Annotated in this window: 41 protein-coding genes and 1 pseudogene (1 of these 42 only partly in view); 30 read left to right on the forward strand and 12 right to left on the reverse strand. The window is 65.8% G+C overall.

The window, feature by feature from the left end:
- Together AC0CH8_RS13225 and AC0CH8_RS13230 are read left to right on the forward strand one after the other, a co-directional pair.
- Positions 1 to 785: the 3' portion of a Gfo/Idh/MocA family protein gene (locus tag AC0CH8_RS13225; RefSeq protein WP_465240298.1), read on the forward strand. The gene continues 121 nt to the left of window position 1, outside the view; only the last 785 of its 906 coding nucleotides appear in the window; its start codon lies beyond the left edge, outside the window; the stop codon is at positions 783 to 785.
- Between the two features lie 56 nt (positions 786 to 841).
- A complete protein-coding gene (locus AC0CH8_RS13230; protein WP_465240299.1) occupies positions 842 to 1,681 on the forward strand; it encodes an SAM-dependent methyltransferase in 840 nt (279 codons plus the stop codon).
- A gap of 55 nt (positions 1,682 to 1,736) precedes the next feature.
- On the opposite strand, the gene AC0CH8_RS13235 is transcribed toward AC0CH8_RS13230, so the two are convergent.
- Positions 1,737 to 4,829, reverse strand: coding sequence for a TonB-dependent receptor domain-containing protein (locus AC0CH8_RS13235; protein ID WP_465240300.1), 3,093 nt, complete (start codon positions 4,827 to 4,829; stop codon positions 1,737 to 1,739).
- A gap of 39 nt (positions 4,830 to 4,868) precedes the next feature.
- On the opposite strand from AC0CH8_RS13235, the gene AC0CH8_RS13240 reads away from it, so the two are divergent.
- Positions 4,869 to 5,096 (forward strand): hypothetical protein, encoded by a 228-nt coding sequence (locus tag AC0CH8_RS13240; RefSeq protein WP_465240301.1) that lies wholly within the window; start codon positions 4,869 to 4,871, stop codon positions 5,094 to 5,096.
- A gap of 220 nt (positions 5,097 to 5,316) precedes the next feature.
- Here AC0CH8_RS13240 and AC0CH8_RS13245 read toward each other — a convergent pair whose 3' ends face one another.
- The 3 genes from AC0CH8_RS13245 to AC0CH8_RS13255 form a co-directional block, all read right to left on the reverse strand.
- Positions 5,317 to 8,445: a TonB-dependent receptor plug domain-containing protein gene (locus tag AC0CH8_RS13245; protein WP_465240302.1), complete on the reverse strand. Its 3,129-nt coding sequence runs from the start codon at positions 8,443 to 8,445 to the stop codon at positions 5,317 to 5,319.
- A 223-nt stretch (positions 8,446 to 8,668) separates the two neighbouring features.
- Complete coding sequence (locus tag AC0CH8_RS13250) at positions 8,669 to 10,942, reverse strand: outer membrane protein assembly factor BamB family protein (RefSeq protein WP_465240303.1); 2,274 nt, start codon at positions 10,940 to 10,942, stop codon at positions 8,669 to 8,671.
- A 17-nt stretch (positions 10,943 to 10,959) separates the two neighbouring features.
- Positions 10,960 to 11,499 carry a CHRD domain-containing protein gene (locus AC0CH8_RS13255; protein ID WP_204196524.1) on the reverse strand — a complete coding sequence of 180 codons (540 nt, stop codon included), beginning with the start codon at positions 11,497 to 11,499 and terminating at the stop codon, positions 10,960 to 10,962.
- A gap of 165 nt (positions 11,500 to 11,664) precedes the next feature.
- On the opposite strand from AC0CH8_RS13255, the gene AC0CH8_RS13260 reads away from it, so the two are divergent.
- From AC0CH8_RS13260 to AC0CH8_RS13285, 6 genes are all read left to right on the forward strand, one after another.
- A complete protein-coding gene (locus AC0CH8_RS13260) occupies positions 11,665 to 12,621 on the forward strand; it encodes a cupin domain-containing protein (RefSeq protein WP_465240304.1) in 957 nt (318 codons plus the stop codon).
- 22 nt (positions 12,622 to 12,643) lie between these two features.
- Positions 12,644 to 14,644 carry an outer membrane protein assembly factor BamB family protein gene (locus AC0CH8_RS13265; protein ID WP_465240305.1) on the forward strand — a complete coding sequence of 667 codons (2,001 nt, stop codon included), beginning with the start codon at positions 12,644 to 12,646 and terminating at the stop codon, positions 14,642 to 14,644.
- A 58-nt stretch (positions 14,645 to 14,702) separates the two neighbouring features.
- Positions 14,703 to 15,143, forward strand: coding sequence for a c-type cytochrome (locus tag AC0CH8_RS13270; RefSeq protein ID WP_465240306.1), 441 nt, complete (start codon positions 14,703 to 14,705; stop codon positions 15,141 to 15,143).
- Positions 15,144 to 15,240: 97 nt separating this feature from the next.
- Positions 15,241 to 16,425: a CaiB/BaiF CoA transferase family protein gene (locus tag AC0CH8_RS13275; RefSeq protein ID WP_465240307.1), complete on the forward strand. Its 1,185-nt coding sequence runs from the start codon at positions 15,241 to 15,243 to the stop codon at positions 16,423 to 16,425.
- Positions 16,422 to 17,198 carry an enoyl-CoA hydratase gene (locus AC0CH8_RS13280; protein WP_465240308.1) on the forward strand — a complete coding sequence of 259 codons (777 nt, stop codon included), beginning with the start codon at positions 16,422 to 16,424 and terminating at the stop codon, positions 17,196 to 17,198. Before AC0CH8_RS13275 ends, AC0CH8_RS13280 begins: the two co-directional genes overlap by 4 nt.
- A 10-nt stretch (positions 17,199 to 17,208) precedes the next feature.
- Positions 17,209 to 18,378: an L-lactate dehydrogenase gene (locus AC0CH8_RS13285; RefSeq protein WP_465240309.1), complete on the forward strand. Its 1,170-nt coding sequence runs from the start codon at positions 17,209 to 17,211 to the stop codon at positions 18,376 to 18,378.
- Here the strand turns inward: AC0CH8_RS13285 and AC0CH8_RS13290 are convergent.
- Complete coding sequence (locus tag AC0CH8_RS13290; RefSeq protein WP_465240310.1) at positions 18,360 to 20,549, reverse strand: outer membrane protein assembly factor BamB family protein; 2,190 nt, start codon at positions 20,547 to 20,549, stop codon at positions 18,360 to 18,362. The two genes, AC0CH8_RS13285 and AC0CH8_RS13290, sit on opposite strands and share 19 nt — an antisense overlap.
- A 168-nt stretch (positions 20,550 to 20,717) precedes the next feature.
- Here AC0CH8_RS13290 and AC0CH8_RS13295 point away from each other — a divergent pair, with 168 nt between their 5' ends.
- Positions 20,718 to 22,055, forward strand: a complete 1,338-nt coding sequence (locus AC0CH8_RS13295) for an amidohydrolase family protein (protein ID WP_465240311.1) — start codon at positions 20,718 to 20,720, stop codon at positions 22,053 to 22,055.
- Positions 22,052 to 23,380, forward strand: a complete 1,329-nt coding sequence (locus tag AC0CH8_RS13300; RefSeq protein WP_465240312.1) for an MFS transporter — start codon at positions 22,052 to 22,054, stop codon at positions 23,378 to 23,380. Before AC0CH8_RS13295 ends, AC0CH8_RS13300 begins: the two co-directional genes overlap by 4 nt.
- 3 nt (positions 23,381 to 23,383) lie before the next feature.
- On the opposite strand, the gene AC0CH8_RS13305 is transcribed toward AC0CH8_RS13300, so the two are convergent.
- Entirely contained in the window at positions 23,384 to 24,136 is a 753-nt protein-coding gene (locus AC0CH8_RS13305) for a GntR family transcriptional regulator (RefSeq protein WP_204196514.1), read from the reverse strand.
- Between the two features lie 245 nt (positions 24,137 to 24,381).
- Between AC0CH8_RS13305 and AC0CH8_RS13310 the strand changes: the two genes are divergently transcribed.
- From AC0CH8_RS13310 to AC0CH8_RS13320, 3 genes are all read left to right on the forward strand, one after another.
- Positions 24,382 to 25,695 (forward strand): GntT/GntP/DsdX family permease, encoded by a 1,314-nt coding sequence (locus AC0CH8_RS13310; protein WP_465240313.1) that lies wholly within the window; start codon positions 24,382 to 24,384, stop codon positions 25,693 to 25,695.
- Between the two features lie 105 nt (positions 25,696 to 25,800).
- On the forward strand, positions 25,801 to 26,880 hold the full coding sequence (locus AC0CH8_RS13315) for a LacI family DNA-binding transcriptional regulator (protein ID WP_465240314.1): 1,080 nt from the start codon (positions 25,801 to 25,803) through the stop codon (positions 26,878 to 26,880).
- Positions 26,877 to 27,584 (forward strand): DUF6445 family protein, encoded by a 708-nt coding sequence (locus AC0CH8_RS13320; protein WP_465240315.1) that lies wholly within the window; start codon positions 26,877 to 26,879, stop codon positions 27,582 to 27,584. Before AC0CH8_RS13315 ends, AC0CH8_RS13320 begins: the two co-directional genes overlap by 4 nt.
- A gap of 223 nt (positions 27,585 to 27,807) precedes the next feature.
- Here the strand turns inward: AC0CH8_RS13320 and AC0CH8_RS13325 are convergent, their stop codons facing one another.
- On the reverse strand, positions 27,808 to 28,626 hold the full coding sequence (locus tag AC0CH8_RS13325; RefSeq protein ID WP_204196510.1) for a hypothetical protein: 819 nt from the start codon (positions 28,624 to 28,626) through the stop codon (positions 27,808 to 27,810).
- Between the two features lie 91 nt (positions 28,627 to 28,717).
- Positions 28,718 to 29,053 carry a hypothetical protein gene (locus AC0CH8_RS13330; protein ID WP_465240316.1) on the reverse strand — a complete coding sequence of 112 codons (336 nt, stop codon included), beginning with the start codon at positions 29,051 to 29,053 and terminating at the stop codon, positions 28,718 to 28,720.
- Between the two features lie 364 nt (positions 29,054 to 29,417).
- Between AC0CH8_RS13330 and AC0CH8_RS13335 the strand changes: the two genes are divergently transcribed.
- From AC0CH8_RS13335 to AC0CH8_RS13375, 9 genes and pseudogenes are all read left to right on the forward strand, one after another.
- Positions 29,418 to 32,633, forward strand: a complete 3,216-nt coding sequence (locus tag AC0CH8_RS13335; protein ID WP_465240317.1) for a TonB-dependent receptor — start codon at positions 29,418 to 29,420, stop codon at positions 32,631 to 32,633.
- Between the two features lie 116 nt (positions 32,634 to 32,749).
- The gene (locus tag AC0CH8_RS13340; protein WP_465240318.1) at positions 32,750 to 33,505 is read left to right on the forward strand and encodes a SapC family protein; all 756 of its coding nucleotides are present in this window, start codon (positions 32,750 to 32,752) and stop codon (positions 33,503 to 33,505) included.
- Positions 33,502 to 34,566, forward strand: a complete 1,065-nt coding sequence (locus AC0CH8_RS13345) for a cupin-like domain-containing protein (protein WP_465240319.1) — start codon at positions 33,502 to 33,504, stop codon at positions 34,564 to 34,566. The genes AC0CH8_RS13340 and AC0CH8_RS13345 overlap by 4 nt, the downstream gene beginning before the upstream one ends.
- Positions 34,563 to 36,053 carry a tryptophan halogenase family protein gene (locus tag AC0CH8_RS13350; protein WP_465240320.1) on the forward strand — a complete coding sequence of 497 codons (1,491 nt, stop codon included), beginning with the start codon at positions 34,563 to 34,565 and terminating at the stop codon, positions 36,051 to 36,053. Before AC0CH8_RS13345 ends, AC0CH8_RS13350 begins: the two co-directional genes overlap by 4 nt.
- A 127-nt stretch (positions 36,054 to 36,180) precedes the next feature.
- The gene (locus tag AC0CH8_RS13355) at positions 36,181 to 36,537 is read left to right on the forward strand and encodes an ArsR/SmtB family transcription factor (RefSeq protein WP_204200372.1); all 357 of its coding nucleotides are present in this window, start codon (positions 36,181 to 36,183) and stop codon (positions 36,535 to 36,537) included.
- Positions 36,521 to 37,024 carry an SRPBCC domain-containing protein gene (locus AC0CH8_RS13360; RefSeq protein WP_204200371.1) on the forward strand — a complete coding sequence of 168 codons (504 nt, stop codon included), beginning with the start codon at positions 36,521 to 36,523 and terminating at the stop codon, positions 37,022 to 37,024. The genes AC0CH8_RS13355 and AC0CH8_RS13360 overlap by 17 nt, the downstream gene beginning before the upstream one ends.
- A gap of 270 nt (positions 37,025 to 37,294) precedes the next feature.
- Positions 37,295 to 39,559, forward strand: coding sequence for a UDP-galactopyranose mutase (gene glf, locus AC0CH8_RS13365; RefSeq protein ID WP_465240321.1), 2,265 nt, complete (start codon positions 37,295 to 37,297; stop codon positions 39,557 to 39,559).
- Between the two features lie 115 nt (positions 39,560 to 39,674).
- Positions 39,675 to 40,382: a hypothetical protein gene (locus tag AC0CH8_RS13370; RefSeq protein ID WP_465240322.1), complete on the forward strand. Its 708-nt coding sequence runs from the start codon at positions 39,675 to 39,677 to the stop codon at positions 40,380 to 40,382.
- Positions 40,346 to 40,456 (forward strand): annotated as a pseudogene (locus AC0CH8_RS13375) (PEPxxWA-CTERM sorting domain-containing protein); the annotation flags it as partial. The gene AC0CH8_RS13370 and the pseudogene AC0CH8_RS13375, both read left to right, overlap by 37 nt.
- Positions 40,457 to 40,800: 344 nt before the next feature.
- On the opposite strand, the gene AC0CH8_RS13380 reads toward AC0CH8_RS13375, so the two are convergent.
- Together AC0CH8_RS13380 and AC0CH8_RS13385 are read right to left on the reverse strand one after the other, a co-directional pair.
- Positions 40,801 to 40,941 (reverse strand): hypothetical protein, encoded by a 141-nt coding sequence (locus AC0CH8_RS13380; RefSeq protein WP_204200367.1) that lies wholly within the window; start codon positions 40,939 to 40,941, stop codon positions 40,801 to 40,803.
- Positions 40,942 to 41,591: 650 nt separating this feature from the next.
- The gene (locus AC0CH8_RS13385) at positions 41,592 to 41,837 is read right to left on the reverse strand and encodes a hypothetical protein (RefSeq protein WP_465240323.1); all 246 of its coding nucleotides are present in this window, start codon (positions 41,835 to 41,837) and stop codon (positions 41,592 to 41,594) included.
- Positions 41,838 to 42,329: 492 nt separating this feature from the next.
- On the opposite strand from AC0CH8_RS13385, the gene AC0CH8_RS13390 reads away from it, so the two are divergent.
- The 3 genes from AC0CH8_RS13390 (at position 42,330) to AC0CH8_RS13400 (ending at position 45,533) form a co-directional block, all read left to right on the forward strand.
- Positions 42,330 to 42,563 (forward strand): hypothetical protein, encoded by a 234-nt coding sequence (locus AC0CH8_RS13390; RefSeq protein WP_204200365.1) that lies wholly within the window; start codon positions 42,330 to 42,332, stop codon positions 42,561 to 42,563.
- Between the two features lie 516 nt (positions 42,564 to 43,079).
- Positions 43,080 to 44,207 (forward strand): alpha-hydroxy acid oxidase, encoded by a 1,128-nt coding sequence (locus AC0CH8_RS13395; RefSeq protein WP_465240324.1) that lies wholly within the window; start codon positions 43,080 to 43,082, stop codon positions 44,205 to 44,207.
- Between the two features lie 222 nt (positions 44,208 to 44,429).
- The gene (locus tag AC0CH8_RS13400) at positions 44,430 to 45,533 is read left to right on the forward strand and encodes a rod shape-determining protein (protein ID WP_465240325.1); all 1,104 of its coding nucleotides are present in this window, start codon (positions 44,430 to 44,432) and stop codon (positions 45,531 to 45,533) included.
- 34 nt (positions 45,534 to 45,567) lie between these two features.
- Here the strand turns inward: AC0CH8_RS13400 and rsgA are convergent, their stop codons facing one another.
- Together rsgA and AC0CH8_RS13410 are read right to left on the reverse strand one after the other, a co-directional pair.
- Positions 45,568 to 46,605: a ribosome small subunit-dependent GTPase A gene (gene rsgA, locus AC0CH8_RS13405; protein ID WP_465240326.1), complete on the reverse strand. Its 1,038-nt coding sequence runs from the start codon at positions 46,603 to 46,605 to the stop codon at positions 45,568 to 45,570.
- 7 nt (positions 46,606 to 46,612) lie between these two features.
- Positions 46,613 to 46,831: a hypothetical protein gene (locus tag AC0CH8_RS13410; RefSeq protein WP_465240327.1), complete on the reverse strand. Its 219-nt coding sequence runs from the start codon at positions 46,829 to 46,831 to the stop codon at positions 46,613 to 46,615.
- A 62-nt stretch (positions 46,832 to 46,893) separates the two neighbouring features.
- On the opposite strand from AC0CH8_RS13410, the gene AC0CH8_RS13415 reads away from it, so the two are divergent.
- The 4 genes from AC0CH8_RS13415 to AC0CH8_RS13430 all read left to right on the forward strand — a co-directional run bounded on the left by AC0CH8_RS13415 (position 46,894) and on the right by AC0CH8_RS13430 (position 50,787).
- Positions 46,894 to 47,256, forward strand: coding sequence for a hypothetical protein (locus tag AC0CH8_RS13415; protein WP_465240337.1), 363 nt, complete (start codon positions 46,894 to 46,896; stop codon positions 47,254 to 47,256).
- Positions 47,257 to 47,306: 50 nt separating this feature from the next.
- Positions 47,307 to 47,645: a hypothetical protein gene (locus tag AC0CH8_RS13420; RefSeq protein ID WP_465240328.1), complete on the forward strand. Its 339-nt coding sequence runs from the start codon at positions 47,307 to 47,309 to the stop codon at positions 47,643 to 47,645.
- A 277-nt stretch (positions 47,646 to 47,922) separates the two neighbouring features.
- Positions 47,923 to 50,136, forward strand: coding sequence for a hypothetical protein (locus AC0CH8_RS13425; RefSeq protein ID WP_465240329.1), 2,214 nt, complete (start codon positions 47,923 to 47,925; stop codon positions 50,134 to 50,136).
- 3 nt (positions 50,137 to 50,139) lie between these two features.
- Positions 50,140 to 50,787 carry an SDR family NAD(P)-dependent oxidoreductase gene (locus AC0CH8_RS13430; protein ID WP_465240330.1) on the forward strand — a complete coding sequence of 216 codons (648 nt, stop codon included), beginning with the start codon at positions 50,140 to 50,142 and terminating at the stop codon, positions 50,785 to 50,787.
- Positions 50,788 to 50,907: the final 120 nt, after the last annotated feature.

Raw genomic sequence — 50,907 nt, forward strand, 5'->3', positions numbered from 1 at the left:
CGGGACCCATATTCCACGTGCGTCACCTCCACACCGGCATCGAAGAGGCGCTCGCCGCCCACAGGTTCGACGCCGCCTTCGTCCACGCCGCGACCAGCGCACATCCGGCGCTAGTGCAGACGCTGCTGGAACATCGCATCGCCACCTTTGTCGACAAACCGCTCGCAGACACGCTCACGCACGCAGAACGGCTTGTGGAACTCGCCGAGCACAACGACACACTGCTGACGATCGGCTTCAACCGCCGCTTCGCCCCCGATTACGCCTTGCTGCGCGGGTTGAACGCCAGCCTGATCGTCATGGAAAAGCATCGCCATCGGCAGCCCGACACCGCGCGCCGGGTCGTGTTCGACGACTTCATCCATGTCATCGATACGCTGCTGTTCCTGATTCCGGCGCCGATCCGGCATCGCACGATCGCGACGCACCTCCGGGATGGCTTGCTGACGGCGGTGACGCTGATGCTGGAGGGCGACGGCTACACCGCCATCGGCACGATGCACCGCGACAGTGGCCTCGACGAGGAACGGCTGGACGTGATCGGCGACGGCGTCCGCCAGTCCGTGCTGAACATGGCCGACCGCGTCCGCTCCGCCGGGACGGAGTGTCGGCAGCGACGCGGCGACTGGGCCCCGGTCGGCCAGCAGCGCGGCTTTCAGGCGATGTGTACCGACTTCCTGCAAGCCGTCCGCGAGCGGCGGCCGACCGCGGCCGCCGCCATCCTCGCAACGCATGAACTGTGCGAAGCCGTCACCCGCCATGCGGAGTCATCGGCTCAGGAGTGATCCGCACCACATCGGGTCTTGGCTCCACGCGCCTCCCGGCGGTACGCAGCCGATCGATGTCCCGACGCTCCACCCTTGCCGCCCTTGCCCTGACGCTCTTGGCCAGCGGCAGCGTCGCGCTGGGCGCGCGGTGCCTGTCGCCCGGCGTCGCGCGATGTTCGTGGGCGGCGCTGACCGGGCGCGGACCGACTCTCGACGTGCCCTATCTGGGCACCCGGCCGGAAGTGGTCGCAGCGATGCTGGACATGGCGGGCGTCGGGCGCGGTGACCGGGTGCTGGACCTCGGTACCGGCGATGGCCGCATCCTGATCGCCGCCGCCCGTCGCGGCGCGTCCGGCACGGGTGTCGACATCGACCCGGTGCTGATCGGCGAAGCCAAGGCGGCGGCCGTGCAGGCCGGGGTCGCCGATCGGACGCGCTTCGTGGCGCAGGACCTGTTCGCCGCGCCGCTGCGCGGTCATACCGTCGTCACGATGTTCCTGCTCCCGCGCGTCAACCTGCGCCTGCGCCCGCATCTGTTGCGCGACCTCGCCCCCGGCACACGCATCGTCAGCCACGCCTTCGACATGGCCGACTGGCCGCCGGACGCCACCGGCCGGGTCGGCGGGTCGCACCTGTACCTGTGGCGAGTACCCGCTGCGGTCGCCGGCGAATGGGTGCTGGCGGACGGTGCCCGCCTGTCGCTGCACCAGCATTTTCAGGATATCGGCGGCACGCTGGTCCGCGCCGGATCGGCCGACCCGCTGACGCACGTCAGCTTGACGGGCCCTGTCGTGCGCTTCACCGCGTTCGGGCGCGTTTATGCGGGCCGCGTCGCCGGCGACACGATCACCGGCAAAGGCTGGCAGGCCCGTCGCGCCTCGCCGCCGCCTCCGGTCGGTCATCCAAAGACATAGCGGGTCGGCGTCATCCGCCGCCACGCCCTGAACGAAGCGTGGCGGCGGTCGACGGTTACATCCGCACCGATACGCCCGCGACGATCTGCCGGCCGAGCAGGTCGTAGCCCATGATCGTGTTGCCGCGCAGCAGCCCGATCCGCGAGCGGCTGTCCGGGATCAACGGCGGATCGCGATCGAGGATGTTGTTCGCGGCCACCCGGAACGTCATGCGCTTGTCGATGTCGAAGCTGATCGCGAGGTCGATCCAGTTGTACGACCCGACGCCCGGATACTGGTCCCGCCGCGCGCTGGCATCCTGCGCGGGGATCCCGGTGTCGGCGGGCGCGTACACGTCGAGCGGCATCGCGCCACGGTGGCGCCAGTTGACCGACACGCTGGTCGACCGGTCCGGCGCGGTCCACGTCGTGCGGAACTGGTGCGCCCATTTCGGCATGCTCTCACCGCACAGATTGCCGAAATAGCCGACGCAGTCGCGCGGCGCGATGGTCGGTGCAGACTGCGAACCGACGCGGGTCATCAGCGTGCCGTTGAAGCTCAGGTCGAGCAGGCCGACGCTGCCCAGCCCGACATTATACTGACCCTGAAAATCCCAGCCATGCGACTGCGACTTGTACCCATTGGCGGACCCGCGCGCGACCCAGCCGGTCGCCGGGCTGGTCGCGGGCGAGCTCGACAGGGTGCCGCTGCCGGGGTTGCGAATGATACCGCGGCAGAAATAATCGTTCCCGGTGTTCAGACACTCGCTGATGATGTTCTGCGGCTGGAGGAAATCGAGCTGGTCCTTCAGGTCGATCAGCCAGCGATCGACCGACACCACCAGCCCCGGCACGAAGCGCGGGCGCAGGACGACGCCGAACGTCTTGGTATAGGCGGTCTCCGGCTTCAGGTCGAAGCCCCCCTCCCGCACGGTGCAGCGATCGTCGGGGCAGATCAGCGATGCGCTGCCGTACAGATTGGCGGGCAGGCCGGTGTTGGCGCACTGAGCCGCTGTGGCGGACGGTGCCAGACGGGCCCCGTTGGGGTTGGCCGGATCGATCCGCGGCGCGCAGGGGTCGGCGTAGAAGCCCTGGTTCCAGAAGATGTTGGCGGCGCCCTGTGCGGTGCCGACGCCCGGTGCGGCCTGCGACTTGTTGTACGATCCGCGCAGCGTGATATCCTCGACCGGCGCCCAGATGCCCTCGGCCTTCCACGTGTCGAACTTGCCGTCGAGGCGGTTGTACTTGGACACGCGGTAACCGCCGTTGACCTGCAACAGTCGGGCGAACGGGCGATTTTCGACCAACGGCACCTGGATCTCGGCGTTGGCCTCCAGGATGTTCTGCGTGAAGCGCTGGTTCTCGCCGCCATTATTCTGCTGGAAGATCTCGTTGACGATCGTCCGCTCCAGCTCCTCGCGATATTCCGCCCCGAGCGCGACCGCGACGCCCTGCTCCGCAAAGGGCGAGGTGATGCCGTACTTGCCCAGATCGCCGCTGACGGTGCCGATGAACTGCAACAGGCGGGGGATACGCGTGCTGATGCCGCCGGTCGCGCCGCCGTACAGATACTGGTTGAGGGCCACGTCCTGATTGAACGGCGCGAACGCGTTGAAGGGGACGCAGGCCGGATCGGTGCCGTTGACGACCGATCGGCACGTCGGCGTCCCGTTGACGCGGACCACGTCGAGCGAGTTGTTGATGGTGTCGAACCGGGCGAACGGCACGTCGATCGTATCCAGCCTCGCGCGGGAGATCATGCCCGCGAGATCGTACGACCACACGTCGTCGAACCCACGCCCGCGCAGGCCCGCGACGATGCGATAGCCCTCGTTGGTGAACTCCTGCCGCGTCAGGGGCAGCCCGTCGAAGCGATAGCGCACGTCGATCGGCGCGAACTGGCCGGCGACGCCCGCATTGGCCCCGCACAGGTCGCTTGCCTGCGATCCCGACAGGAACGGGTTGTCGCAATTTACGCGGAACGGCTCGGTGCCGTACGCGCCGAAGTTGAAGGTGCGGTTGAGCTGCGTGTTGTACGACTTGTCGCGATAGAACAGGCCGTTGCCGTACAGCTCGATATCGTCGCTGATCTTCGCGGTCAGGAAGCCGCCCAGATTGACGCGGTTGAAGGCGCGCTGGACCGCCCAGTTGTCGTACGGGTTGGCGGACGTGCCCTGCGGTCCGCTGTTGATCGGAATGAAGGTGCCGTTGCCGTTGGGATTGTTGACGAGAATTTCGCCGGCGCGCGGCCCCGATTGCGGGATGATCGTGCCCGCCGGCGTGAAGCTGGCGCGCGAACAGCCCAGCGGAGAGGTATTGGTCGGCTGCACCGCTTCGCACACCGAATAGGAGCGGTCGACCAGCTCGACCGCGCTCGACTGGCGATAGTTGATGAAGCTGGTGAAGTTCACGCGGTTGTCGAACAGGTTGACGCCCGCCGCCAGGCTGACGTCGACGCGGCCGCCGTCGTTGGTCATGCCGCGCGCCGCGTTGAAGCCGGCGCGGCCGGCTGCGTCGGTGACCGCGTTGCTGCGATTGTTATGGTTGTAGAAGCTGTAATTGGCGTCGGCGCGGATGCCCTCGAAGTTCTTCTTCAGAATGAAATTGACGACGCCCGACACGGCGTCCGATCCATAGACGGACGATGCGCCGCCGGTCAGCACGTCGATGCGCTCGACCAGCGCGTTCGGGATGATGCCGACGTCGATGGTGTTGGCCAGCCCGACGCGCAGGCCGTCGATCAGCGTCAGCGTGCGCTCATAGCCCAGGCTGCGCAGCTTGATGCGCTGACGCCCTTCGGAGTCGCTGAAATTCTGTTCGGAATTGACCTGCACCTGCGGCAGGCGGTTCAGCACCTCTTCGATCGTCGTCGCGCCCTGCGCCGCAATCTCGGCGGCGGTGGTGGTGACGATCGGCGCGGCCGAGCGGTTGTTGGGGCGGACGATGCGCGTGCCCGTCACCACGATCTCCGACCCGTCCCCGGTATCGCTCGTGCGTCCGGTATCGGCCGCCAGCTTCGCGGATGCCACGGGGTCGCCGATCGACGACGGCGCATCCTGCGTCACGCCATCCGCACGCGCCTCCGATGCCTGCACCTGAGCTTCGGCCGGCAGCGCGAACAACGCGACTGCGCAGCATGTCGTGGACATCAACCCTTTGAACATCAGCATTAGTTTTCCCCGATAGCCTTTGGGACCATCGGATGAAGAATGCCGTTCGGTATCACCGCCGCCAACATTGCGGCGGCGATCAACGGCATGTCGCCCGGCCTTCCACGGGTCTGGCGCCCGCATCGGAAGACCGACGTTTCACGTCTTCATCCGGTTGATCCGGTGGGCGAAAGTGTCACGACACGTTCGGGGAGACAATACCAATGTGATGCATTTGCGGCGCAATTGGACTGTTTCATCCTGTATGTGGTCAGGAAGGCACGGTGACGGCAATCGAGAACTGCCGCCGCACTTCGTGTGCCGCGGCGTGTCCTTCTCGATTCGATACCGGGGTGCAGCTCTGGCTTGCCGCTATGGTGTCGCGGACGTGCCGCCCGCCTCGACCTGTTCGCGGAAAGCGATGATCGGTTGGGGATCGCGCGTCCTGCGCGCAAGGACGACCAGCCCGCCGCCTGACCGTAGCGACGGGCCGGGTATCGCAGGCCAATCAGAAGCTCAGGCGGACACCCAGGCGGAACGTGCGGCCCAGCACATCGTACAGCAGCGGGTTGAAGCCGTAGCTGACGCCGTTCTGCGGCGATTGCTCGGGCGCCTTGTTGGCGATGTTGTCGATCTTGAAATAGGCCGAGATCTGCTTCGAGAAGTTCCACGATCCACCGACATCGACATAGAAGGCGCCTGGCATCGAATTGTCGCCGATCGTCGACGTGTTGCCGGTGGGGTCGGTCGTGGGGCAACTGCCCGGATCGCACTCGATATATTCGTTCGAATAGACGCCGTTGGAGAACCAGCGCTCGGTGACGGAGAACGAGAACCGGTCGGTGTCCCAGCTCTGGATGCCGAGCAGCTTCCAGTCCGGCGTGCTGCCGCGATTGTTGCCCGCCTGTTCGGTCGGGATCGTGCCCGGCAGCCCCGATGTTTCAGTGTAGTGCAGCACCCGCGTCGCCAGACCGCGGATCGCGAAGCTGCCCGGCAGGCCCAGCCCGCTCAGCGGCCGGCGATAGCTCGCCTCGATATCGAAACCGTTCGTGCGCACCTTGGCGAAGTTGAACAGCTGCTCGTTCACGAAGAGCGCGCCCGCCGCCGGGTCGAGGTTGAAGGACGAACAGAACTCCGTGATGTTCTGCTGGAAGCACTGGTTGATCGCCGCCTGTCCGCTGAAGGCGATGATGATCCCCTTCACCTTGATGTCGTAATAATCGAACGACGCGTTGAAGCCCGGCAGGATGCCCGCCTCGCTGCCGTTGAAGACGACGCCGCCGGTGGTGTTGCGCGACGTTTCCGGACGAAGCGCGGTGTTGCCGATCGTGTTGGTCGGCGCCTGCACGAACTGGCCGGCGGTCGGCGACTGGCCGGGCGCGCGCGTGTCCAGATAGGTGGCGTTGGCGAAGGTCGGCGTCCGGAACAGCTCCGACAGGTTGGGCGCGCGCACGTCGCGCGACGTCACGCCGCGCAGGCGGATGCCGGTCAGCGGCGTGTCCCACGTACCGCCGATCTTCCAGCTCGTGATCCAGCCGGACGTGCTGTAGCGCGTCTGGCGGACGCCGGCGTTGATGTTCGCGCGGCCGATCTGGTCCTCGTTCGAAATCGGGATGTCGAGTTCGAGGAAGCCTTCGTGGACGTTGTAGCGGCCGGTACCGTTCTTGTAGTTGCCGGCATACCAGTTGCCGCCGCTGACCGTGTTCTGCGTCGGATCGGCCGGATAGTCGGCGGTGTTCGGATTATCCGCCGTCACGCCATTGCCGTACGGGTCCGCCTTGGTCCGGTACCATTCGCGCCGGAACTCATACCCGAACGCCACCGACAGCGGACCGGCCCAGGTCTGGAGCGGCTGACCGTTCAGGCTGAGCGCCGCCGCATTCTGGCTCGACCAGGTATGCTGATACGGCCCGATCGCCGGCTTGACGTAGTTCAGCGCCGCTTCGGTCACGCCGCCGTCGCCAATGATGTTGAGCGGTACGCAACCCGCCGCACGCGCTGCGACGTTGGCGCACGCGATCGTGCCGTTGGGCAGGCGAACCGCCTGATAGGCCGCCCTGAACCGCGAGATGTTGAGCATGTTGTCGACGTGCAGGTCGGTGTAGTTATGCCCGTATTCGTAATAGGCGTCGTAGCTCCACTCGGTCCCCAGCCCCTGGAACTTGCCCGCCGCTCCCAGCACGCCGCGCAAATTGGTGCGTACCGGCTTCACCTTGATGAAGTCGCCGAGCTGCGCCAGCGCCGATCCGTACTGGAACGACGTGATGCCGGCATTGGTGCAGGCCTGCTGGATCGCGGCGGGCACGAACGGATTGGCGTTGGCGTTGTTCAGGCCGCACTGGATCGTCAGGTTCGCCTGCTGCGCGAACCCCGGATTGGGCGAGTTCTCCGACTTCACGCGCGACGCGTTGAAGGTGACATAGATCTCGTTGTCCGGCGCGAAATCATATCCGACCCGGCCATAGGCGTTGTACCGCTCCAGCTTGCTCGCGAGGCTGGTGCCCGCGCCGACCACGCCACTGGTGTCGCCGCCCGAGCAGAAGGAGGGGGTACAGCCCGTCACGCCGCCGGTGCCGGTCGGAACGCCGTTCGACCCGTACTGGAACTGGTAGGGCTGGCCGCCCGCACCGAAGGCGATGCCCTGTAGCGGACCCGAAGTGATGAGGCCGAATTTCGAATACTGATATTGCTGCGCGTTGTTGATGTACCGGATTCGCGGCTGGCCGGCGGGCGTGTTGGTGGTGCCGGTCTGCACGAAGGCGGGCGAGTCGAACCAGTCGCGACCATTGGCACCAGTAATGCCGAAGCCCGGATTGGGAACGCCGCCCTGATATCCGTATTCGCCGCTCAGGGCGACGTGCAGGCGATCGTCCGCGAAGCTGTTGCCCCACGCGACCTGCGCAGTGCCGCCCGCATCGTCACCGTAGGTGGTGATGCTGCCCTGGATGTTGGCCTTGAAGCCCTTGAAGCGCTTGTCGGTGATAAAATTGACCACGCCGGCGACCGCATCCGACCCGTAGGAGGCGGATGCGCCGCCGTTCACCACGTCGACGCGCTGGATCAGCAGTTGCGGGAACTGGCTGACGTCGGTGACGCCCGAATAATTGGCGCCGACGAACCGCTGGCCATCGAGCAATGTCAGCGTGCGGATCGCGCCCAGACCGCGCAGCGCGAAGGAGCTGAGGCCCTGCACGCCGCTCGATGTCGTCGCGACCGACACCGCACGGCCGGTGCTGCCCTGAAGCGATGGCAACTGCACCACCGCGTTGAAGATGTTGGGCTGGGCCAGACGGTTCAGGTCGGCCGCGCCGATGACCTGCGTCGGGGTCGGGGCCGCAAAGCCGTTCGACGTGATCCTCGATCCGGTGACGACGATATCCGCCGCGTTGGCGCTGTCCTCCGTCTCCTGAGCATCGACCGTCGCGGCCGAGGTCGGAGTAGCAGGATCGGCCGTGGACGGGGTGCTGGCCGACGATCCCGGCTGCGTCGTCGGTGCAGGCACCGACTGGCCGGCGGGGTCCGCCTGCGCGAACGCTGGCGATGCCAGCGTCACCGCCAGCGCCGCACCGCTCGCGGTCGCCATCGCCCAGCGCCGCATCGATACGCCGCAGCCAAGCCCGAATGCAGATGTCGTCATGATATCCCCTCCTCCCGAAACCTGTTCGGAGAGGGATCGACGCTGATCGGGGGTGGGCGTCTGTCGCTCGTCACGTCCGGCGGCTTTCCGCTCGGTCGTACCCCTGATTGCGCCGGATTATCCTCTCCGTTTCGAAACAGGTTTGTCGGCGACTTTTCTAGCTTTGTCGACAACTTTGTGATCGTGCGTGCAAAAAACTGCAATCGGTGTCAGGCCAATGCCGTCATTCGGTGTCAGGCAGCCCGAACACGTACACCGCATACCCGGTGACTGGCCGGTGGACCTCGCCCAGCATCGTCCCCGGCTTCAGCTGCGGACTGCCGCCGCCCAGCGCCGTGGTGACGGCGATATACTGCTTCCCGTCGATCCCGAACGACACCGGAAAGCCCTGCACCGTCGTGCCGAGCCGGGTCTTCCACAGCGTCTGGCCGTTCCGAACGTCGACGGCGCGGAACACGCGGTCGAAATCGCCGACGAAGGCGAGGTTGCCCGCCGTCGACACTACCGAGGTCAGGAACGGCGCGCGCTGCTGGAACGTCCAGAGCGGCTTCAGATCGGCGGCCCGGTACGCCGACAGACGCCCGACATTGCCGCCGCTGCCCGGACTTTCGTAATAGACCTGGCTCCCGTTCCCCAGCATCAGCACGCAGCTCTGGCTCAGCGGGATGACCAGCGCGTCGGTCGGCTGGTGATAGCTCATCGCCTGCCAATTGTGCCCGCCCTCCGGCCCGGGGCACGAGGACAGCCACTCGTCCGACTGCTGCTGCACCACGTCCTTGCGATAGGTCGGCCGCCCGGTCTTCGGATCGACGCTGGTGAAGACGTTCTGGAACACGGTCTGCGCCGAGTCGACATACTGGCCCGTCTCGCGGTCCAGCTTCCACAGGATGCCGACCTTGCCGATCGTGAACAGCGACTTCTTCGGCCCGTGGTCGATCAGCACGCGTTCGAACACCTCGTCCAGGTCGAACGTCTCGCCCGGCGCGTGGTTGAACCACCATTTCAGCTTGCCCGTATTCGGATCGAGCGCCAGCGTGGAGTTCGCGTAATCGGTCGCGCCCGTCGCCGACCCGCGCTCATCCCGCCGCCACGGCTTGCCCTGCGCGGTGCCCCAATAGGTGGTGTCGAGTTCGGGATCGTAGGTGCCGGCGATCCACGTCTCCGATCCCTTCCGGTCGTTGTCGGGCATCCCGCCCCAGCTGTCGCCGCCCGGCCGGCCGGTAAGCGCCACCGTCGTGAACTTCCAGTCGCGCTTGCCCGTCGCGGCGTCGTAGGCGCTGATGTAGCAGTGGTCGGGCGTCCCCTTGCGCCCGCAATTGGTCATGCCGACGATCACCTTGCCCTTGATGACGATCAGCCCGCCGGTGGAGAAGCCGACGCCCGGCTTCTCGTCGGTGATGTGCGTCTTCCACACCTCGCGCCCGCTGCGCGCGTCCAGCGCATAGACCCAGCCTTCGGGCGTGTTGACGTACAGGTTGGTGCCGTACAGCCCCATCGCCCGCGTCTCTACCGACGACGGTCCCGGCCCCGCGCTCTTGGGCAGCGGGCCTAGCCGGTTCTCCCACAGCAGTTCGCCGTCGCGCGCGTCGAGCGCCTGGATCGTATTGCCGACGCCCCACATGTACATGATGCCGTGATGGACGATGGGCGTGTCCTCCATCGTGCCGTTCTCCGGCATCGACCACATCCATTTCAGCTGCAACTGCCCGACATTGCCCGTGTCGATCCGGTCGAGCGGGCTATAGCTCCACCCCTGATAGTTGCGCCGGAACATCAGCCAGTCCTCGGCGGGCGGATTGCGCAGCATCGCATCCGTGACCGGCACGTAATCCTTGATCGCCCCCTCCAGGCTCAGGCCCAGTCTGGTCGGCAGCACGAAGCGGCCGGGATCGGCATATTTCACCACCTGTCCCGGCGCGGAGAAGCCGGCGGAGGTCGCGGGCGCGGCCGATCCGCCGGGACCGTTGGCGGGCGCAGCCTCCTTCGCGCCGGCGATCTGCGCGTTCTGCGACGCCGCGCTGCCCGCCGGGGGGCCCGCCGCCTCGGTCTGAGCCGGTGCAGCGGCAAAGGCGTCGCCCGGCACCTTGCCGCTGGCGATCGGGCCGAGCACCGTCTGGCTCGTCCGGTCGAGCGGGCTCGCACCCGCGGCGACGCCGTTCACGTACAGCACGTATGCCACGATCGCATCGTAGGTGCCGTCGTCGAGCGAGCCACCACGACCGTATGGCATCGACGCGTGAATCTTGCTGTACAGCGCCGCGACCGGCCGCTTGCCCCACACGTTCAGGAACGACGTCCCCGCCAGCGCCGGTGCATCGGTCGCCCCCGCCAGATCGGCCTGGTGGCAGGCGGCGCATTGCTCGGCGTAGGCGGCTCGTCCCGCGTCGACCTGCTGCGGCGTGAAGAACCCGACACTGCCCTGCCCGACGGCGATGCTGGTGGCGAACACGCCGGTCGCGGCGACCAGCAACAGGGGGGACCGGAGGCGGGTGTGCATCGGTTCGGCGAGCCTTTTCAGCGCGATGGAGTGTCGAGTTGGGGAATGAACCAGTCGCCCTGTTGCGGAACGCCCGGCCGGCCGCGCTCATGTGCCGGCAACAGCCAGCCCCACAGCGTGCCCTTCGGTCCCCAGCTATAGCCGGGCGGCGCTTTCTCGCTATCGATCTGGATATACAGCCGCCCGGTGCGCAACGCGTCGCGCATCGTGCGCGTCAAGGGAACGCTGCCGGAGACGGTGCCCGTGCCGTCGCCCTCCACCGCGAGCGGCACGACCTTGGCACCCGGCACGCCCGTCGCCGGACCGATCAGCAGGTGCGCGGCGGTCGCGCGCGACGGCATGCCGCGAAAGCTGCCCTTCACGACCAGCCGCGCTCCGACGACCTCCGCCGTTGCTTCGCCGCGCCCGGCGATGAACACCTTCGTCTCGTCATCGAGCGGCATCGGCCCCAGATCGGCCTGATAGCCGGTGGCGGCGGTTTCGCCGGCGGCGGCACTGCCGATCGCGGGCGAGAGCGCCGCCAGTGCGACGATGACGCCCAAACCTGTCCTGCCCATCGGCGTCCTCCCCACATGCCGCGCCGGATTTCCGCATCGGCCGTGCCGAAGACGTTCCCGCTTTGCGACTTGACGAGACATCAGATCGCATACAAGATTGCGACTGTCCATACAAAGTCGATGGCAACCCGGACGCGAATACGCGGCGAGAACAGGAGATCAGGGATGAAGGGCGTGCTGAATCTTGGCGTAGCGATGGCGGTGCTCGGCACCACCGTGGCCGCCTCCGCGCAATTTTCCGGCCGCGAGGATCCGATGCCGGTGACTCAGCCGCGCATGACCGGCGAATACTGGGCGCCGAAACCAAGCAAGGCAACTGCTTACGCCGCCCCCAACCGGGTCCACTGGAAACTGTCCGACATCCTCGCCGCGCACCGCGGCAAGACCGATTGGGTGCAGCCGATCATCCGCAATCAGGAGCAGGACGGCGACTATGTCTCGCTCGGCGCGGGCAAGACGACGAAGCCGAAATTCTATGCCGACGACCGGGTCATGTTCATAGTCTGGGACGGCTCCGTCCGCGTGACGATCGACGGCACGGAACCGTTCACCGCGACCAAGGGCTTCATGGTCAGCGTCCCGTTCCGCCACGTCTATTCGATCGAGAATACCGGCACCCGCCCGGCTTTGTGGTTCGAGGTTCGTCAGGCCGGCTCCGCGCCGCTCTACCCCGGTACCGTGACGCCCGATCCGCAGCCCGGCCGCACCTATATGAAGGTCACCGGCAATCCCGGCCCGGCGAAGGACCGCGACACCAACCCCGTCTGGGTCGATTTCATGAAGACGATCGCCGTCGGCGACAAACCGTATAACGGGAAGTTCGTCTGGGACGATCACTTCACGTCCAACATCCTGCGCGGCAAGGCGGCCGACGCGGTCCCGCCAGACACCAACAAGGGCCATTTCCACACCGACTGGACCGAATTCTGGTTCATCATGGAAGGGCGTATCGGCTACAAGATCGAGGGCTATCCGTATTTCGTGTCGGAGCCGGGCGACGTGGTCACCGCCGCCAAGGGACGCTGGCACCGCGCCGGCAACGATCCCAGCGCACCGATGTCGACGCGCATCCCGATCAACCCGCGCCCGGTCATCCTCCACAATTTCGAACCGGCGCACTGAGCGCCCGACAGGCCGGATCGCCATGAAATTCAACCGACGCGCGCTGCTGGCGCTGCCGCCGCTCACCTGGCTGGCGGCGCACGCCCCGGCGCTGGCCCAGATCACCCCGCGCAAGCGGGCACCCGGCGATACCGATTGGCTGCACTATGCCAACGATCCCGGCAGCACGCGCTACGCGCCGCTCGATCAGGTGACGGCGGAGAACTTCAACGCGCTGGAGGTCGCGTGGACGTTCAGGACCGACAAGCTGGGGGCGCGCGCGGATTACCAGCTGGAGGCGACCCCGCTGGTGGTGAACGGCGTCATCTATTCGACCGCCGGGTCGCGGCGCGATGTCATCGCGCTCGATGCGGAAACCGGCGAACTGCTCTGGGTCCACCGCGAGGACGAGGGCGACCGGGCACGCAAGGCTCCACGAACGCTGTCGGGGCGCGGCGTCTCGTACTGGACGGACGGCACCGACGAACGCCTCCTCTACGTCACGATCGGGTACCGCCTGATCGCTCTGGATGCGAAGACCGGGCAGCGTATCCCCGGCTTCGGCGTCGACGGCGCGGTCGACCTGAAGACCGACTTCGATCAGGAGATCGACCCGGTCGACAGCGACGTCGGCCTCAACTCCACGCCCCTCGTCGTCAAGAACACCGTCATCGTCGGTGCGGCGCACACTGCCGGCAACGTGCCGAAGACCTATGACAATGTGCGCGGCTATGTCCGCGGCTACGATCCCGTCACGGGCAAGCGGAAGTGGATCTTCCACACCATCCCGAAAAAGGGCGAGTTCGGTTACGACACGTGGCTCGACGGTACCGACAAGATCGGCAACGCCGGCATGTGGTGCCAGATCTCCGCCGACCCCGCACTCAACCTCGCCTATCTCGGCATCGAACTCCCGACCGGCGATGTCGGCGGCCAGTACCGGCGCGGCAATGGCCTGTTCGGCGAAAGCATCGTCGGGGTCGATCTCGATACCGGTGAGCGCAAATGGCACTACCAGCTCGTCCATCACGGCCTGTGGGATTACGACGTGCCCTGCGCCGCCATCCTGCTCGACGTGACGATCAAGGGCAAGCTGGTCAAGCTGCTGGCCCAACCGACCAAGCAGAGCTTCCTCTACGTGCTGAACCGCGAAACCGGCAAACCGGTGTGGCCGATCCCGGAGCGCAAGGTGCCCAAGGGCGACGTGCCGGGCGAATGGTATTCCCCGACGCAGCCGATCCCGTCGAGGCCGCCGGCCTATGACGTGCAGGGCGTCAGCGCCGACGACCTGATCGACTTCACGCCCGAACTTCACGCCAAGGCGCTGGAGGTGATGAAGAACTATCATACCGGCCCACTCTACACGCCCGCCGTCGTGTTCGAGCCCGAAGGGAAATGGGGCACGCTGACCGCGCCGAACCTGACCGGCGGCACCAACTGGCCGGGCGGCGGCGCGGACCCGGAGACAGGCGTCGTCTACGTCTATTCCAAGACCGTCGCCGACGTGATGACGGAGTTGAAGAACAGCGACACCAAGCTGTCCGACTTCGCCTATATCAACGTCCGCGGCATGCCGACCGCGCCGAAGCGGGGCGATCACACCTACGGGATGTTGACGGTCGAGGGGCTGCCGCTGCTGAAGCCGCCCTATGGCCGCATCACCGCCATCGACCTGAAGACCGGCAGCCATCTGTGGCAGGTGCCGCACGGCGAAACCCCCGATGCGATCCGCAACCATCCCAAGCTGAAGGGGATGACGCTCCCCAAGACCGGGCGGCCGGGCAATGTCGGTCCGCTCGTCACGAAGACGCTGGTGATCTGCGGCGAACCGGGCGTCTTCACCCTGCCCAACGGCCGCCGTGGCGCGATGCTGTGCGCGTATGACAAGGCGACAGGCGAGCAGAAGGGCGCGGTGTACATGCCCGCCGGGCAGACCGGTGCGCCGATGACGTACATGCTCAACGGACGTCAGCACATCGCGATCGCGGTCGGCGGCGGCAATTACCCTGCCGAACTCATCGTGTTCCGTGTGCCCGCCGCCTGATCCGGCCCCGAGTCCTGCGCCTGTCGCCCCGCCTCCGTCGAAAGCCATATCGATGCTCTTGCGCGCCCTCCCCCTGATCCTCGCGACCACAGTCGCCGTTCCGTCCATCGCCCTGTCACAAGGGGCCGTGAGCGCCGCCGGCCGCACCGTCTGGAGCGGGGTCTACAGCGCGGCGCAGGTGGAGCGCGGAACCGCCGCCTATGCGCAGCACTGCGCATCGTGCCACGGCGATTCGCTGGCGGGCGGGGATCAGGCGCCACCGCTGGCCGGCGGGACGTTCCTCGCCAACTGGAACGGACAGGATGCCGGCGCACTCTTCACCCGCATCAAGACGACGATGCCGCTCGACAATCCCGGTTCGCTCGGCGGCGCAACCGTTGCGGCGATCGAGGCGATGATCCTGGCGCGCAACGGTTTTCCGGCGGGTCAGGCCGACCTGCCGCCCGATGCCGCCGCGCAGTCCGCCATCGCGATCACGCCGACCAGGCCTGCCGGCTGAGTGATCTGTGACTTGCGACGATACGAACATATTGTATGCAATTTCTATTTCTTGAATGCAGGACGGATGTACAAGCCGTGATGGGGGGAGTGGGACGATGACGAGCAACCAGCCTTTGGCGGGCATCCGCGTCCTCGACGTGTCCCAGGTCATGGCCGGGCCGTTCTGCTGCATGTTGCTGGGCGACATGGGCGCCGACGTCATCAAGGTCGAACCGCCGCAGGTCGGCGACAGCTCGCGCCGCTCGATGGGATTTCGCCTGAAGGGAGAGGACAGCCCCGGCTTCCTGGCGCTCAACCGCAACAAGCGTTCGATCGTGCTCGACCTGAAGGCGCCGGCGGATCGCGACACCTTCTATGCACTGGTCAAGACCGCCGATGTCGTGGTCGAGAATGGCCGGCCCGGCGTCGCCGACCGCCTAGGTATCGGTTACGACACGTTGCGCGCGCTGAACCCGCGGCTGATCTACGCCAGCATTTCGGGCTTCGGTCCCGGCGGCCCGTGGGCGACGCGGCCTGGTTATGACCTGATCGCGCAGGCGATGTCGGGCCTGATGAGCGCGGTCGGGATTCCGGATCAGGAGCCGGTCAAGAACACGACGCCGGTCGGCGATCTCGGCTCCGCGCTGTTCGCCGCCTATGGCATCCTCTCCGCGATCCTCGCGCGCCAGACCACGGGCGAGGGCCAGCTCGTCACGGCGTCGCTGTTCGAGGCGGCTCTGGGCCTGTCGATCTGGGAAACCGCCGAATTCTGGGGGACGGGCAAGAGCCCCCAGCCGCTCGGCAGCGCCAACCGCATGTCCGCCCCCTATCAGGCGGTGGAGGCGTCGGACGGCTGGTTCGTCTTCGCCGCCGCGAACCAGAAACTGTGGCTCGCCCTGCTGGCGGTGATCGGGCGTCAGGATCTGGCGGACGTCCCCCGCTTCCTCGACAACAGCGCGCGCGTGACGAACGCCCGCGAACTGATCGAACTTCTACGGCCCAGCTTCCGCCACCGCCGCGCAGATGAATGGGTCGAGGCACTGCTCGCGGCCGGCGTCCCGTCGGGGCCGATCCTGAATTACGAGCAGTCGCTCGCCAGCGAACACACGCACGCCCGCGCGATGGTGCAGGACATCGCGCACCCCGTGGAGGGCAGCTTCAAGGCGCTTGGTTTCCCGGTGAAACTGTCCGCGACGCCGCAGGTCGTGCGCTTCCCGCCGCCGCTGCTCGACGAACACGGCACCGAAATCCGCCGCGAGCTTGCCGACAAGGGCCTGATCGCGGAGCCTCAGGCGGCATGAGCCAGGGCGTCACCCGCTACGACAGGGACGGCCCGGTCGGGCACATCGTCTTCGACCGCCCGCACGCCTACAACGCGCTGACCTGGGATATGTGGCGCGGGCTGGGCGAGGCATGCGCCGCCTTCGCCGCCGACCGCGACATCCGCGTCGTCACGCTGCGCGGCGCCGGCGGCAAGGCGTTCGTCGCGGGCACCGACATCGCCGGCTTCCAGTCCTTCACGACCGGCGAACAGGGTGTCGCCTACGAGGCGGAGATGGACTCCTATGTCGGGGCGGTCGAGGCCCTGCCGCAGCCGACGATCGCGATCGTCGACGGGTGGGCGGTCGGCGGCGGCCTCGCTCTGTCGTTCGCCAGCGATTTCCGCATCGCCGCGACCGGCGCGCGGTTCGGATCGCCGCTCGCGCGCACGATCGGCAACTGCCTGTCCGCGCGCGGCTATGCCCGGCTGGTGCAGCATGCCGGCATCGCGATCGCCAAGCGGCTGTTGCTGGGAGCGGAGATCATCGGCGCCGGGGAGATGAAGACGCTCGGCCTGGTCAACGACCTCGTCGAGCCGGACCAGATCGACGCCACCGTCGAGGCGCTGATCGCACGCCTGCTGACCCATGCCCCCCTGACGATGCAGGTCAGCAAGGAAGCGATCCGCCGCATCGGCACCGCCAACCAGCCCGGCATCGACGACCTGATCGCCACCATCTATGGCAGTTCGGACTTCGCGGAGGGCGTCCGCAGCTTCCTGGTCAAGGAGACGCCGGCATGGACCGGGCGATGAGTCCGCAGCCGTGACACCGGCCGGGATCGACGATTTCCGGGAGATGGCGCGCCGCCGCCTGCCGCGCTTCCTGTTCGACTATATCGACGGCGGCTCGTTCGCGGAGGAGACGCTGCGCGCCAACGAGGCGGACCTCCAGACGCTGAAGCTGCGCCAGCGCGTCATGCGCGATGTCGGCACCGTCGAACTCGGCACCACGCTGTTCGGCCGCCCCGCCAGCTTCCCCGTCGCGCTCGCGCCGATCGGCCTCGCCGGCCTCTACGCACGGCGCGGCGAAGTGCAGGCGGCGCGCGCGGCCGAGGCGGCGGGCGTCCCCTTCATCCTGTCCTCCTCCGCCTGCTGCGGGATCGAGGAGGTCGCGGGCGGCGTCACCACCCCCCTGATCCTGCAACTGTACATGATCAAGGACCGCGGGTTCATGGAGGACCTGCTGGCGCGCACCGCCGCGCTGGGGGTCGAGACGCTGATCCTGACCGTCGACCTCATCATCCACTCGCCGCGCCGCCGCGACGTGCGCAGCAGCCTGACCGGCGATCAGGGCCTCGCCGCCAGACTCCGCCGCTCGTTCGAGATCGCGCGCCATCCCGGCTGGGCATGGGATGTCGGCGTGCGCGGTCGCCCGCACACGCTGGGCAATTTCGCCGCGCGCATGCCCGAGGGCGCTGGGCTGGCGCAGTTCACCGCGTGGGTCGGCCGCAACTTCGACCCGACCGTGACGTGGGCCGATCTCGACTGGTTGCGGCAGCATTGGCGGGGGCGGCTGGCGATCAAGGGCATCCTCGATCCCGACGACGCGCGCGACGCGGTCGCGGCTGGTGCGGAAACGATCATCGTCTCCAATCACGGCGGCCGTCAGCTGGACGGCGCACCGTCGTCGATCGCCGCCCTGCCCGCCGTCGTCGCGGCGGTCGACGGCCGCGCCGACGTGCTGATGGACGGCGGCATCCGCTCGGGCATCGATATCCTGCGCGCACTGGCGCTGGGGGCGAAGGGCGTCCTGCTCGGCCGCCCCTGGGCGTTCGCGCTCGCGGCGCAGGGAGGTGCGGGGGTGACGACCATGTTGTCGCTGATGCGCCACGAACTGGCGGTCGCGATGGCGCTGGCCGGTCAGCGCGATGTCGGCACGGTGACCCGCGACGCGCTGGTCACCGCGCCCGACCCCTACCGATCCGCCGGATAGTTGGCGGCCAGATAGCTGACCAGCGCATCGAAATTCTCATCCGGCACCTGTGCGCCGAAGCCGACCATCTTCTCCACCGTCGCCACCCAGTCGGCGCGCGTCTTGCGCTGGCTGGTCACCTGCGCCGCGACGTGACAACTGGTGCAGGCTTTCTCGGCGAAGGCCTTCTCCGGCCCCGGCGCGAAGGACGCCGGATCGCTCCGCACCGCCGCCGCGACGACGGCGGCGCGCTTCGCCTCCACCGGCACCGCCTGTGCGACGGAGGCGCTCGCCGCCGGCCGTTCTCCCTCACGCGGAAGCGCGAACACGACTAGCCGGCTCGCGGTGCCGGGGCTGCCCAGATAGGAGCCGCCCGCCGACACCACCGCGACATATTGCCGCCCGTCACGCCCACGATAGCTGATCGGCGTCGCATGCGCCGATGCCCCCAGCCGGAACGTCCACAGTTCGCGCCCGGTCGCGGTGTCGAACGCCCGAAAGCGCGAATCGTCGGACGCACCGATGAACACCAACCCGGTCGCGGTGGCGAGCGGACCGCCGACATTGGGCCGCCCCGTCTTCTGCAAGGCGGCGGGCAGGCTGTCGGTTACACCAAGCGGCACCTGCCACGCGATACGCCCGTTCGACACGTCGATCGCGGTCAGGTTACCCCAGGGCGGCCGCTGGCACGGCATCCGCGCGCCGCCCATTCCGAACCACGACGGCTGCGGGCCGGCATTGTACCAATTGCCCTTCGCGTCCTTCCCCATCTTCTCCACCGACGGAAGTTCGCTGGTGTTGATGACGTACAGCCCCCGCTTGCCGTCATAGGCACCGCCGCCCCAGTTCGGCCCGCCGCCGCTACCGGGCAGGCGCACCATCGGCCGGTCGGTGCGCAGCGGCTCCCACGGCGCGGCGAACCCGATGCCCTCGCTCTTGACGCGCGCGCGGCAATGCTCGGCCAGTTCCGGCGTCAGCGTCGCCAGATCGTCGGCAATCAGCGACTGGCGGATCACCGGCGGCGGCGCGGCCGGGATCGGCTGGGTCGGCCACGCCTGCTCGCCGTCCAGACTGCTTTTCGGCATCGGCGTCTCGCGCACCGGGAACAGCGGCTTGCCGGTGACCCGGTCGAGCACGAACAGATAGCCCGTCTTGTTCATCGCCGCGACCGCCGGGACTGTCCGTCCGCCGCGCCGCACCTCGATCAGGGTCGGCTGGACCGGCAGGTCGAGGTCCCAGATATCGTGATGCACCGTCTGGAAATGCCACAGATACCGTCCCGTGCGTGCATCGAGCGCCACCAGCGAGTTCGCGAACAGGTTGGCCCCCGCCCGGTCCACCCCGATCCGGTCGTAGGCGGGCGCGCCGAACGGCACGAAGACGATCCCCCGTGCTTCGTCCACCGACATGCTGCTCCATGCGTTGACGCCCGACCGTTTCGCCCAGCTGTCGCCCTGCCACGTGCCGTGGAACCGCTCGCCGGGACGCGGCACCGAGTGGAACGTCCAGAGCAGCTTGCCGGTGCGCGCGTCCCAGCCGCGCACATCGCCCGCCGGCCCCTCGACCGGCGACTCCTGCAACCGCGCACCGGTGATGACGACGTTGCCCGCGATCGCCGGCGCGCTGTTGATCTGGTAGGTATAGCCTGCCGGGAAGCCGCCGCCGTTGGTGCCGTTCATGACCTCCGCCGTGCGCAACTGGATCGGCGCGAAGTCTGCCGGCGGCTTACCGGTGGCGAGGTCGAGCGCAATCAACTGGCCCGATCGCGTGCCGAAGAACAGGCGCGGCGACGCCCCACCCCCGCGCTCGCCCGGCCAATAGCCCAAACCGCGCCCGGCGATCCCGTCGTCAGCCGGCAAGGCGTACGTCCACGTCACTGCCCCCGTCGCCCCGTCGAGCGCGACGATGCGGCCGTAGGGCGTCGCCAGATACAGCATCCCGCCGATCGCCAGCGGCGTCATGCTGCTCACCAGCAGGCGGGGGCTGTTGCTCTCCTGCGGCTTCAGTTCGAACGTCCAGACCGGGATCAGCCGTCCGACATTGGCGGGCGTGATGTCGCGCAACGCGGAATAGCGGGTGCCCGCCTCGTCGCCGCCGAACCCCGTCCAGTCGCCGTCCCGGCCGGACGTCGCGGCAGCAGCTCCGGCCGCCGACAGCATCAGAACCGCAATCTTCCATCCCGTCTGCCGCACGCATACTCTCCTGGTCGCCTGCGCGGCTGACCACCGCGCCTTTTTGATGTTGCATACATTATGTCTAGGTTGCATGCATAGTGGGTAAGCGGTCGACGGCGCGGACGAAAGATCGGCGAAGACGACCAGAGCGGCCGCCGGATTGCAGGCGGCAAGAGGAGGGCGAGGATGACGACTCGGTGGAAGCGATTGGGTCTTGGGCTGCTGGCCGGGACCGCTGCGATGTGCGCCGTCGGTGCGGAGGCGGCGACGGTCGTCTATCACGGCTTCACCCTGATCGACGGCAGCGGCACCGCGCCGAAGGCCGATCAGGCGATGGTCGTCGACGATGCCGTCATCACATGGGTCGGCCCAGCGAAACAGGTCCCCCGCACACGCGGCGCAGCCCGCGTCGATCTCAAGCGCAAGTACCTGATGCCGGGGATCGTCGACCTCCACATCCATATCGGCACGGTCCGCGATCTCGTCCAGAAAGAGGGATATTTCACCCCCGACAGCGTGCGCAAGGACCTGCGCACCTATGCCGCGTTCGGCGTCACGACCGTCCAGTCGATGGGCACCGACAAGGATAGCATCATCGCCATCCGCGACGCCGGCCGGAACGGTCCGCAGACGATGGCACGCCTGCTGACGGCGGGTCAGGGGCTGGTCTTCAAGGGTGGCTATGGCGGCGTTCCCGGCATCAATCACCCCGTCGCCACGCCCGCGGAAGCCGCGGCGGAGGTCGATGCGCAGGCGAAGAAGGGCGTCGATTACATCAAGCTGTGGATGGACGACGAACTCGGCGCGATGCCGAAGATGCCCTATTCCATCAGCAAGGCGATCATCGATGCCGGCCACCGCAACGGCAAGCGCGTCCTCGCCCACGTCTTCTACCTCGCCGACGCCAAGGAACTGGTGGCGCAGGGAATCGACGGCTTCATGCACAGCGTCCGCGACAAGCCCGTCGACGCCGAACTGATCGCCGCGATGAAGGCGCGCGGCGTATGGCAGGGTGCCGCCACCCTCAGCAGGGAAGCGGCGGTCTATGCCTTCGCCGCCGACAATCCCCGCACGCGCGATCCGTTCTTCCGCCAGGCCGCCGATCCCGCGACGATCGCGGGGCTGGAAAGCCCGGAGCGCGAGAAGACCATCGCCACCAGCCGCATCTACCCCGCCTTGCCCCGGATCGACGAACAGGCGCGCGACAACATCATGCTGCTGGCGAAGGGCGGCGTGAAGTACGGCTTCGGCACCGACGCCGGCCCGCCGGGACGCCTGCCCGGCTATTCCGAACATTGGGAGCTGGAGCAGTTGGTGAAGGCGGGCTTCACGCCTGCGGAGGCGATCCACACCGCCACCGCCCGCTCCGCCGAATGGCTGGGCACCAACGACCGCGGCCTCATCGCGCCCGGCCGGCTCGCCGACTTCGTCGTACTGAACGCCGATCCCACCCGCGACATCCTGAACAGCCGCAGGATCGCCGCGGTCTATATCGGCGGCAGCAAGGTCCCGTCGGTCCGATGAGCGACATGGCGGTTGCGGCCAAGGTTTCGAAGGCCGGGGTCTCGGTGGCGGGAACGCGGCCGACGCGCGTGCGGCACGTCGTGCTGTGGCTGACCGTGCTCGCCTATATGATCACCTATATGGACCGGGTGGTCATCTCGGTCACCGGGCCGATGATCCAGGCGGAATATGGCCTGTCGAACCGTACCTGGGGCTGGGTGCTGGGCATCTTTCAGATCGGTTACGCGATCTTCCAGATCCCCGGCGGCTGGCTCGGCGACCGCTTCGGGCCGCGCCGGGTGCTGACCGCGATCGTGATCTGGTGGTCGACGTTCACCGCACTGACCACCGCGACGTGGAGCGCGTCGTCGCTGATCGTCTGCCGCTTCCTGTTCGGTTGCGGAGAGGCGGGTGCGTTCCCGAATGCCACGCGCTCGCTCAGCCGCTGGATGCTGCCCTCCGAACGCGGTTTCGCGCAGGGGCTGACGCATGCCGGCGCACGGCTCGGGGCGGCGCTGACGCCGGTGCTGGTCGTCTGGCTGATGCTGCATTTCGGCTGGCGTGCGCCGTTTCTGATCTTCGCCGTGCTGGGCCTGATCTGGGGCGCCGTATGGTTCTGGTATTACCGCGACAGCCCGCAGCAGCACGCCTCCACCAACGATGCGGAACGGCGGCTGATCGCTGATGCGCTCGCGTCGCAGGGGGAAGCCGGTGCCGTGACGGCAAAGGTACCGTGGCGCTTCATCCTCGCGCAGCCGCAGCTCTGGCTGATCTCGGCGATGTATTTCTGCTACGCCTATTCGATCAACATCTTCCTGACCTGGTTCCCCAAATACCTGAACGAAGTCCGCGATTTCGATCTCGCGCAGATGGGCCTGTTCGCCAGCCTGCCGCTGATGGCGGGCGTGGTCGGCGACATCACCGGCGGCTGGGTATCCGACCGGCTGCTCCACCGCTGGGGCCATGTCACGCTGGCGCGGCGGGTCGTTGCCGTGGTCGGCTTCCTGCTGGCGGCGGTCGCGATCCCGGCGGGCGTGCTCAGCGCATCGCCGCTGGTCAGCGTCGCGTGGTTTGCGCTGGCGGTGTTCGGGCTGGAACTGACGGTCGGCGTTTCGTGGGCGCTGACGCTGGATGTCGGCGGCATCTTCGCCGGCTCGGTGTCGGCGGTGATGAACACGTTCGGCAATATCGGCGGCGCGCTGGCCGCGGTCATCACCGGCTATATCCTGCACTGGAGCGGATGGAATGCGGCGATGTTCGTGCTGGCGGCCCTGTCCGCGATCGGTGCGCTGCTGTTCCTGCGGATCGACGCCTCGCGGCCGATCTACCGCGCCGATACCGTCTGACGGTTACTTGCGCGGTGTCGAACCCGCCGCCGTCTGGTACGCGCGCGACCGCTCCTCGCGCCGGGCGCGCCGATGCGCGTTCTTGATGCTGTCCGCCCCGTTATCGAAATGCGACTGCATCAACTCGGCGATGGCGGGCACATCCCGCGCCCGGAATGCCTGTTCGATCAGCTTGTGTTCCTCGAACGCCGCTTCCCACCGCTCGTGATCCAGCGTGCTGACATGCCGCGCGCGTTCGGCCCGCGGCAGCAACAGCCGCCACGCGAGGATGAGCGATGCGTTGCCGGAAGATTCGACGATCAGCTCGTGGATCTGGCGGTTGGCTTCCAGATAGCGCGGCCGGTCGCGGCTCTCGAAATAGCGGGCCATGTCCTCCTGAAGTTCCGACAGCACTTCCATATCCTCCCCCCCCATCCGCTCACACGCCAACCGCGCCGCCAGCGATTCCAGCGCGCCGAGAACGGTGAACACCTCCGACGCGGCCTGCTCGTCGAGCTGACTGACCTGCACCGTGCGGTTGGGCAGCAACGTCACCAGCCCCTCGGCCGCCAGCGTGCGCAGCGCCTCGCGCACCGGCGTGCGCGACGTGCCGAACTGCTCGCTCAACGCCACTTCGCGCAGGGGTTCACCGGGGGCCAGCTCCCCCGCCAGGATCATCCGCCGCAGCATGGTGACGGCTTCCTGATGCCGGTCGCCTTTGCGAGCGGGGGGGCGATCCTCGGTCTCCGTCGCTGTCTCTGCCGTCTTCCGCTGCATCTTCGCAACCTACTCTCACTCTGCGGACACGGCAATCGGTCCACGCTCGACTCCGGGGCGATGCGGATCGCTCGAATACGAGGATTGGCAGACCACCCGCGGGGTCGCGCCGCGCCGAACGGGACTTCGCGACGATGCTCCCGACCGCATGTGGCAATGCCCCTTGTGCATCGTCGTCCGTGTGTCATGACAGGGCTCTATACATGCCGCGGCTTGATCCGCCGGCCTGAGGGAGCCGGCCTGTCATGACGTTGGTTGCGATCCTTGCCGCGGTAGTGTTGCTGATCCTCGCCATATCGGTCGGGCGGGTTCATCCCTTCATCGCCTTCATCGCGGCGTCCGTTCTGGCCGCCGTGTTGCTGGGTCTTCCCCCCGCGAAGATCATGTCCACGATCGAGGCCGGGATCGGCGCGATGCTTGGCCCGATCGCGATCATCCTCGTCGTCGGCGCGATGTTCGGGAAGCTCGTCGCGGACAGCGGCGCGGCACGACGTATCGCCGATACGCTGTACGGCTGGTCGGGCCGGCGGTTCATCACCGTCGCGATGGCCGCGACCGGCTTTCTGGTCGGAATCCCGTTGTTCTACAATGTCGGCTTCGTGCTGCTGGTGCCGTTGGTGTTTTCGGTGGGGGAGAGGGTGCGGATGCCGGCTGTGTACTTAGGCATTCCGATGCTGGCCGGGCTGTCGATCGCGCACGGGTTCCTGCCGCCGCATCCGTCGCCGACGGCGCTGGTGGCGCAGTTCGGCGCGGACATCGGACGAACGCTGATCCTGGGGCTGATCGTCGGCATCCCGACGCTGGCGATCGCAGGCCCCATCTTCGCGATCACGACGCGCGGCGTCATCGCCCGCCCGCCGGCGCTGTTCACCCCGTCCGACCCGGCGGACGCGGCGCGCCAGCCCGGCGCCCTGCGCAGCTTCACCTGCGCCCTGCTGCCGGTCGCGCTGCTGACGCTGGCGACGATCGTCCAGTACGGCACGGCCGGCGGTTCGGCGGAGGCGCTGGTGACGCTGCTCGGCAATCCGGCGCTGGTGATGCTGTTCGCGCTGGTGGTGGCGACCGTCCTGCTGGCCACGTCACAGGGCAGGACGCTGGCGCAGGTCGGTGTCGGGCAGGCGCAGGCGGTGACGGAAATCGGCGGCATCCTGCTCATCATCGCCGGCGCGGGCGCACTAAAACAGGTATTCGTCGCGGGCGGCGCCGACGTCGCACTGGCGGCGCACCTGAACAGCATGCCGCTGCCGCCTTTGGTGCTCGGGTGGCTGCTGGCGATGGCGATCCGCGTCGCGCTGGGATCGGCGACGGTGGCGGGGCTGACGGCAGCCGGGATCATGCAGCCGATAGTTGCCACCCATCAGGCGGATGGCAGCCTGATGGTGCTGGCGATCGGTGCCGGCAGCCTGATGTTCAGCCACGTGAATGATTCCGGCTTCTGGATGTTCAAGGAGTATTTCGGGCTGAGCCTGAAACAGACCTTCCGCACATGGTCGTTGATGGAAACGCTGGTCGGCGTGTTCGGCCTGGGATTTACGATGCTGCTGAGCCTCGTGATCTAGGGCGCGATTTGACAGGTCGGGCTTTGTACCATTCAAGCATTTCGTGGCCGAGAGTGCCGGCCAAGGGGCAGCGCGGCACGCGTACGATGATCGAGGGGAATTCGAGTGGCGCCGCACCTGAACCGCCGATCCACCCTTCGCGATGTCGCCTCTCACGCCGATGTGTCGATCAAGACGGCGTCGCGCGTCTTCAACGATGCCCCGCACGTCAGCGAGCCCGTAAGACAGCGCGTTCGTGCCGCCGCCGAAGCGCTGAACTATCACCCGAATCTGTTCGCGCAGGCGCTGGTGCGCCGCCGATCGCATCTGATCGGGCTGGTCTACGAGAACCCCTCGCCCAGCTTCGTCGTCGAGCTGCAGATGGGCGTGCTGGATCGCCTGCGCAACGAGCGATACAGGCTGGTGGTGCTTCCGATCACGTCGGTGGCGAAGCGTGCGGCGGAGGTCGTAAGCCTTCTTCGATCCGCGGCGCTCGACGGCGTCGTCCTGGCGCCACCGGCCTCCGACGATCCGACATTGCTCGGCGACCTGGCCAAGGCGGGCATCGCGTGCGCCCGGATCGGGTCCACCACCGCGTCGGACGTGGGGCCGGAAACCCTGATGAACGATCAGGAGGCCGCCTTTCGTCTCGCGAGCTACCTGATCGAACTGGGGCATCGCGACGTCGCGGTCATTCGTGGCGACCCGACCCATCGATCGTCCGAAGCCCGCATGCGCGGCTACAGCGACGCTTTCGCGACGGTCGGCACGACCATCCGCGCAGACCGCATCCGCGACGGCCTCTATACCCGCGAAAGCGGTGAAGCCGCCGCCCGGGACCTGCTCGGCGCCGGCGACCTGCCCACCGCGATCATCGCGCAGAACGACGACATGGCCGTCGGTGCCCTGACCGCGGCGCGCAGCCGCGGATTGTCCGTGCCCGGCGATCTGTCCATCGTCGGCTTCGATGATTCGGAGGTGTCGCGGATCGCGTGGCCGCCGATCACGACGATACGCCAGCCCGTCTTCGAAATGGCGGTCACGGCCACCGACATGGTCATCGCCCAGCTTGAGGGCCGTGACCCCGTGCGCCGGGTCGAGCATCCCTATTCCCTGCTGATCCGCCAATCCGCCGCCGCACCGAGGCTGGACGATAACGCGAAAGCCGCTACCCGATCGTCGAAAGCTGGTGGCGAGGTTCGATGACACCGTTTCAGCTAGCACCGGGAGCGCGGCTGAACGCGACGCTGTTGGGGCAGGAGCAGGAACCGCTGCTCCAGTCGGACGGGATACTGGCCGATCCGGACGAGCTGGTCCGCGGTGCTTCGGCCAGCGACCTCCTGCCCGCCTATAGTCCCGCCGGCGGCTTTCCGGGTCTCAGGAGCGCGCTGCCGAGCGACTATATCCAGAAGGTGGTGAACGTCCTGACGGGCCCGATCGCCGAGGCGTTCTCACTGGGTGCGGTTCGTCCGATCCGGGCGCAGGGTGCGTTTTCCCTCGTGACCCTGCCCCCCGATGCGCTCGCCCCTCCGCAGCGAGCCCCGCACGTCGACTCGGTCGATCCGATGCAATTCGCCATCCTGCATTATCTCTGCGGCGCGGACCACGGCGGAACGTCGTTCTACCGCCATCGTGCGACCGGGTTCGAGACGTTGAGCCCGAGCCGGCTCGCCAGCTACGATGCTCACCGTGCCGGCGAAGCCACGCTGGACGGATATGTCGAGGACGGTGCGCCGTGGTTCGAACCCATCATGCAGGTGTCGGCCGAGATGAACAGGCTGATCGTCTATCGCAGCTGCGTCCTGCACTCGGGCCGCGTTCCGTCACCCGAACGGCTCAGCCCGGACCCCGAAACCGGGCGTCTGACCGCGAACATCTTCGTGACCTTCACACCGGCCAGTCTGCCCTGACGCGATCCGGAAGATGGTGGTTGCCCGACCGCGCCAGCCCTTCGATCCCCACGCCCGGGTTCATCAGGCGAACGGCGAGCATGGCGAGTCGACTCCGGTCGGCACGCTGCGTCAGCGGGCGATGACACGTCTCGGCGCGGCGCAGTGTCGCAACAACGATCGTGCATCGAGAATGTCCGGGTTTGGTGGAGAGCGGACATCAAGCGTCGGCTGCGACGCGGGTTCATGCGTCAGCTGGGATCAGACTTTCTAAACCCCGAGAGGCGACAACCCAGCGGTAAAAAGCGTCTATGATGTAGACACGCAGCAAACTAGGATCGACCGTCACACGGCTGGCTTGCCCAACGCATTCGCGTCCCTGGACGATGATGGTTTGAGTAAGCCCGCGTTCGAGCAAAGAGCCCGGCTCCGATTGAAACAAACGCGTGGCCAGCACAGGCTGTTGTCTGACGAGGCAGGAGGCAAACACTAGGGCGTCAAGATCGTTGGGGAGCCTGAGCCGATTGCGAAGCCCTTCACGCTGCTGAAAGCGGCCTTGCACGGCAGCGTCTGCGGTGATTGACGGCGTCAAAGCCGCGTCGGGAGCATAGGATTTGAGCACTGACTCCACGATGACGCCCCGATCCAGTATCGATCCGCCTACGTCGGCAATCGTATATGGCTTGGCAGGCGTAGTGTACCCGGCCAAGGTTGTTGGTGGATAGCAGCCACGATGGGTCTTCCTGATCCACCCCTGAGCAAAGCGGGCGTTCGCACTGTTAGGCTCGCCATCGACCACCATCCGTATCGACTTGAAGTCACTCGACTTAAGCGCGCACCGTAAGAACATCTGGGCGTTTTCACGAGCAATCTTGCTCGAAAGCAGCGTTTGATAGTCCCAGTAAACGCCGGTCGGGAGCTTCTCGCGCGGTATTCGCAAGGCGGTGACAATGATGTCGTCTGCCGACGACGCGTCGGGAAGGATCGCCGGAACGTTCACTTTCTGCGCCGCAGCCGGCACAGCAGCCGCGAATAATGCTGCCAGTAACGCACCACGTAACATGAGCCGCTCCTTATTGACGAACGCTAGCACCAACGTACGGTTTGGCAAGAAGGTCGCATGTCCGCAGTTGGGCGATAGCCGACACGGCAGGCTAGCTACGAAGGGGCGCGCGGACGGTCAGAAGCGCAGTGAAATCTGGGTCCTCCACTGCCGCGTCTTCGTCAGCTAGCTGGTAGATACCGGGCTGCGCAGGCTCGATTGCATTGAGGACAGGAGCAATCGTGGCATCCTCGCCAGTGCCTTGGCGGATTACGATGCCGGAGTAGCGATCGACTGAAACAACCGTTCCGTGGAGCTGCCGACGCCGGATCAGGCGATCATCGTGATCGACATATGTGAGGCCGATCAGAAGCGTACAACCGACCAGATCAGCGGCAAGCTCCGCGTCCCAGTTATCTTCGCCGTCCAAGCTCTCGAACTCTGCCATCGCCACACCATGCCGCGCCGGCCGAATGTCCGCAATTGGGCGATAGCAGCCGCTCGGCCATGCCCGGACGGGACCTGCCGGTGAGATCGCGCGAGCGTTCTCAACATCGGTCGTATGTTAGGAAGATTGTTCCGCTGACCTGACAGGATGCAGCTTGGAAGGTCGCACTTCGGTGCCGCCCCTTCGACTCCTCTGTATTATCTGATTAATATAGTGGAGTGACTGCCTGTGCCTTGGCGGACACACAATTTAGTATACTCTGCAACGCATTGACAACGTAGGACTGAATGGTAGCACTACCATGAGGGTGTCGGCTAACGGCTGGCTATCAATAAGCGGCGATCAAGCCGCAAGGGGAGGAAGTATGAAAGAGTCCAAGCTCATTGGCGCGCTCGTCCGCACATCTTCGATCGGCGTGCTGGCGTTGTGCATCGCCACGCCTGCGGCCGCGCAGGTCGTCGGCGGCGGAAACGACGCCAATGCTCCCGCGACGAACGCCCAACCGGGGTCCGAAGGTGCTCCCCGTGAGGCGCAGGACGGTGCGACCACGGCCGCAGCGACATCCGACTCGGGCGATGACATCGTTGTCACCGGTATCCGGGCCTCGTTGAACCGCGCGATCGACATCAAGCGGAACTCCAACGGTATCGTCGACGCCATCTCCGCCGAAGACATCGGCAAGTTCCCCGACACCAACCTGGCCGAGTCGCTTCAGCGCGTGACGGGCGTGTCGATCAACCGCGTCAACGGCGAAGGTTCCGAAGTGACCGCCCGCGGTTTCGGCGGCGGCTTCAATCTCGTCACGCTGAACGGCCGCCAGCTTCCGGCGACCAATCTTCAGGGCGTCGGCGGCGACCAGAGCGTCGACTTCGCGACGGCAACGGGTCGTTCGTTCGACTTCGGCAATCTGGCGTCGGAAGGCGTCAGCACGTTGGAGGTCTACAAGACCGGTCGCGCGGCGATCCCCACGGGCGGCATCGGCGCGACCATCAACGTGATCACCCGCAAGCCGCTCGATTCGCGTGAAGCCGGCCTGACCGGATCGGTCGGTGCGAAGGCGGTGTACGACACCAGCATCGAGAAGGACGAGGACGGTCTGGCGAAGATCACGCCGGAAGTGTCCGGTCTCGTGAACTGGAAGAACGACAGCGACACCTTCGGCGTGTCGCTGTTCGGCAGCTACCAGAAGCGCAATTCGGCCGCCGCCAGCTCCACGTCGAACGCGTGGAACATCCGCACGATCGACAACCCGGGCGATATCATCGGCGCGAACACGGTCGTGACCAACCGGCCGCCCAGCGGCAGCCTGATCGCGTTCCCCAACGACGCCCGCTACCACTTCTCGGAGTCGGAGCGCGAGCGGATCAACGCATCCGGCGTCGTGCAATTCCGCCCGGTCGAAAGCCTGCTGCTCACCGCGGACGTGCTGTGGGCGCAGAACCGGCAGAGCGAGGCGCGGCAGGACCAGACCAACTGGCTCAACCGCCCGTTCGGCAGCGTGACGTTCGACAACAGCCCGGTTCCGACCGCCACCGTCATCTCGCAGGCCGTTCCCGACCCGAAGGACACCGGCTACGAGCAGCAGTTCCGGGCGACGAAGGACAAGCTCGAGGAATATGGCCTCAACGCCGCGTGGGACGTGAACGACAAGTTCAAGCTCATCGCCGACATCCAGCATTCCAAGTCGCAGGCGCTGCCCGATGCGTCCAACGGCGCGAGTTCGACGCTGTTCTCGATGGGCGCCAACGTGGTCAACGGTCAGACGATCGACTGGTCGAACGGCTTCCCGCAGATCAACGAGACGATCAACGACTGCCGCGCGCTCGCGACGAGCAGCGGTCCGGGTCGCGTGATCGGCAATTGCAACAACCAGCTCGACGTCGGCGATCTCGGCACGCAGGTCGCCCGGACCAACACCGCCCGGCAGACGCAGACCATCAACCAGGCGCAGCTCGGTTTGGGCTGGGATCTGGGCGAGGGCAGCAAGGCGGAATTCGGCGGCAGCTACATCGACTCGAAGCTGCGTTCGACGCGCACGCAGACGACGCAGACGCTGGGTGACTGGAGCATCAGCAACCCCGGCGAGGTCGAGGCGCAGGCCGGCGACCTGATCAAGACGTTCTGCCTCGTCTGCAAGTTCGACAAGTTCAAGCCGGGCGTGACCGGCCCCGGCCTCAACGCCTTCCGCGGCAACGCCGTCGCCCTCACCGACATCTTCTCGTCGCTCTACTCGGCACGCGGCAACCTGGTCAGCGCCGGTTCCGCCAACGACGACAGCATTCGGGAGAAGATCGCTTCCGTCTACGGCCAGTTGACCTGGAAGGGACAGATCGCCGGCGCCGAGGCGACGTTGGTCGTCGGTGCCCGCTACGAGGTCACGAAGGTTCGCGCCTTCTCGCGCGTGAACGGGCCGTCCGCCATCATCTGGACGTCGGACAACGACTTCAACGTTCCGGGATCGGCGACGGCGACGCCGTTGTCCGGGCGCGGCAGCTACGACAATCTCCTGCCCTCGATCGACTTCCAGATCTCGCCGGTCGAGGACGTCATCACGCGCGTATCGTTCAGCCGCACGATTGCGCGGCCGTCGTACGGGAACCAGTTCGTCAGTTCGACCGCGGGAGCGGGCAGCCGGGCGACGCTGTTCGGCGGCCAGCCGAACGGGACGACGGGCAATCCGAACCTGAGGCCGCTCATCTCGGACAATTTCGATGTCTCGGCCGAGTGGTACTTCAAGCCGTCGAGCTACCTGTCCGCCGGTTTCTTCGACAAGCGCGTCCGCAACTTCCTGGGCACCGGCCTGTCGAACGGGAATCTGTTCGGGCTCCGCGACGCGACGACCGGCGCGCCCGGTTCTCGCTCCGGAACGGCCGCGGCGGCGCTGGCCCGGCTGGGTCTGGATCGTTCCGACATCAACCTCTTCAGCTATACGGCGAGGCTGATCCAGAACGGCGGCAATATCGGCCAGACCGATGCCGACATCCGCGCGAACAGCTCGGGTACCGCCGTCAACCAGGGCTATTTCGACACCCTGTCGCGTGAAGTCGACATCACGCCGGATGCGAACGATCCGCTCGCCGTGTTCTCCATTTCCTCGCCGATCAACAATCGCGACGCGGAGATCTACGGCGGCGAATTCGCAGGCCAGTACTTCTTCGGAGAGACGGGCATCGGTGTGGCGGCATCCTACACGCTGGTGCGCGGCAACGTCGGCATCGACGTCCTCGCCGCGCCGACGGTCGACCAGTTCGCCTTGCTCGGACTGTCGGACACGGCGAACGCGTCCCTGATCTACGACAAGAACGGAATTTCGGCCCGCCTCACCTACAACTGGCGCGACAAGTTCCTGTCGGAAACCGGCCGCGGCGGCACCACCGATCGCAATCCGGTGTTCTTCGCGCCGTACACCACGGTGGATCTGAACGTCAGTTGGGACATCAGCCAGAAGATCGCGATCTCGCTGGAGGGGATCAATCTCACCAGCGAGTCCGTGCGCAGCTACGGCCGCTCGAAGAACCAGACGTTCTTCGCGCAGGAAAACAAGCCGCGCATCCTGGTCGGCGCCCGCTACCGCTTCTGATCCGCGCGTCCGTTACCACTCCCCTCCTCAAGGCCGCTCTTCGGAGCGGCCTTTTTTTCAGGCGGCCGAACCCTCGCTCGCTGGCCGCTGATGCAAAAACCGGGCAGCATCGTGAGATGTCGCGCTCCAGCCGAGAGACTTCCAAGCCGATGAACCGCGTGCTGCTCAACAATGTCGATCATGCCGATCTGCGCGTCGCCATTCGCGCGGGGGCGGAGTTCGGCGACGGCGTCAATCAGTTGCCGATCTTTCCGTCCGAGTTCGAGGCGGCCCAGCGATCCTTTCCGATCATCTTCCGGCCTGAGGGCGAAGGGCTTCAGGCGCACGTCCTGCTCGGACTGGACCGAGACGAAAACCTGTTCCTGGACGGTGACCGTTGGACGAGCGGCTACGTGCCCGCATTTCAGCGTCGTGGCCCCTTCTCGATCGCCGTGAGCTCCGGCACGGCAGGCGACGGCGAACCGGCCGAGCCGATGATCCACATCGACCTGGACGACCCCCGCGTCGGAGCCGAGGACGGATTGCCGGTGTTCCGGGAGCATGGCGGTAACGCACCGTTGCTGAATCACATGACCGGCGTCCTGCGCACGATCTATCAGGGACTCGAGACGGCACCCGCCATCTATGCGGCCTGGCGGGAGGCTGGCTTGCTCCGGTCCATGACGTTGCAGATCGGTCTCGACGACGACCTGACCTATGATCTCCCCGATCTGTTCATCGTGGATCGTCAGGCACTCGCCGACCTGTCGGGCGAGATGCTCGAAAGGCTGCACCGATCGGGTCTGCTGGAAGGCGCATTCCTGGCTGCGGCTTCGCTCGGCAACGTGCAGCGGTTGATCGAGCTGAAGAACATCAAGAGGGCGACCGAATGAACGCCGTCGCGTCCGGTCGGCCCATCGCGTCGAGGCGCGTGCGGGAGATCGACGCCGCGCAGGCGGGGTCGATCGATCCCCAGGCGCTGGTGCTGGCAGGCGAGCCGGTCGTCGTGCGCGGCCTCGCGCGGGACTGGCCGCTGGTAGTCGCCGGGCGCGACGGCGCGAAGGCCGCAGCGGATTACCTTTTGTCCTTCTACAACGGCCGGCCGGGCGTCGGCTACACGGCGCCTGCGGAAGCCGGCGGTCGCTATTTCTATGACGACAGCTTCTATGACGGCAGCGCCACACGGTTGAATTTCGAGGCGGAGCGGGTCCGGCTCGACGACTATATCGGCGGCATGCTCACGCGGCTGGGCGACCGGGGCGCGCCGTCGTTCTACATCGGCTCGACCGACCTCGACGGCTATTTTCCCGGTCTTGCGGCCGCGGGCAACGATCTCGAGCTTGACGGCCCCGCCTTCGACACCGTGCTGCGCAGTATCTGGATCGGGACGCGGACCACCGCATCCGCGCACCACGACATGTCGAACAACATCGCCTGTGTCGCGGTCGGCGAGCGTCGCTTCACGCTGTTCCCGCCGGAGCAGATCGCGAATCTCTATCCGGGCCCGCTGGAGCCGACACCGGGCGGTCAGGTCGTCTCGATGGTCGATTTCCGCTCACCCGATCTCGAGCGGTTCCCCGACTTCACCAAGGCGCAACAGGCCGCGCAGGTCGCGGAACTGGGGCCGGGCGATGCGGTGATCTATCCCGCGCTGTGGTGGCATCACGTGGAGGCGCTTTCCGACTTCAACATGATGATCAACTTCTGGTGGAACGATGCTCCAGCGTTCATGGATTCCCCCATGAACACCCTGCTCCACGGGCTGTTGAGTTTGCGGGATCGGTCGCCGCACGAGAAACGGGCATGGGCAGCCTTGTTCGACTATTACGTGTTCGGGCCCGCGGAGCGTCCGACCGCGCATCTGCCGGACGCGGCGCAGGGCCCGTTGGCCAGGCTGGACCCGATGTCTGCACGGCAATTGCGAGCCAAGCTTCTTCAACGGATCAACCGATGACCGAACCGACGGATCGACGCCGCATCGTCATCGCCGGGGGCGGCACCGCAGGCTGGCTGGCGGCCGCGATCCTGACGCGCCAGCTCGGCGCGCTGGCCGAGGTGACGCTCGTCGAATCCGAAGACATCGGATCGGTGGGCGTCGGCGAGTCCACGATCCCCACGGTCCGCGCGTTCCACGCGCTGATCGGCATCGACGAGCAGGAGTTCGTGCGCGCCACCGGCGCCAGCTTCAAGCTCGCGATCTCGTTCGAGAACTGGGCGCACGACGGGGATCGCTACATCCACTCGTTCGGGGATGTCGGCAAATCGACCTGGATGAGCGACTTTCAGCATTTCTGGCTGGAAGCTCGCGCCCGCGGACTTGCCAAGCCCTTCGGCGCCTACTGCCTCGAACACGAAGCCGCCGCTGCCAAGCGTTTCGCCACCGGCGGGCAGCCAGCGCTAAATTATGCGTATCATTTCGATGCCGGCCGCTACGCACGGTATCTACGGCAGCGGTGTGAAGCGAACGGGCTTCGCCGCGTCGAGGGCAAAATAGCGGGCGTCGAGCAGGATCCCGAAAGCGGCGACATCGCCGCACTCGTCATGGCGAATGGCGAGCGGATCGAGGGCGACCTCTTCTTCGACTGCACCGGCTTTCGCGCGTTGTTGATCGGCGAAACACTGGGGGTCGGATTCGAGGACTGGAGCCACTGGCTGCCGACGAACCGCGCGCTTGCGATGCAGACGAGCGCAACCGAACCCGCCGTCCCCTATACCCGGGCGATCGCGCACGATGCGGGCTGGCGATGGAAGATCCCGTTGCAACACCGCGTCGGGAACGGGCTGGTCTATTGCGCCGATTATCTGGATGACGACGCCGCCCGCGAACGCCTCCTCGCGTCGGTCGAGGGCGAGCACCTGATCGAGCCGCGGCTCATCCGGTTCCGGACCGGCCGGCGCAAGGCGGCATGGCATCGGAACTGCATCGCACTGAGCCTCGCCAGCGGCTTCGTCGAACCCCTGGAATCAACGAGCATCCATTTGATCATGATCGCGCTCACCCGCTTCCTTCAACTCTTGCCGGCGGGGCGACCGAGCGCGGCCGCCATCGCGCGCTTCAACGATCAGGCCGCACGGGAGATCGAAGGCGTGCGCGACTTCATCATCCTCCACTACCATCTGAACGATCGTCAGGAGCCGTTCTGGCGCGACCGGCGGGAGATGAAAATCCCCGACAGTCTGGCAGAGCGCATCGCGTTGTTCCGCGACAGCGGCAATGCGTTCCAGGCCGACCATGAGCTTTTCCGGGTCGCATCGTGGTTGCAGGTGATGCTCGGCCAGCGGCTCACGCCGGACAGTCATCATCCGGTCGTCAAGCTGATGCCGCCCGACCAGCTCAAGGCCGTGATGAAGAGCATGAGCGACACCATCGCAACCACGGTACGGCAGCTTCCGCCCCATCAAGCGTTCATCGACCGCTATTGCGCCGGATCGGCCGGCTAGTCCTCGCGGGCCGTCCGCCGCGCGCTTTCAGGCAGCGGTTCAAGCGCGCCGGCCCGTGCGGGAGCGACCACCGACCAACCTGTGAAGCGTTTGCACGTCGCGTGCAAACACGCTAATACTGAACCATATGGTTCAGTATTCCAGTCCCATACTCGATCTTTCGTTTGCGGCGCTGTCCGACGCGACCCGCCGCGGGATCATCGATCAGCTTGGGCGCGGGGCGGCGTCGATCACCGGTCTGGCGGAAAGATTCCAGATGACGCTGACCGGCATGAAGAAGCACGTCGCGATTCTGGAGCGGGCCGGGCTCGTCGTCACGCACAAGGCCGGACGGGTCAGAACCTGCACGCTGGGGGAACGGGGCCTCGCCGCGGAGGCGGAGTGGATCGAGGCGCACCGCATGCTCTTCGAGGCGCGCTTCGGAGCACTGGACGACATCATCAACGAGCTGCAACGGGAGGTACGCGATGGATCGGCAGGATAGCAGCGCATTCGGGGCGCAGAACCGCACCTCGGTCGAGCGGGTCGGCGACCGCGAACTGGTCATCACCCGGACCTTCGACGCGCCGCCGGACACGGTCTATCGGGCCTGGACCCAGCCCGATCTGTTCCGGCGCTGGTGGATGCCGAAGTCGGCCTCCGGCGTTGCGCTCGTCACGTGCGATCTGGACGTCCGCACCGGCGGCAAATACCGGCTGGAGTTCAGCGCCGGGGGCCCGGAGACCATGTCGTTCTTCGGCAAATATCTCGACGTGGTGCCGAACGAGCGGATCGTCTGGACCAACGACGAGGGTGAGGAGGGCGCGATCACGACGGTGACCTTCACGGACCAGCACGGAAAGACGTTGCTGACCTTCCACGAACTCTACCCGTCGACCGAGGCGCTGGAGGAAGCGCTGCAAGGCGGGGCAGCCGCATTGCCGGAGCAGATGGACCAGCTTGGAGAGGTGGTCCGCGACCCCGCTATCTGACGCGGTCGGCGGACCGCTTCGACGTTGTCGCTCGAGAGGCGGCTCCGCGGCCCCTCGCGTCGGCTCCGCGTAGCGGAACGGTGTAGGTGAACCGGCATGAGCGTTTTCGCCCGGACCGAGATGTCGACGATCGATGCCGTGCGACGGACGGGCATCGCACGTGGACCTTCGCAAACACCTAAAGTGGGGAGCATTGCCCTGGATTAGAAAGGAAAATCGATCCTCCGGCTACGGTGCTTCCGGGTGGGGCCCGGTTTGGAGATGCTCAGGATGGCTACTACGCGCACCCGTTCGACCACCGCGATCGAACCGCGCCTTCTACTGTGCTTCTCGCATCTTCGATGGGACTTCGTCTTCCAGCGCCCCCAGCATCTGCTGACTCGCTTCGCCGCGCGATTTTCGGTCGTCGTCTGGGAAGAAGCGATCGCCGGCGATGTGGATCGCCCGTCCCTCTCCGTCCGTGACGACGCCACCGGCGTCAGGATTGTCACGCCGCAGCTTCCGTGGGGACTGGACCCTGCCGGAACGCAATCCGCCCTCGCAGCCTTGCTGCAGGAATTCCTGGCCGCCGAGCCCCCGGTGGCCGTCCGCTGGTACTACACGCCGATGATGCTGGCGTTCTCACGCGAGATAGCGGCGGACTGCACCGTCTACGATTGCATGGACGAGCTTTCCGCCTTTCGCTTCGCACCGCCCGAATTGTTGCAACTGGAGGAGGACCTGCTGGTCGCGGCTGACCTGGTGTTTACGGGGGGGTACAGCCTGTACGAGGCGAAGCGGACGCGTCACGCCGATGTCCGGCCGTTTCCGTCCAGCGTCGACGTCGCGCATTTCGCACGGGCGCGCGACCACGCACCGGGACGTACCGCGAACCCGCGGCTCGGCTTCTACGGTGTCGTCGACGAACGCATGGACCTGATGCTGTTGCAGGAACTGGCCGATGCTCGGCCGGACTGGACGATCGAGATCGTCGGCCCGGTGGTCAAGATCGACCCTGCCGATCTGCCACAGCGCGCCAACCTCCATTACATTGGCGCACGGACATACGACCAGTTGCCGGACACGATCGCGGGCTGGGACGTCGCGTTGATGCCGTTCGCGATCAACGAAGCGACGCGCTTCATCAGCCCGACCAAGACGCCCGAATACCTCGCCGCGGGTCGGCCGGTAGTGTCCACGCCGGTGATCGATGTCGCCCGCCACTACGGCACCACGCCAGCCGTCCGCATCGCGGCTGCCGGCGCACGGTTCGTGGAAGCATGCGAGGAGGCGCTGGCGCTGGTGCGCGGCGACGACCTTGGATGGCGCGACGACGCGGACACGCTCCTCGCGGCGATGTCTTGGGACGATACCGCGGCCGCCATGATGGCCGCCATCGACGAGGTCCTGCCCCGCGCGGCGCCGGATCATTATGACTGCCTCGTCGTCGGGGCAGGCTTCGCCGGCGCCGTCATGGCCGAACGATTGGCCGCTGACGGCGGCAAGCGGGTCCTGGTCATCGACAAACGGCCGCATATCGCCGGCAACGCCTATGATGTCGAAGACGCAGCGGGGATCCTGATCCATCAATATGGTCCGCACATCTTCCACACCAACTCGGCCGAGGTCTTCGACTATCTCTCTCGCTTCACCGGCTGGCGTCCCTACGAGCATCGCGTACTGGCGGAGGTGCGCGGACAACAGGTGCCGATCCCCATCAACCGCACGACCCTGAACGCGCTGTTCGATGCGGGGCTGGAGACCGACGACGATGCGGCCCGGTTCCTCTCGGCGCGGGCCGAGCCGGTGGCCGACATTCGCACGTCGGAGGATGTCGTCGTCGCTGCGGTCGGCCAGGAACTCTATCGACTGTTTTTCCGCGGCTACACGCGCAAACAATGGGGCCTCGACCCGTCCGAACTCGACAAGGGCGTGACCGCACGCGTGCCGACGCGGACGAACACCGATGACCGCTACTTCGCCGACACCTTCCAGGCGATGCCGCGAAATGGCTACACCGCAATGTTTGCGGCGATGCTCGACCATCCCAACATCACGGTGCGGCTCGCAACCGACTTCGCGTCCATCAAGAACGATGTCAGCTACGATCTGCTCGTCTTCACCGGTCCGGTCGACGAATATTTCGAACAGCGGTACGGCCCCCTGCCCTACCGATCGCTGCGGTTCGAGCATCGCACTTTGCCTGTAGAGCAGCATCAGCGCGTCGCGGTCGTCAATTATCCTGACGAAGCAGTCCCCTATACGCGCGTGACCGAGTACAAGCACCTGACCGGTCAAACGTCCGCAGTGACCAGCCTGACCTATGAATATCCGGCCGCGGACGGTGACCCATATTACCCCATACCGCGTCCCGAGAATCATGCGCTGTTCAAACGCTACGAGGCGCTGACGTTGGCAGAGCCGAACGTCGTCTTCGTAGGACGGCTGGCGACCTATCGATATTACAATATGGATCAGGTCGTGGGGCAGGCATTGGCGACGTACCGGCGGTTGAAGGCCCGCGGGCAGGAGGCGTTGCTCGCAGCGGCAGAGTAGCGGCACCGGGCTGCTGCACGCCGTGCATCTTTATGCCTAATGCAAGCGTAACTCGGGTCTTACGCTGCATCTATCGGTCAGCGAGGGTGTCGCCACGAGCCGGCTCATCGGTCGCGTGTCGCCACAACAGGGGAGGATACGCATGCGCGTTTTTCACATCGTCGCCACGTTGGGGCTTCTCGCCGCCAGCCCGGCCTTTGCCGCGGACATCGTCACCGTCACTCCGAACCCTGCGCCGAGTGGCCAGGCTCAATCTCCTGCGCCGTTCACCTATCGTGGGACCAGCGGGAGCCGCACCCAGCAGGTCTACGACTCCAGCTTCTTCTCCGGACCGCAGATGCTGACCAGCCTCGCATTCCGCTCGACGCCTGGTTTCCGCAACGGCGCGAACTATACGAGCGTCAACATCAGCCTCTCGACGACGATGTTCGGTGATGAGACCGGGACCCCGCTGTCGGCAGACTTTTCGAGCAACATCGGCTCGGATGTCATGCGAGTTTATCAGGGTGCGATCTCGTTCGCGGCGCCAACTACAGACGGCTTCGAGTACATCGTCAATTTCGAGAACGCCTTTCGCTACGACCCATCGATGGGAAATCTGTTGCTCGACGTAACGATTCCGGTCGGGTCGAGTGTCGATGGTCCGGGATTCTTCCTCGCCTCGTACGATACGGCCGACAGCTTCGACGACGGCGTTTATAGCGTGAATTCGGTGTTCGATGGTGCGGCGACCAGCGGGATTGCCAACACGGCAGGAACTATCACGCAGTTCACTGGCACTGCGCTGCTGGCGCGGTTCCCGAGCCCGACACCTGGGCGCTGATGATCGGCGGTTTCGGCATCGTCGGTGGTGCGATGCGCCGCCGACGCGTGAGCACCAAAGCCGTGTTCGCCTAATCAGTTTCCCGAAGCGGGGATGGGAAAGCCGTCGATCGCAAGATCGGCGGCTTTTTGGCAACAAGGTTCCGTCTCAAACCTTTGCTGTCAGCGTTCTAGCAGCCGAAGGCACTCGTCATGCTGTTCGGCCAACGCGTTGAGCGCTGCCGACGCCCGTTCGTCCGATATGCCGGCCGCCAACCTCCGACAGCGAGAGGCAGCCACGGCATGGTCGTCCGTGCGATTCATGAGAGCCTGTAGCGCTACGGTCAGGTTGGCGAAGGTCATGACCGATGTTAAGGAACAATCACGTTCCCGCCATTAACATAGTTAAGTTCTAACGCCCTTCGCGAGCATCCGGTGCATCAGGCTTCCTTGAAGCGCTTGTCGGATCGATCATCTTCTCTCTTGCGAGCATCGTCCTCCTGACGATCGATGTCTGCGGCGTATTCTTCGTAAGCCGCGACCGCGTCGGGCGCGGTTTCATCGGTAATCAGATCACGCACGCTCTGGGCGAGTTCGCGAAGTTCCCCGCTTCGGCGCCGGCGCTCGCCTCCCCCGATATTCAAATGCAAGAGTCCCCGCGCTGGTCGCGACCTATCTGATCCGCGTCGGATTACGGTAATACCAAACCTACTTAAGCGCAAACATCCATCGAAGCGGGTAAGGCGAAGGCCGGAAGTTTGGGGCACAGCTATGAATAGCTTTGGTCGCGATCACGTTTCCGCTTTCGAGGATGGTCGGCAGCATGGCTCTTCGCTCGCGGCGTGGGCCGGGGACTGTCCATTCGATCGCGAGTCCAGCCCCATGCAGCACCGGGAATGGTTCGATAGCTTTAGCCGAGGCCGGACCCATGCTGGACTTGTTCCGCAGCCGGGACGCTACGCCGTCAGACCTTGACCGGCATTGCCGCCGATCCATCATCGCCCAACGTCCGTTTCCAACTTTGCGGCTCCCGGTCGGACCAGCGGCAATCCAAGCTCGACGTGCACAGATGGTTGGAGATGCGTAGAGGGTGCGCGCCTTCCCGACTGGTCGGGCGGACGCTGCCTGTGCGCGCATCCGAACCCTGGCTTGCATCCGTCCCGATGTGCGGTGCCCGGCGCAGCGAGGGCATTGTCGCTGTCGTTTCCCGTTCGCGATCAATGGCTTCTGCTCAGCCCTCCTTGACGCTCGCAGGAATTTTCGCCCGCCGCTTCGCCCCCGCGGCCGGCGGTTGTAGCAGCCCGGGGCCGGCTTCCATCTCAAGCCGCTGAGCCTGGATCTGCGCCTGCCGCACGCGCTCGCTTTTCGCCATGATGTCCGTCTCGTCGAAAGCGGGGCGGCTGCTGTCCCAATGCACCCCCGTCCGAGCTTGCGGGGGCGCGGTGACGAGCGCCGCCGCCAGAACTATGATGTGCATCGCTGATCTCCGCCGATCTCTTTGGTTAACGAGATACGGGCGATCGGCCGGGAAGATGCCTTCACGGCAATACGTACGAGCCCCTGCGCGTGACCTGCTCGGACTACCGCATGTTCTCCGCAATATCCGGCAGCGGCCTACCTCGTTCGACAGGGGGAGGAGCCGGGCATCAGCCCGATCCTCCTCGACGGCGCGCGTCAGATCGTCGCGATCCATTTCCCCGGCGCAGACCGGCGATGCGACGACCCCAACCGACGTTCACGTCAACCGGACAATCAAGGCGCTTTACAAACGCACGCGTATTGCCCGGAGCGGCAAGGCGATCACATTGACCAACTGGGCTTGCTGAAGGCCATCGCAGAATTTAGTTCTGATTATCTACCCCAGTATCAGCAGAAAATTTTTAGGTCGGGCGTTTATTGGGCGCATGTACGCACTCCTGCCGCCTAACCCACGTTGTCGCGCTAGTCGCCCGTCGCGTAAAACCGCGCTATGCCAATCTACACCATCACGATCGTGAACGAGCACTTCTCCCAGTCCGGCGAGCAAGAGAAAGCCGATGACAACGAAGCCTGGCAGGCAGCCATTTCGGGGACGATTGCGATCGCCGGCGAGCAGGTCTCGCACGGCAATCCCTTCTTCGGCGCGGAGGTGACCGTGGCGCGGGGAGACGAAAGGGTCGGGCGCTATGTGGTGTCGGTAGGCGCAACACCGCTCAGGGATTGAACGCGGACCCCGTACTAAAACAGCGGCAACCAGAGAAGGACTGGTTCGTCGCGCAAGAGCGCAGGTAAAGCAACTGGCAGGGTTAAGCCCGCCCGTGATCACCTCGCGAAGGTCACTCGTTGCCTTTCGTCGGGACCAATACCGCCAAGAACCCGATGAGAGTGACCGAACCCGAACAATCGTGCCCTGCCCAGGCACAGAACGAGCAGCATGGCTGCCCTCCCGGATCAGCGGGTTCTTGCCGGTGAGTGAGCCCTAGACCGATCGAACCGGCAATCGACACGGAAGCCGGCATGCACAAATTGTCATCTTCCAGGCACAGCGAAATCGTTGTCGTTTCTCGCGTCAGAGGCGCACCTAGCCTTCATTGCTCCACAAACGTCGAAGGTGGCACGCAGGACGGAAGCGTCGCCGTTCGCATCCCAAGCCGCAGTCCTGCGCGGACATCAGGCCGGAAAGATCATAGGCATCATGACGCGACTTCAACGTGCAAACAACGTTGCCGACCTGCGCCTGATGGCCCGTCGCCGTCTGCCGCAACCGATCTTCGACTATATCGACGGCGGTGCGGATGACGAGGTGTCGCTGCGTCGGAACGCGACGGCATTCGCGCAGTACGAGCTGGTTCCCGACGTCCTCAACGACGTGTCGAATATCCGGACGGAAACAAGGATCTTCGGGCAATCGTCGCGCTGGCCGCTGATGCTGTCGCCAACCGGCCTTACCCGTATGTTCCATGACCGGGCCGAACTCGCAGTGGCGGGCGCTGCCGCGCGACACGGCCTTCTCTACAGCCTGTCGACGATGGGCACGACGCGGTTGGAGGATCTCGCGCAGGCGTTTGCAGGCCCGAAAGTCTTCCAGATCTACATCTTCAAGGATCGCGGGTTGACCGCGGAATTCGTGGCGCGCTGTCGGGATGCAGGGTTTCACGGACTGGCGTTGACGGTCGACACACCCGTCGCCGGCAATCGCGAGCGGGATCGCGTCAGCGGCCTCTCGCTGCCCCCGAAGCTGACGCTCCGGTCCTTGCTCAGCTTCGCCTTGCATCCGTCCTGGTCGCTTCCGGCTCTCGCCGGCTCCAAGTTCGACCTCGCGAACGTCAGTCACAAGATCGACGCCCTGGCATCGGGGCCGATGAGCCTGTTCACCTATGTCGGCAGCCAGTTCGACCCGTCGATCGGCTGGCGCGATGTCGAATGGCTTGCACGGGAATGGAATGGGCCGCTTGCGATCAAAGGCGTGATGACCCCCGACGATGCCCGCCGGTCGATTGCATCGGGCGCAACCGGCGTGATGATCTCCAATCATGGCGGACGTCAGCTCGACGGCGCACCCGCCCCGGTCGATCAGATCGAGGCAGTCCGCAATGCCGTCGGCGATGAACCCGACGTGATCTGCGATGGCGGTATCAGGCGCGGCTCGGACATCGTCAAGGCGCTCGCCCTCGGGGCGACCGCATGTTCGATCGGCCGCCCGTATCTTTATGCCCTGGCCGCCGGTGGTCAGCCGGGTGTCGATCACCTGCTCACCCTGCTCAGGGAGGAATTTGTTCGAACAATGATGCTCGCGGGTATCAGCGACATCGCGTCGGTGTCTCGCCGCCACGTGCGGAACCGGGCTCGCGGAGCGGTACAGCCCTAGCCGAGCTTGCTCTGCATCGACCCTTCCGCGGTTCGGAACGGCGGCCGGGCGCATGATACGGCTGGGTCGCCATCATCGTATGAGCAGGTTCTTCCGCTGCTGGCCGGCAGGCTCCCAGCCATGCCGCCATCGCCGTCCGCGACGAACTGGACGGCGGCACCGATCGACCGCCCAGGCACGTCGACTGACGCTTCCCGATTGACCTCGGCTCCCAAACCACCAATGCGTGTGCTTCCCCGTGCCGGCTGGACGTATCTGCCGCACCAACAAAGTAGCTCGATCTTGCGGCTTTCCCTGCCCTTCGGCTTCGCCTCCCAGGACATGGCTATCGATCTCGGGACGGTGAACACGCTGGTGTTCGTCGCCGGCCGGGGCATCGTGCTGAACGAGCCATCGGTGGTGGCGATCGAGACCCGCAACGGTGTTCCAAGAGTGCTGGCGGTGGGTGCCGACGCCAAGCTGATGATGGGCCGGACGCCGGAACACGTCGAGACGATCCGCCCGTTGCGCGACGGCGTTATCGCCGACATCGATGTCGCGGAGCAGATGATCAAGCACTTCATCAAGAAGGTGCATGGCGGCTCGAACCGTTTCCAGCGACGCCCGAGGATGGTGATCTGCGTGCCAGCCGGATCGACGCAGGTCGAGCGCAGGGCCATACGCCAAGCGGCATCGAGCGCCGGGGCGGCCGAGGTCCACCTGATCGAGGAGTCACTGGCCGCCGCGATCGGTGCCGGTCTGCCGATCACGCAGCCGACTGGGTTCATGGTGCTCGACATCGGTGGCGGCACCACGGAAGTCGCGGTGCTGTCGCTCGGCGCCCTCGCCTACAGCAGCTCGGTGCGCGTCGGCGGCGACAAGTTCGACGAAGCCATCGCTTCGCATATCCGGCGCAGGCACAACCTGATGATCGGCGAAGCCACCGCCGAACGGATCAAGCACGAACTCGGCGCGGCGTCGCGGCCCACCGACGGAGAAGAAGTCCACCTCCACGTCCGAGGGCGTGATCTGATGGATGGAATTCCAAAGGAAATCGTCATCAGTCAGTCCGAAGTGGCCGACGCGTTGACCGACCTCGTCGCCCAGATCATCGACGCCGTCATGAAGACGCTGGAGCAGATGGTGCCCGAACTTGCAGCGGATATCGTGGAGCAGGGCATCGTCATGACCGGTGGCGGGTCGCTCTTGCTGCGACTGGACGAGGTGTTGAGCAGAGCCACCGGCTTGCCGGTGATCGTTGCCGAAGCGCCACTGATGTGCGTTGCATTGGGCGCCGGACGCGCTCTTGAAGATGACGCCTTCATCGGCGTGCTGAGCACCGGCTGACGATCCCGAATGGTCGATCAGTCGATCGCAGCCGTCATCCTCCCCTTCTCGGCGCTTTTCCGCTGCGAGCACGTCGGGTGGCGACAATGACGCTGTTCACGCCATCCTCCAGATCGAGCTTGCGCCAGCGATCGACGCGGGCGGGGTCGAGGAGTCCGTCTGCTATCGCCGGACGAATTGCGCATCCCGGCTCCTCCCCGTGGCTGCAATTCGTAAACCGGCATTCCAGCGCCACGGCCATCACGTCATCGAATACCTCCGTGACGCCAGTGGCGACTTCGGACATCTGAAGCTCCCGCATGCCGGGAGTGTCGATCAGCCATCCTCCGCCATCCGCACCGCCAGCAAGGCGATGCATCTCGCGCACGGTCGTGGTGTGCCGCCCCTTGCCGTCGTCGTCGCGAACAGCCTGTGTCGCGATCCGATCCGATCCTCTCAGGGTATTGACGATGGTCGACTTGCCGACACCCGACGACCCCACCAGCGCGACCGTCTCGCCGAAGCGGCAATAGGCCGCGAGACCCGCAACACTCTGTGGATCACGTCCGTCGACCTGCTCCACGTGCAAGCCGGCCTGAAGCGCACGGGCCGCATCGACAAACCGCTCTGACGGGGCAGCAAGGTCCATCTTCGTCACGACCACGACGGGCCGGACACCCGTCTCGCGCGCGAGCACGAGGTAGCGTTCGAGCCGCGCGACGTTGAAGTCCTGATTGCCGGACGTGACGATGAACAGCGTGTCGACGTTAGCGGCAATGAGCTGCGTCCGGCGATCGTCGCCAGGGGCAGGCCGCTTGAACAGGCTCGTTCGGGTAAGCAGGCGCACGACACTGCGGGTCGTGCGATCGATCATCAGCCAGTCGCCGACCGTCGGCCTGTCATCCGCTTCGCCACCTGCCGACATTCTGGACGAAATGGACTCCTCGCCCGCGTCGCCGGCGACGGTCACTCTTCCGCGATGAACGGACAGGACGCGGACAGGCGTGCAGTCGCCAAGCTCCTCGACCGCAACCTGTTCGCCAAAGAAAGACGTCCAGCCGAGCTCCGCCACAGCGGAAGAGATGGTGGTCATCGTCGCATCACTGATCCTGGGCGTCACCCGACTGGTCGGGATCCGCGGCCACCTGCCCGCCAGCCCGCTTGTCTGCCTTGGCCTGCGCCTTCTTGGCCGCGTCTGCTGTCTTCGCCTTCTCGCGCTCGCGACGTTCGAAGTCGTAATTTGGTTTGCGGGGTATATCAGTGCTCCAAACTTCGGTAGCGGATCGAAGCATAATGCTCGGCCGCTGAACTGTTTCCACCTGGCTACACCGATACGCCGCCCGGAACCAGCCTCGCCGAAACATCAGGACTGCACGACATGATGGACGGCTCTTCGGAAGCGTGGGACGGTCAGCGTGTCCGCACGTGGTTGGAGCGCCGGCTCAGCGCGGCACGTCTGGATCAGGCGGCGGCCGACAGGCAGGGTTATGCGGCGAGAGACGACTATGACAAGGCAGCCGCCGAAGAATGGGTGTGCCGTGCCTTGCAAGTCGGTGGACAAACCGACGACCAATCCGCGTTCGCCGCACATGTGAAAACGCTGCTGAACCAGGACGGATATCCGATCTCTGGCATCTATGACGATACGCGGTTCGAGCGGCACGTTCGTGCCGTGCTCCGAAAGCTTGCCAAGATGATCAAGGCGAATGATGGCTTTGCGAACACGTTGCGATTTCAGGGATGAACTCCTGCGACGCGCCGAAACACACACGATGATGCAATGCAGGAAAGCAGATGGCTCGCAAACATCCGAAACATGGTCCGTACCCGGAAGCCGAAGCCGAGGATGACGCACCGCCGGCACCCGTAGCATGCTGGCTCTGCGGTCGTCCGACCGGCAAGACGATCGTCTGGCATCATCCCGTGCCCAAAAGCCGGGGCGGGAGGGACGTTGTTCCGATGCACCCCATCTGTCAGCAAACCCTGATGGCCAACTTCACGAATTCGGAACTTCAACGACATGGGCTGGACGTTGCGGCCTTGCTCGCCAACCCCAATGTGCGCAAGTTCGTCGACTGGGTCTCGAACAAGGATCCCGACTTCACGGCGACGATAGCCAAGAAACAGCGTTAGCTCGTGCCTGGGCTCGCCCCGGAAGCAAGGAGGGTTCGTTCGAGGTGAACGGCGAACTTCCAGACGAAGCAGGGACGGTTCACGAAGGAATTCGAAGACGAGGTGGATTCGGCCGAGAGTGCCCGCTCTTCAACACCTAGGTGCAGGCGCCTGAGCTACGTCCGTCCGTGGTTTGCCTTGCAGAACGGGAAAGTCGTTAACCTGCTTTGGGCAGCGGGAACGCAGAGGCTTCGGCTCGCTTTTCGTCTATCGTAACAGCGGTAAGCGAGACCTGCGTATGGCGACGAACGTGGAAGACAGGAGTACGGCACCAAGCCCGTATGCCCTGACGCTTCGCGACGCCTTGAACGGTTCTGCCGAGACGATCACGCGGATGACGGCGGGCGAAGTGAAGGTCCACGTCATAGCTTCGTACGAGTCGATTTTCGCGGTGATCCGGCGGTCAGGCGGGGGCGGCCTCGCGGTTCGGGCGGCCTTCATCGTTGGACGCTTCGACGCCAGGCGGGCCGAAGCAGAATCGGGCGAGGCGGCGCGGGTCGTCGTGACCACGGACTTCGGTGAATACGTCATCTCGTTTTCGGCCGACAACGAGGCTTTGGAACGACTGCGGATCACGACACGCTTTACGCCTTCTGCGACAATGCTGATGCCGCCGACGCCGCGAGATCTGTACGCGCTTGGTGCAGACGGCGATGTGGTTGCCACAGCCGGCGAGATCGAGGCGCGGCAACGCGGTTTGAACGCCGGGATCCTGTATTTTCAATTATCCGAGCCACCGTTCGGCAATGTTCTCTACATGCAGAACCTGACGGCGCTGAACCCGTATTTCGAGGCGACCGGGACCAAGCCCGAAGCCGCGGTCGGGGGCACCTGGCCTGAGCTTGGTTTTCGGCTGCCGACGCCGGAGGAAGGCGCGACGGAGGCGGCGCTGGCGGCAGGGGTCGAGTACGTCCTGTCCGATGCCATTCTGGTCCTCCGTCACGAGGCACCGCCGCACGAGCGGGAGTCCGCGCGGCAGTTCCTCCAGATGCTCGGCGCCGCCTATCAGTTGCTGGATCTACCGGCGGTCGAGTTCCGCGACTGGGTTGGGCGGGCGGAGAAGTCGGCACACGATCTCGACACCGCACCGGCGGCGACGATCGAGCATTACGGCCACCGATACGTCCATCCCTATACCGGCGCGGAATATCCCGACGTCATGGTCCAGATGTCGGTGATCGCAGCGCTCCACGACTGGGGGGAATGGCGCGGCGAGGCACATCCGCTGGAGGCGCAACTGAAGGCGGGGCTCCGCCGCTTCTACGACCCACAGCTGCGCACGATCCGGCGCTATCTGCCGAACGTCGGCGACGACAAGAATGCCGATGCCGTCGACAGCTGGTATATGTACCACCCGCTGCTGAACCTCGGCATCCTCGCGCTCGGCGAGGACGAGGAGGCCCGCAACCTTTTCCTCGATTCGATCGACTTCGCGGTGCGCGCGGCCCGTCACTTCAAATACCGCTGGCCGATCCAGTACGACATCACCGACTTCAGCGTGATCGACGAAACCGCGCCCGCCGACGGCCGCGGCCAGACCGACGTCGGCGGCATCTACGCGTGGGTCATGTTGCAGGCGTTCGAGTTGACGGACGACAAGATGTTCCTGGACGAGGCGCGGGCCGCGATCGATGCGGCGATGGGTTTGCGGTTCAACGTCAACTACCAGGCGAACCTGACCGCCTGGGGTGCTACCGCCTGCATGCGGCTTTGGCGGGTCACCAACGACGAGGTCTACCGCGAGCAGAGCTACGTCTATCTCGCCAGTTTCTTCCACAACAGCATCATATGGGACAGCCGGATCGGCCACGCCAAACATTACGAGACGTTCCTGGCGGTCACCTGTCTTCAGGATGCGCCGTACATGGCGATGTACGAGTGTTTCGACACGTTCGTCGCGTTCGAGCGCTTCTGCAACGACAGCGGCCCCGATCTGGAACCTGCTGCACGGATGCTAGTCAGCGAATATTGCAAATATGCGCTGTCGCGGGCCTGGTATTATTATCCCGACGCTTTGCCCGCGGACGTGATCGCCGACCAACAGCGTGAGAACAACGGCCATGTCGATGGCAAGCTGTCCTTCCCGCTGGAGGACCTCTACCCCGACGGCCAATGCGCCGGGCAGGTGGGGCAGGAGGTGTATGGCGCGGGCGCCGCGTTCATCTTCGCGACCCGGGCGTTCCACCACATCGACGGCGCGCCGTTCCAGCTGTTCTGCGACCATTTCGTACGCGCGATGGAGCGGACCGGCGACCGCGCGCTGACGATCACGCTGGACGGCGGCGAGACCTGTGCCGCCAATCTGCGACTGGTACGTCTCAAGCGGCGCAAGCTGCCGAAATCGACGGTGCGGACAGCGACCGGCGACAGCATCCGGCCGAACGCCACCACCACCGACCGCATCGATTACCGCGTGCCCGCGGCCGGCCGCCTCGTCCTGACCTGGGAGTGACCCATGACCTCGGATTCGACTTCGCTCACCGGTAAGCGGGTGCTGCTGACCGGCGGCACCACCGGCATCGGCCGCGCCACGTTGCAATTGCTGGTGGCGCAGGGCGCGCGCGTGCTAACCTACGGCAGGCACCAAGAAGCGTTGGACTCGGCTTTGGGCGAGCTCGAGCCAACCGGCAGCGGGCAGGCGTTCGGCGTAATTGCGGACTCCGCGGACAAGGCGCAGGTGGACCGGGTCTTCGCCGCCGTCGACGAACGGCTGGGCGGGATCGACATGCTGGTGGCATGCGCGGCGCTGGGCGCCGATCCGCTGGATGAGATGGCGGACGAGGACTGGCGCTATGTGATCGACACCAACCTCGTCGGCTATTTCGCCTGCGCCAAGGCGGCGATCACGCGCATGGAAGCGCAAGGCGGTGGCCACCTGCTGTTCGTCGGATCGATCAGCACCGAGATCAAGGCCCCCGGCGAAAGCGTCTATTCGGCGACCAAGGCCGGCATCCAAGCCTTTGCCGAAACGCTCCGCAAGGAGGTCGCCGAGCGTAACATCCGTGTCAGCGTGATCCAGCCCGGCTCCGTCGATACCGACATGCAGGAATGTAGCGACGACGAAAAGCGCGCCGCCGTCGACCGACAGGAGATGCTGTGTTGATTTTCACTGAGAGTTGACCCGACGAAGGCATAAATTTCCACCAAGAAGTGACCCGGGTCGTGGGGGTAATGTCAGGCCCGCGGAGTTGCGGGTCAAGTCGCAGCCTTCTCCTTTTTGGAA

This window comes from Sphingomonas sp. AC435 (genome assembly GCF_979253005.1).

Excerpts from the sequence above, each read along its gene's own strand:
- AC0CH8_RS13245 (WP_465240302.1), bottom strand. The coding sequence starts at position 8,445 with ATGACGACATCTGCATTCGGGCTTGGCTGCGGCGTATCGATGCGGCGC.
- AC0CH8_RS13235 (WP_465240300.1), bottom strand. The coding sequence starts at position 4,829 with ATGCTGATGTTCAAAGGGTTGATGTCCACGACATGCTGCGCAGTCGCG.
- AC0CH8_RS13310 (WP_465240313.1), top strand. The coding sequence starts at position 24,382 with ATGACGTTGGTTGCGATCCTTGCCGCGGTAGTGTTGCTGATCCTCGCC.
- AC0CH8_RS13420 (WP_465240328.1), top strand. The coding sequence starts at position 47,307 with ATGGCTCGCAAACATCCGAAACATGGTCCGTACCCGGAAGCCGAAGCC.
- AC0CH8_RS13385 (WP_465240323.1), bottom strand. The coding sequence starts at position 41,837 with ATGCACATCATAGTTCTGGCGGCGGCGCTCGTCACCGCGCCCCCGCAA.
- AC0CH8_RS13255 (WP_204196524.1), bottom strand. The coding sequence starts at position 11,499 with ATGGGCAGGACAGGTTTGGGCGTCATCGTCGCACTGGCGGCGCTCTCG.
- AC0CH8_RS13355 (WP_204200372.1), top strand. The coding sequence starts at position 36,181 with ATGGTTCAGTATTCCAGTCCCATACTCGATCTTTCGTTTGCGGCGCTG.
- AC0CH8_RS13230 (WP_465240299.1), top strand. The coding sequence starts at position 842 with ATGTCCCGACGCTCCACCCTTGCCGCCCTTGCCCTGACGCTCTTGGCC.
- AC0CH8_RS13430 (WP_465240330.1), top strand. The coding sequence starts at position 50,140 with ATGACCTCGGATTCGACTTCGCTCACCGGTAAGCGGGTGCTGCTGACC.
- AC0CH8_RS13300 (WP_465240312.1), top strand. The coding sequence starts at position 22,052 with ATGAGCGACATGGCGGTTGCGGCCAAGGTTTCGAAGGCCGGGGTCTCG.
- AC0CH8_RS13335 (WP_465240317.1), top strand. The coding sequence starts at position 29,418 with ATGAAAGAGTCCAAGCTCATTGGCGCGCTCGTCCGCACATCTTCGATC.
- AC0CH8_RS13240 (WP_465240301.1), top strand. The coding sequence starts at position 4,869 with ATGCCGTTCGGTATCACCGCCGCCAACATTGCGGCGGCGATCAACGGC.
- AC0CH8_RS13425 (WP_465240329.1), top strand. The coding sequence starts at position 47,923 with ATGGCGACGAACGTGGAAGACAGGAGTACGGCACCAAGCCCGTATGCC.
- AC0CH8_RS13340 (WP_465240318.1), top strand. The coding sequence starts at position 32,750 with ATGTCGCGCTCCAGCCGAGAGACTTCCAAGCCGATGAACCGCGTGCTG.
- AC0CH8_RS13345 (WP_465240319.1), top strand. The coding sequence starts at position 33,502 with ATGAACGCCGTCGCGTCCGGTCGGCCCATCGCGTCGAGGCGCGTGCGG.
- AC0CH8_RS13330 (WP_465240316.1), bottom strand. The coding sequence starts at position 29,053 with ATGGCAGAGTTCGAGAGCTTGGACGGCGAAGATAACTGGGACGCGGAG.
- AC0CH8_RS13400 (WP_465240325.1), top strand. The coding sequence starts at position 44,430 with ATGCGTGTGCTTCCCCGTGCCGGCTGGACGTATCTGCCGCACCAACAA.
- rsgA (WP_465240326.1), bottom strand. The coding sequence starts at position 46,605 with ATGACCACCATCTCTTCCGCTGTGGCGGAGCTCGGCTGGACGTCTTTC.
- AC0CH8_RS13360 (WP_204200371.1), top strand. The coding sequence starts at position 36,521 with ATGGATCGGCAGGATAGCAGCGCATTCGGGGCGCAGAACCGCACCTCG.
- AC0CH8_RS13250 (WP_465240303.1), bottom strand. The coding sequence starts at position 10,942 with ATGCACACCCGCCTCCGGTCCCCCCTGTTGCTGGTCGCCGCGACCGGC.
- AC0CH8_RS13350 (WP_465240320.1), top strand. The coding sequence starts at position 34,563 with ATGACCGAACCGACGGATCGACGCCGCATCGTCATCGCCGGGGGCGGC.
- AC0CH8_RS13265 (WP_465240305.1), top strand. The coding sequence starts at position 12,644 with ATGAAATTCAACCGACGCGCGCTGCTGGCGCTGCCGCCGCTCACCTGG.
- AC0CH8_RS13415 (WP_465240337.1), top strand. The coding sequence starts at position 46,894 with ATGGACGGCTCTTCGGAAGCGTGGGACGGTCAGCGTGTCCGCACGTGG.
- AC0CH8_RS13390 (WP_204200365.1), top strand. The coding sequence starts at position 42,330 with ATGCCAATCTACACCATCACGATCGTGAACGAGCACTTCTCCCAGTCC.
- AC0CH8_RS13280 (WP_465240308.1), top strand. The coding sequence starts at position 16,422 with ATGAGCCAGGGCGTCACCCGCTACGACAGGGACGGCCCGGTCGGGCAC.
- AC0CH8_RS13275 (WP_465240307.1), top strand. The coding sequence starts at position 15,241 with ATGACGAGCAACCAGCCTTTGGCGGGCATCCGCGTCCTCGACGTGTCC.
- glf (WP_465240321.1), top strand. The coding sequence starts at position 37,295 with ATGGCTACTACGCGCACCCGTTCGACCACCGCGATCGAACCGCGCCTT.
- AC0CH8_RS13260 (WP_465240304.1), top strand. The coding sequence starts at position 11,665 with ATGAAGGGCGTGCTGAATCTTGGCGTAGCGATGGCGGTGCTCGGCACC.
- AC0CH8_RS13395 (WP_465240324.1), top strand. The coding sequence starts at position 43,080 with ATGGCCCGTCGCCGTCTGCCGCAACCGATCTTCGACTATATCGACGGC.
- AC0CH8_RS13305 (WP_204196514.1), bottom strand. The coding sequence starts at position 24,136 with ATGCAGCGGAAGACGGCAGAGACAGCGACGGAGACCGAGGATCGCCCC.
- AC0CH8_RS13320 (WP_465240315.1), top strand. The coding sequence starts at position 26,877 with ATGACACCGTTTCAGCTAGCACCGGGAGCGCGGCTGAACGCGACGCTG.
- AC0CH8_RS13295 (WP_465240311.1), top strand. The coding sequence starts at position 20,718 with ATGACGACTCGGTGGAAGCGATTGGGTCTTGGGCTGCTGGCCGGGACC.
- AC0CH8_RS13325 (WP_204196510.1), bottom strand. The coding sequence starts at position 28,626 with ATGTTACGTGGTGCGTTACTGGCAGCATTATTCGCGGCTGCTGTGCCG.